The organism is Arthrobacter sp. K410C (genome assembly GCF_059090105.1).
Genome location: NZ_JBNHFJ010000017.1, coordinates 1 through 56,535 on the forward strand (window position 1 = coordinate 1; position 56,535 = coordinate 56,535).

At 61.2% G+C, this 56,535-nt stretch carries 55 protein-coding genes and 4 pseudogenes (1 of these 59 only partly in view); 22 read left to right on the forward strand and 37 right to left on the reverse strand.

The features are described from left to right. A pseudogene (locus AC5RU7_RS17825) lies at positions 1-275 on the forward strand (amino acid permease); the annotation flags it as partial. A gap of 1,075 nt (positions 276-1,350) precedes the next feature. On the opposite strand, the gene AC5RU7_RS17830 reads toward AC5RU7_RS17825, so the two are convergent. The 8 genes and pseudogenes from AC5RU7_RS17830 to AC5RU7_RS17865 all read right to left on the reverse strand — a co-directional run bounded on the left by AC5RU7_RS17830 (position 1,351) and on the right by AC5RU7_RS17865 (position 7,033). Next, positions 1,351-1,719, reverse strand: a complete 369-nt coding sequence (locus AC5RU7_RS17830) for a type II toxin-antitoxin system death-on-curing family toxin (RefSeq protein ID WP_494053351.1) — start codon at positions 1,717-1,719, stop codon at positions 1,351-1,353. After that, a complete protein-coding gene (locus AC5RU7_RS17835) occupies positions 1,716-1,922 on the reverse strand; it encodes a ribbon-helix-helix protein, CopG family (protein ID WP_494053352.1) in 207 nt (68 codons plus the stop codon). The genes AC5RU7_RS17830 and AC5RU7_RS17835 overlap by 4 nt, the downstream gene beginning before the upstream one ends. Before the next feature lie 61 nt (positions 1,923-1,983). After that, positions 1,984-2,252: pseudogene (locus AC5RU7_RS17840) on the reverse strand (transposase); the annotation flags it as partial. Positions 2,253-2,291: 39 nt separating this feature from the next. Continuing rightward, the gene (locus AC5RU7_RS17845) at positions 2,292-2,822 is read right to left on the reverse strand and encodes a YbhB/YbcL family Raf kinase inhibitor-like protein (RefSeq protein ID WP_494053353.1); all 531 of its coding nucleotides are present in this window, start codon (positions 2,820-2,822) and stop codon (positions 2,292-2,294) included. Between the two features lie 19 nt (positions 2,823-2,841). Beyond that, a pseudogene (locus AC5RU7_RS17850) lies at positions 2,842-2,976 on the reverse strand (carbohydrate kinase); the annotation flags it as partial. A gap of 329 nt (positions 2,977-3,305) precedes the next feature. Next, positions 3,306-4,187 carry an NERD domain-containing protein gene (locus tag AC5RU7_RS17855; protein WP_494053354.1) on the reverse strand — a complete coding sequence of 294 codons (882 nt, stop codon included), beginning with the start codon at positions 4,185-4,187 and terminating at the stop codon, positions 3,306-3,308. A gap of 654 nt (positions 4,188-4,841) precedes the next feature. Next, the gene (locus AC5RU7_RS17860) at positions 4,842-5,831 is read right to left on the reverse strand and encodes an NAD(P)-dependent oxidoreductase (RefSeq protein WP_494053355.1); all 990 of its coding nucleotides are present in this window, start codon (positions 5,829-5,831) and stop codon (positions 4,842-4,844) included. A 131-nt stretch (positions 5,832-5,962) separates the two neighbouring features. Beyond that, positions 5,963-7,033, reverse strand: a complete 1,071-nt coding sequence (locus AC5RU7_RS17865) for an isocitrate/isopropylmalate dehydrogenase family protein (RefSeq protein WP_377191672.1) — start codon at positions 7,031-7,033, stop codon at positions 5,963-5,965. Between the two features lie 386 nt (positions 7,034-7,419). On the opposite strand from AC5RU7_RS17865, the gene AC5RU7_RS17870 reads away from it, so the two are divergent. The 6 genes from AC5RU7_RS17870 (at position 7,420) to AC5RU7_RS17895 (ending at position 14,070) form a co-directional block, all read left to right on the forward strand. Further along, positions 7,420-8,658: a CaiB/BaiF CoA transferase family protein gene (locus tag AC5RU7_RS17870; protein WP_377191670.1), complete on the forward strand. Its 1,239-nt coding sequence runs from the start codon at positions 7,420-7,422 to the stop codon at positions 8,656-8,658. Further along, a complete protein-coding gene (locus tag AC5RU7_RS17875; protein ID WP_494053356.1) occupies positions 8,655-9,527 on the forward strand; it encodes a hydroxymethylglutaryl-CoA lyase in 873 nt (290 codons plus the stop codon). The genes AC5RU7_RS17870 and AC5RU7_RS17875 overlap by 4 nt, the downstream gene beginning before the upstream one ends. A gap of 143 nt (positions 9,528-9,670) precedes the next feature. Then, the gene (locus AC5RU7_RS17880; protein ID WP_377191666.1) at positions 9,671-11,053 is read left to right on the forward strand and encodes a 2-hydroxycarboxylate transporter family protein; all 1,383 of its coding nucleotides are present in this window, start codon (positions 9,671-9,673) and stop codon (positions 11,051-11,053) included. 75 nt (positions 11,054-11,128) lie between these two features. After that, complete coding sequence (locus AC5RU7_RS17885) at positions 11,129-11,665, forward strand: gamma carbonic anhydrase family protein (protein WP_377191664.1); 537 nt, start codon at positions 11,129-11,131, stop codon at positions 11,663-11,665. Positions 11,666-11,702: 37 nt separating this feature from the next. After that, the gene (locus tag AC5RU7_RS17890) at positions 11,703-13,394 is read left to right on the forward strand and encodes a thiamine pyrophosphate-binding protein (protein ID WP_494053357.1); all 1,692 of its coding nucleotides are present in this window, start codon (positions 11,703-11,705) and stop codon (positions 13,392-13,394) included. Between the two features lie 22 nt (positions 13,395-13,416). After that, a complete protein-coding gene (locus tag AC5RU7_RS17895) occupies positions 13,417-14,070 on the forward strand; it encodes an IclR family transcriptional regulator (protein WP_494053358.1) in 654 nt (217 codons plus the stop codon). Between the two features lie 778 nt (positions 14,071-14,848). Here AC5RU7_RS17895 and AC5RU7_RS17900 read toward each other — a convergent pair. The 14 genes from AC5RU7_RS17900 to AC5RU7_RS17965 all read right to left on the reverse strand — a co-directional run bounded on the left by AC5RU7_RS17900 (position 14,849) and on the right by AC5RU7_RS17965 (position 27,874). Further along, positions 14,849-15,202 (reverse strand): hypothetical protein, encoded by a 354-nt coding sequence (locus AC5RU7_RS17900; RefSeq protein WP_494053359.1) that lies wholly within the window; start codon positions 15,200-15,202, stop codon positions 14,849-14,851. A gap of 162 nt (positions 15,203-15,364) precedes the next feature. After that, positions 15,365-15,835, reverse strand: a complete 471-nt coding sequence (locus AC5RU7_RS17905) for a glycerate kinase (RefSeq protein ID WP_494053360.1) — start codon at positions 15,833-15,835, stop codon at positions 15,365-15,367. Then, positions 15,780-16,718 (reverse strand): ribokinase, encoded by a 939-nt coding sequence (locus tag AC5RU7_RS17910; RefSeq protein ID WP_494053361.1) that lies wholly within the window; start codon positions 16,716-16,718, stop codon positions 15,780-15,782. The genes AC5RU7_RS17905 and AC5RU7_RS17910 overlap by 56 nt, the downstream gene beginning before the upstream one ends. Positions 16,719-16,757: 39 nt before the next feature. Next, complete coding sequence (locus tag AC5RU7_RS17915; protein ID WP_494053362.1) at positions 16,758-17,525, reverse strand: SDR family NAD(P)-dependent oxidoreductase; 768 nt, start codon at positions 17,523-17,525, stop codon at positions 16,758-16,760. Positions 17,526-17,541: 16 nt separating this feature from the next. After that, the gene (locus tag AC5RU7_RS17920; RefSeq protein WP_494053363.1) at positions 17,542-18,669 is read right to left on the reverse strand and encodes a M24 family metallopeptidase; all 1,128 of its coding nucleotides are present in this window, start codon (positions 18,667-18,669) and stop codon (positions 17,542-17,544) included. Continuing rightward, on the reverse strand, positions 18,663-19,592 hold the full coding sequence (locus AC5RU7_RS17925) for a polysaccharide deacetylase family protein (protein WP_494053364.1): 930 nt from the start codon (positions 19,590-19,592) through the stop codon (positions 18,663-18,665). The genes AC5RU7_RS17920 and AC5RU7_RS17925 overlap by 7 nt, the downstream gene beginning before the upstream one ends. Continuing rightward, entirely contained in the window at positions 19,592-20,377 is a 786-nt protein-coding gene (locus AC5RU7_RS17930; protein ID WP_494053365.1) for an SDR family NAD(P)-dependent oxidoreductase, read from the reverse strand. Before AC5RU7_RS17930 ends, AC5RU7_RS17925 begins: the two co-directional genes overlap by 1 nt. Before the next feature lie 80 nt (positions 20,378-20,457). Further along, the gene (locus AC5RU7_RS17935) at positions 20,458-21,408 is read right to left on the reverse strand and encodes a nucleoside hydrolase (RefSeq protein WP_494053366.1); all 951 of its coding nucleotides are present in this window, start codon (positions 21,406-21,408) and stop codon (positions 20,458-20,460) included. A 35-nt stretch (positions 21,409-21,443) separates the two neighbouring features. Next, a complete protein-coding gene (locus tag AC5RU7_RS17940) occupies positions 21,444-22,373 on the reverse strand; it encodes a carbohydrate ABC transporter permease (protein WP_493956111.1) in 930 nt (309 codons plus the stop codon). A 1-nt stretch (position 22,374) separates the two neighbouring features. After that, positions 22,375-23,295 carry a carbohydrate ABC transporter permease gene (locus AC5RU7_RS17945; RefSeq protein ID WP_493956112.1) on the reverse strand — a complete coding sequence of 307 codons (921 nt, stop codon included), beginning with the start codon at positions 23,293-23,295 and terminating at the stop codon, positions 22,375-22,377. An 11-nt stretch (positions 23,296-23,306) separates the two neighbouring features. After that, complete coding sequence (locus tag AC5RU7_RS17950; RefSeq protein WP_494053367.1) at positions 23,307-24,467, reverse strand: extracellular solute-binding protein; 1,161 nt, start codon at positions 24,465-24,467, stop codon at positions 23,307-23,309. 263 nt (positions 24,468-24,730) lie between these two features. Beyond that, positions 24,731-25,687, reverse strand: a complete 957-nt coding sequence (locus tag AC5RU7_RS17955) for a nucleoside hydrolase (protein ID WP_494053368.1) — start codon at positions 25,685-25,687, stop codon at positions 24,731-24,733. Further along, complete coding sequence (locus tag AC5RU7_RS17960) at positions 25,684-27,162, reverse strand: amidohydrolase family protein (protein WP_494053369.1); 1,479 nt, start codon at positions 27,160-27,162, stop codon at positions 25,684-25,686. The genes AC5RU7_RS17955 and AC5RU7_RS17960 overlap by 4 nt, the downstream gene beginning before the upstream one ends. After that, positions 27,155-27,874: a FadR/GntR family transcriptional regulator gene (locus AC5RU7_RS17965; RefSeq protein WP_494053370.1), complete on the reverse strand. Its 720-nt coding sequence runs from the start codon at positions 27,872-27,874 to the stop codon at positions 27,155-27,157. Before AC5RU7_RS17965 ends, AC5RU7_RS17960 begins: the two co-directional genes overlap by 8 nt. 90 nt (positions 27,875-27,964) lie before the next feature. Between AC5RU7_RS17965 and AC5RU7_RS17970 the strand changes: the two genes are divergently transcribed. Continuing rightward, complete coding sequence (locus AC5RU7_RS17970; RefSeq protein ID WP_494053371.1) at positions 27,965-28,918, forward strand: NAD(P)-dependent oxidoreductase; 954 nt, start codon at positions 27,965-27,967, stop codon at positions 28,916-28,918. Between the two features lie 845 nt (positions 28,919-29,763). Here the strand turns inward: AC5RU7_RS17970 and AC5RU7_RS17975 are convergent. The 4 genes from AC5RU7_RS17975 to AC5RU7_RS17990 form a co-directional block, all read right to left on the reverse strand. Then, entirely contained in the window at positions 29,764-30,018 is a 255-nt protein-coding gene (locus AC5RU7_RS17975; RefSeq protein WP_494053372.1) for a hypothetical protein, read from the reverse strand. A 64-nt stretch (positions 30,019-30,082) separates the two neighbouring features. After that, entirely contained in the window at positions 30,083-30,964 is an 882-nt protein-coding gene (locus tag AC5RU7_RS17980; protein WP_494053373.1) for an AlbA family DNA-binding domain-containing protein, read from the reverse strand. A 207-nt stretch (positions 30,965-31,171) separates the two neighbouring features. Further along, a complete protein-coding gene (locus AC5RU7_RS17985) occupies positions 31,172-31,597 on the reverse strand; it encodes a hypothetical protein (protein ID WP_494053374.1) in 426 nt (141 codons plus the stop codon). A 539-nt stretch (positions 31,598-32,136) separates the two neighbouring features. Then, positions 32,137-32,565, reverse strand: coding sequence for a GNAT family N-acetyltransferase (locus AC5RU7_RS17990; RefSeq protein ID WP_494053375.1), 429 nt, complete (start codon positions 32,563-32,565; stop codon positions 32,137-32,139). A 101-nt stretch (positions 32,566-32,666) separates the two neighbouring features. On the opposite strand from AC5RU7_RS17990, the gene AC5RU7_RS17995 reads away from it, so the two are divergent. Then, a complete protein-coding gene (locus AC5RU7_RS17995; protein WP_494053376.1) occupies positions 32,667-33,347 on the forward strand; it encodes an SDR family NAD(P)-dependent oxidoreductase in 681 nt (226 codons plus the stop codon). Positions 33,348-33,502: 155 nt separating this feature from the next. On the opposite strand, the gene AC5RU7_RS18000 is transcribed toward AC5RU7_RS17995, so the two are convergent. The 4 genes from AC5RU7_RS18000 to AC5RU7_RS18015 all read right to left on the reverse strand — a co-directional run bounded on the left by AC5RU7_RS18000 (position 33,503) and on the right by AC5RU7_RS18015 (position 35,911). After that, a complete protein-coding gene (locus AC5RU7_RS18000) occupies positions 33,503-34,084 on the reverse strand; it encodes a hypothetical protein (protein ID WP_494053377.1) in 582 nt (193 codons plus the stop codon). Positions 34,085-34,337: 253 nt separating this feature from the next. After that, positions 34,338-34,868, reverse strand: a complete 531-nt coding sequence (locus AC5RU7_RS18005; RefSeq protein WP_494053378.1) for a GNAT family N-acetyltransferase — start codon at positions 34,866-34,868, stop codon at positions 34,338-34,340. A gap of 63 nt (positions 34,869-34,931) precedes the next feature. Further along, a complete protein-coding gene (locus tag AC5RU7_RS18010) occupies positions 34,932-35,456 on the reverse strand; it encodes a GNAT family N-acetyltransferase (RefSeq protein WP_494053379.1) in 525 nt (174 codons plus the stop codon). 89 nt (positions 35,457-35,545) lie between these two features. After that, entirely contained in the window at positions 35,546-35,911 is a 366-nt protein-coding gene (locus AC5RU7_RS18015; RefSeq protein WP_494053380.1) for a nuclear transport factor 2 family protein, read from the reverse strand. A gap of 143 nt (positions 35,912-36,054) precedes the next feature. Here AC5RU7_RS18015 and AC5RU7_RS18020 point away from each other — a divergent pair, with 143 nt between their 5' ends. The 5 genes from AC5RU7_RS18020 (at position 36,055) to AC5RU7_RS18040 (ending at position 39,605) form a co-directional block, all read left to right on the forward strand. Next, on the forward strand, positions 36,055-36,798 hold the full coding sequence (locus AC5RU7_RS18020) for a phosphotransferase enzyme family protein (protein ID WP_494053381.1): 744 nt from the start codon (positions 36,055-36,057) through the stop codon (positions 36,796-36,798). Between the two features lie 123 nt (positions 36,799-36,921). Beyond that, on the forward strand, positions 36,922-37,386 hold the full coding sequence (locus AC5RU7_RS18025) for a LysE family translocator (RefSeq protein ID WP_494053382.1): 465 nt from the start codon (positions 36,922-36,924) through the stop codon (positions 37,384-37,386). Between the two features lie 334 nt (positions 37,387-37,720). After that, complete coding sequence (locus AC5RU7_RS18030; protein ID WP_494053383.1) at positions 37,721-38,221, forward strand: DUF2199 domain-containing protein; 501 nt, start codon at positions 37,721-37,723, stop codon at positions 38,219-38,221. Beyond that, positions 38,218-38,901 (forward strand): hypothetical protein, encoded by a 684-nt coding sequence (locus AC5RU7_RS18035; protein WP_494053384.1) that lies wholly within the window; start codon positions 38,218-38,220, stop codon positions 38,899-38,901. Before AC5RU7_RS18030 ends, AC5RU7_RS18035 begins: the two co-directional genes overlap by 4 nt. A gap of 113 nt (positions 38,902-39,014) precedes the next feature. Next, a complete protein-coding gene (locus AC5RU7_RS18040) occupies positions 39,015-39,605 on the forward strand; it encodes a hypothetical protein (RefSeq protein ID WP_494053385.1) in 591 nt (196 codons plus the stop codon). A 514-nt stretch (positions 39,606-40,119) separates the two neighbouring features. Here the strand turns inward: AC5RU7_RS18040 and AC5RU7_RS18045 are convergent. From AC5RU7_RS18045 to AC5RU7_RS18060, 4 genes are all read right to left on the reverse strand, one after another. Next, positions 40,120-40,365: a hypothetical protein gene (locus AC5RU7_RS18045; RefSeq protein WP_494053386.1), complete on the reverse strand. Its 246-nt coding sequence runs from the start codon at positions 40,363-40,365 to the stop codon at positions 40,120-40,122. Positions 40,366-40,621: 256 nt separating this feature from the next. After that, complete coding sequence (locus AC5RU7_RS18050) at positions 40,622-41,050, reverse strand: DUF6228 family protein (RefSeq protein WP_494053387.1); 429 nt, start codon at positions 41,048-41,050, stop codon at positions 40,622-40,624. Between the two features lie 15 nt (positions 41,051-41,065). Continuing rightward, the gene (locus tag AC5RU7_RS18055; protein WP_494053388.1) at positions 41,066-41,989 is read right to left on the reverse strand and encodes a serine hydrolase domain-containing protein; all 924 of its coding nucleotides are present in this window, start codon (positions 41,987-41,989) and stop codon (positions 41,066-41,068) included. Positions 41,990-42,055: 66 nt separating this feature from the next. After that, the gene (locus tag AC5RU7_RS18060) at positions 42,056-42,805 is read right to left on the reverse strand and encodes a phosphotransferase (RefSeq protein ID WP_494053389.1); all 750 of its coding nucleotides are present in this window, start codon (positions 42,803-42,805) and stop codon (positions 42,056-42,058) included. Positions 42,806-43,265: 460 nt separating this feature from the next. On the opposite strand from AC5RU7_RS18060, the gene AC5RU7_RS18065 reads away from it, so the two are divergent. Together AC5RU7_RS18065 and AC5RU7_RS18070 are read left to right on the forward strand one after the other, a co-directional pair. Beyond that, positions 43,266-44,153, forward strand: a complete 888-nt coding sequence (locus AC5RU7_RS18065) for a DUF695 domain-containing protein (RefSeq protein WP_494053390.1) — start codon at positions 43,266-43,268, stop codon at positions 44,151-44,153. A 96-nt stretch (positions 44,154-44,249) separates the two neighbouring features. Further along, complete coding sequence (locus AC5RU7_RS18070; protein WP_494053391.1) at positions 44,250-44,831, forward strand: hypothetical protein; 582 nt, start codon at positions 44,250-44,252, stop codon at positions 44,829-44,831. Positions 44,832-45,022: 191 nt separating this feature from the next. Here AC5RU7_RS18070 and AC5RU7_RS18075 read toward each other — a convergent pair. Next, positions 45,023-45,545, reverse strand: a pseudogene (locus tag AC5RU7_RS18075) (class I SAM-dependent methyltransferase). A 615-nt stretch (positions 45,546-46,160) separates the two neighbouring features. Between AC5RU7_RS18075 and AC5RU7_RS18080 the strand changes: the two are divergent. Beyond that, positions 46,161-46,304: a hypothetical protein gene (locus AC5RU7_RS18080; RefSeq protein ID WP_494053392.1), complete on the forward strand. Its 144-nt coding sequence runs from the start codon at positions 46,161-46,163 to the stop codon at positions 46,302-46,304. A gap of 356 nt (positions 46,305-46,660) precedes the next feature. Here AC5RU7_RS18080 and AC5RU7_RS18085 read toward each other — a convergent pair whose 3' ends face one another. After that, the gene (locus AC5RU7_RS18085) at positions 46,661-47,443 is read right to left on the reverse strand and encodes an ANTAR domain-containing protein (RefSeq protein ID WP_494053393.1); all 783 of its coding nucleotides are present in this window, start codon (positions 47,441-47,443) and stop codon (positions 46,661-46,663) included. Positions 47,444-47,761: 318 nt separating this feature from the next. On the opposite strand from AC5RU7_RS18085, the gene AC5RU7_RS18090 reads away from it, so the two are divergent. Continuing rightward, positions 47,762-47,920: a helix-turn-helix domain-containing protein gene (locus AC5RU7_RS18090; RefSeq protein WP_494053408.1), complete on the forward strand. Its 159-nt coding sequence runs from the start codon at positions 47,762-47,764 to the stop codon at positions 47,918-47,920. Between the two features lie 428 nt (positions 47,921-48,348). Here AC5RU7_RS18090 and AC5RU7_RS18095 read toward each other — a convergent pair whose 3' ends face one another. Beyond that, on the reverse strand, positions 48,349-48,729 hold the full coding sequence (locus tag AC5RU7_RS18095) for an SDR family oxidoreductase (RefSeq protein WP_494053394.1): 381 nt from the start codon (positions 48,727-48,729) through the stop codon (positions 48,349-48,351). 265 nt (positions 48,730-48,994) lie between these two features. Between AC5RU7_RS18095 and AC5RU7_RS18100 the strand changes: the two genes are divergently transcribed. The 4 genes from AC5RU7_RS18100 to AC5RU7_RS18115 form a co-directional block, all read left to right on the forward strand. Then, positions 48,995-52,525 (forward strand): hypothetical protein, encoded by a 3,531-nt coding sequence (locus AC5RU7_RS18100; RefSeq protein WP_494053395.1) that lies wholly within the window; start codon positions 48,995-48,997, stop codon positions 52,523-52,525. A 1,256-nt stretch (positions 52,526-53,781) separates the two neighbouring features. Beyond that, positions 53,782-54,282 (forward strand): SRPBCC family protein, encoded by a 501-nt coding sequence (locus AC5RU7_RS18105; protein WP_494053396.1) that lies wholly within the window; start codon positions 53,782-53,784, stop codon positions 54,280-54,282. Between the two features lie 519 nt (positions 54,283-54,801). Next, on the forward strand, positions 54,802-55,077 hold the full coding sequence (locus AC5RU7_RS18110; protein ID WP_494053397.1) for a hypothetical protein: 276 nt from the start codon (positions 54,802-54,804) through the stop codon (positions 55,075-55,077). A gap of 539 nt (positions 55,078-55,616) precedes the next feature. Then, positions 55,617-56,535 carry the 5' portion of a DUF4192 domain-containing protein gene (locus tag AC5RU7_RS18115; protein WP_494053398.1) on the forward strand. The gene runs 110 nt beyond the window's last position, so 919 of the gene's 1,029 nt are visible here — the first part of the coding sequence; it begins with the start codon at positions 55,617-55,619; the stop codon falls past the right edge of the window.

The following is a 56,535-nucleotide window of genomic DNA, read 5'->3' on the forward strand; positions in this document are numbered from 1 at the left end:
TGAACCTGATCTGGCCGCGGCCGGAGATCTACAACTCGGTGCCGCCCTTTGAGTGGTACCTGCAGTGGGGCGGGGTGCTCTTCGTGGGCGCCGTCGCTGTAGGCGGGACCCTGCTGTACCGCCTGAAGATCCGGCACCAGACCGGAGTCCTCGCCGAACACGCAGCTGCTGCACCGCCGGCACCCCGCTCAACCGGATCCGGGCCTGCAGCAGCCCCGGAACTGGTACCTGCCCAAAAGGCAACTGCGGCTACCAGCCCCGAGGTCCTGGGTTGAGACGCTGCGGATAACGAATATGAGGGCCAGGCATCACTGCCCAGAAGAGCATCTATCCACCAATATCAACAGCTCGGATCCAGACCCACTCGACCCGGCGCCTATCAAAATGTCACGAGATGAACTCGAGCTCCTGTTGATGCTCCACTCAGGAGACAAAGCCGAAGCAAAGACAGGCGAACGGGCCAGCAATGGCGGGGCATCGTCGACATCGCTGCCCCTGCGCAAGGCAAGCTGTGGATGTTCGTGGAGCTGGGTGAACGCAAACTATTCGATACCGAAGTACACAGCATCAGCAGAATCGACTGAAGTGACTTTGTCTTACACCCAAACCTGACGTCAAGCCTGCACCTGGGTCATTTCTGACATCAGGCTAAAAAGGCTCTGGATCGATGCTGCGACCAGAAGCCAACGCAGCTAGCTAACAGTCACATCGAACTTCAGGGTCCCCGGGCGGCTCCCCTGCGCCATCAGGGCTACATTCCACTGGCGATCCGAGATTCTCTTCCAGGCCCACGTCGCAAGAGCGACTCCATAAAACAGACATAAGTGTGGACACTGTCCACACCCCCTTTGGCAGAACAAAAGAGAGACAGGCGCCCTCTCTGACGCATGGTGGGGAACCCCTTCACGAAGTTTTGCACGAACGTCGGCGGCGTCATGTCGTGCCCGCAGACCCGGACCATGAATAGGTGTTGGCCACCCCCCCGACCAACCAGACAGAACCGAAACGAGGAAGCCTTAAGCCCACCACAGCAGCCGGAAGACCCACTAGCCAGGGACTGAACCCGCCACCCCACACACCTGAATAGGCCACCGCGGCGGCTAGGCCACAGCCCGCGCCATACCGTCAGAGGGACGGGACCACAAGCTATGTCAACACGTTAAAGCAAGAACCCCTCTGACGAGGGGATACGCTGTGCCCGAGGTGGGACTCGAACTGCATTCCAGCCCTTGTAAACACTGGGAACCCGCGAAAACATGCGGAATCCTAGCCAGTCCGAAGGCTGTTTGGCCCAGTACGAGACGAAAAGTGTGGGCATTGTCCACACCCCCTTTCGGGGGCGCTGGAGGACTACCGGGGCACCAGATGCCTGGAAATCTCGACGGCAGCGTTCGGCAGGTCGATAGTGCCCGCGGCGACTCCGACGACGAGGTCGAAGCCTTCATCCGTGGCGAAGTCATGCCGGTAACCGTCGATCCACAGCAGCAGCACCATGAGCGTCCACGCCGTCCGTTTGTTGCCATCAATGAGTGGATGGAACCGGGCGACCGACTCCAACAAGGCTGCCGCCTTCACCGCGAGTTCCGGATAGGCTTCCGCGCCCATGACAGTCGTAGCCGGCCTGGCCAATGCTGAGGCCAACAACCCGACATCACGGATATGGAAGCCGTACCGATCAACTACCTGAAGTGCATCCTCAATGTCCAGGTACGCTGTCACGCGTCTTCAAGGCGCTTCAGCAGATCAGCGTCATGACTCATAACAAAATCAAGACCTGCGCTGATTTCACGTCGGCGCGCGTGGCGCTGCAGAACCAACTCGGCTCCCTGCAACAGAAGCGCGGACTTGGACGTATGTTCCGCGGCAGCCAGCTGGTCCAAACGCCGATCAAGATCTTCGGGAACACGCAGATTCATAGCCATCCACCAATGGTACCAAAACAGTACCAGCAAGGGTCCTGTCTCAGTTAAGTTGGCAACGCCGATCCACGACCGTCAACAGCGCGGCCAGGATACTGTCCCAAGTTCCGTCACCGCTGTAGCGGCGGTGCCGCTTCCAAAGCGTCTGCCACGGACCAACTCGGCCGGCACATCCCGCCAAGCGATCCCGCAGCGGTATCGGTAAATAATGCCCTCGACCACCCGCCGGTCGTCCCGGAAGGGGCGACCCCGGCGACCAATAGAAGACGGCAGCAACGGCTAAATAAGGGCCCACTGCTCATCAGTCAAAACATAGAAATACGAGACACCCATCACGCATTCCGGACACCGCCTCAGGGCTTTGGAGACACGCTAGCGGCGTTCGAAGGTTCCCGTCAGCCTCGCCCGGCCCAAGGTGTGGGTGGAGAGCGCGGATTGCAGGGCGGCCGGGGTGTCATCAGTGCGAAGGTCCAGCCGTTCAACATCCATGGCGTGGACCACCAGCAAATACCGGTGCTGACCGTGCCCGGGAGGCGGGGCAGCTCCCACGAAACCGGCAAATCCGGCATCGTTCTTCAATTGCACTGCACCAGACGGTAACCGGGAGTTGTCCCGGGAACCTGCACCGGCCGGGAGGGAGGTGACGTCTGCCGGGATGTTCACCACAGCCCAATGCCAGTAGCCCGCGCCTGGGGCATCGGGGTCGAAGACGGTGACTGCGTAGCTCCTGGTTCCCTCGGGCGCGCCCGACCAGGTGAGTTGGGGCGATTCGTCCCGCCCGCCGGCTCCCAGGACGGCGCTGCGTTGGGCTTCCGGAAGAACCTGGCCATCCTCGAAGGATTCGCTGATGACTTCGAAGGATTCGATCCCGGATGTTGGTGCAAATGGATCATGCGTTTTCATGGCTGCCTTTCAGTTGCTGTCAAGCTCCGCACCCGACGGCAGGAGCGTCCTCTGCGGCGGTTTCAATGCAGTCGAGTTCGGCACGCGTGGGCGGATTAGCGCCAGCGCGCGAGACGGTAACGGCCGCAGCCCTGGCCGCGCGCGTGAGGAGCTGGCAAGGCGGGCCACTCTATCTCGTCTGTCACCGGGACAGCCTATCTAAGGGGTGGAATTTTGGCTTGCTGGCACAGGATTCGGGCGATCGAGCCCATTTCGCATCAAGAAAGTCGACGAGGTAGGACTCGGACTGTCTTCCGTGCCCTTGAAAACACTGGGAACCCGCGAAAACATGCGGAATCCGGGTAAGTTCGCGGCGAGTAAGAAGCAGTCAGCGACAAAGAGTGTGGACAATGTCCACACGTCGATTTGCGTAAATTAAGGCCGCCAGCCTGGACGGATGCTAAACCGCCGGTGCCGGCTAAAACGTCCAAACGGGCATCAGGCTCAGGCCGCTTTCAACTTTCCTGCCAGGGCATCCCGGACGGCGGGGTTGTCCTTTCCGATCTCGAGCGCGCCGTGAATCGTGTTGCCGATCCGCTCCATCGCTTCGCCAGCTGTCAACATATGCACGCCGCGGGAGGAGAGACTTCTTTGCCCAACTGACACTTTGCGACCGTGAATGAGCACCATGGGAACGACTTCGACTTGTGGACCCAGCAGCCTTTGGTAGCCGTGGGCAGCGACGTGCATCCAGTTGGCTGTGCCTCGTCCATAACCGTCGGAGCGGGCGATGAGATCTTTCTCTCCGCTAATGCTCCATTCGTATTGCCCCCACCGGTAGAGCTTGGAATCCAGCAGGTAGACGATGTTTCGGAAGACAACGGCGTGGTCCACGTCTGCGTCATCGTTCCCGGGAAATTGCAGGCCGTGGTAAACCGTGACGCCCGGAATTCGCAGCAACAGCTCCAGGAGCAGGGCTGTGCTCATTTCTCCCCGTGCACCGGCCTCGACTCTCCCCCGTCCATACTTTTCGACGGCAGCCAGTACCATCCCCGGTGAACCAAACACGCGGCCGCCCAACTCCTCACGAAGAGCTTCCGCCCTGGCATTCCGCATACTCCTGACCCACTTAGCCAGAATGACGACGATGAGGACCGAGCCGGTCACCAGAACTGCAAGAGTAAGCGGGGCCAGTTGATAAAGGCTCAAACGAGTCACGATGGACAGCAAGGTGATCGCCGGCATCGCGAGCACTACGGACACAATAACCAGGACGATCCGCAGTAGAGATCCAAGCAGGACCCGCGCGACCGTAGCCCGATAACGCGGAGTAGCTGTCAACTGCGCGGGGCGATGGGCGCCAAACCAGCGCCAGTCTTCGGGCACAATGCCATACTGCCGCAAAAGCCGTAAGTCAGAACCCACGTCGCCCCCAACATCCGCCACACCAGCCAAACCAGTGCAGCGAGTCTAGTGCTCTAAGAGCAGCGCACCCAACAGCCCAAGCTCAATTTTGGATACGGCGAGGAGCCCGGCACCATAATCCGGCTTCTAACCAGCGGAGAACACGCAGCACCGGTCCTGACCGCCATCGGTTACATCAACTGGTGGGAAGGCAAAGGCAGCAAAGCCCATCAATTCCTCCAACTCGCCCTCGGCAACGACCCCGCCTACCGCCTCGCCCGCCTCAGGACCAAATGATCGGCTCAGGCCTCGTCGCCGGCTGGAACATGAACAAAAACACCGCCTACAAAGCATCGCCCTTCGATTAGCCCTCTCAGGACGTTAGAGGCTCAATAGCCCCCCCCCCCCCCGGCCAAGGTGCTCTGGATTAAGCGGGGCGGGAAAGCTTACCGCGACGTCAACTTGAAAAGGCGCACGCCGGTAGTCCAACAGGTTGTTGGACTACCGCGCTGAGAGGCATCGGCTTCGCTCCATTAAAACTGCAGGACCGTACGGCTTGCCTGGTGCCCCTCGGCCGCGCTACTTCGGCCAAGGTCCGGGCGGAGCCGCCGGGCTGCCGCGGCTCCGCCCGGGACTCTAAACGGTCGTGACGCTGACCGCGCGCTTCGTCGCCGTTACGACTCCGCTTGGAATATCGCCACGGAGGACCGCGTCGAAGTTCTGCCACACGGTCGCGATGCGGCGCTGGACGTTTTCCCAGCCGACGCCTGCCATGTGGGGCGTGCAGACCACCTGTTCCATGTTCAGCAGTTCACTGGCGGTGTTCAGTGGCTCCTTGTCGTAGACGTCGAGTCCGGCCCCTGCGATGCGCCCCTCGCGCACGAACTCGATGAGCGCGTCCTGGTCCACGACTTCGCCGCGGCCGACATTGACGAGAACGCCACTGCGCTTCATCAGAGCAAGTTCGTCCCGCCCGATCAACTTGTTCGATTGCGCGTTCAAGGGAAGACTCAGGCAGACGACGTCGGACACCGCCATGAGCTCTTCCAACGGGACGGCGCGGGCCGGGATCAGTTCCGAAATGGTCAACGGGATCTCCGCGTTGTCGTAGAAGACCACGTTGGCGCCGAAACCGTGGTGGACGATCTTGCCGATCCAGCGTCCGATATTTCCCAGACCGACTATGCCGACTGTTTTGTTGTACAGCTCCGAGTAGGACGTCTCGTCCAGGTCCTCGCGCCACTTTCCGTCGCGCAGCAGCTGGGTGGACGCTGGAATCCGCCGCATTACCGTCAGCATCAACGTCAGGGCGTGTTCCGCTACAGAGATGGAGTGGGTCTTCATCTGGGCAACCGGAACGCCGAGTTCGTCAAGGACGGTGACCGGAAGCTGCCCGTAGCCGGAGCTCATGTATTGAATAAACTGCACGTTCCTGGCGGCGCGGAACACCTCTTCGGGAACATCGACGCCGGAGATCAGGAAATCGGCGTCTTCGGCTTCACGGCAAATTTCCGCCACGTCCGCTGATAGAGGCATCACTTTCACGGTGAAACCCTCTGGTGTCGATTCCAGAATACGGTCGATGTAATCGTTCAGTGGGTTTACGAACAAAACTTTGTATGTCATTGGTGGCATCTTTCTTGAGTCAAGGTCTGTCGGTGGCGACATGGCGCTCTGAGCAGGCAGAGCACGGGTGTCCGCGAGGGGTGCTGGACGGTCATAGCCACGGCAGGGCGCGCGGGCCGCCTACCTAGCAGCTATGCCGGCAAGGCGTTGAGGACGGTCTCCAGCACTTCCTGGGTGTCGGCTTTCCCGCCCAGGTCACGTGCCAGGGGTCCCGTCAGGAGTGCCAACTCGACGGCGCTTTGGATGTTCTGTGCCGCCTGGGTGCAGAGGTCATCTCCATGGCGTTCGCCCAGCCACTCCAGCATCATCGCAGCAGAAAGGATCATCGCGGTCGGGTTTGCGATGCCCTTGCCCGCGATATCGGGCGCACTGCCGTGTGAGGGCTGGAACACGCCGTGTGTGAGGCTGACGTCGGCAGAAGGCGCGACGCCGAGACCGCCGACGAGTCCGGCGGCGATCTCTGAAAGGATGTCGCCGAAGATGTTCTCTGAGACGACGACGTCGTAGCGATCCGGGTCGGTCACCATGTACATGGATCCGGCATCGATGTAGTACTTTGCGCTTCCGATGTCGGAGTTTTTGGCGGCGACTTCGTCGAAAACCTTCTCCATAAGAACGTTGCTGCGCAGGGCGTTCGATTTGTGCAGCAGCGTTACGTGTCCCGGGGTGCCGCGTTTGCGGCGGGCGCGCGCTTGGGAAAATGCAACGTCGAAGAGCTTCTCGCACGTGGCCCGGGTGATCGTCATACGGTCACTGGCACTGTCGTCACTGGGCTCATGGTGATCGGCCAGTCCGGCGAACATTCCTTCGGACGTTTCACGGATGACGAGCATGTCGATGTTCTTCACCTTGACGGGGCTCTCGACCCCCGGGAAAAGGCGGACCGGCCGGAGGCTGGAGAAGAGTCCGTAGTGGGACCGCATTTCAACCTGGGCGCCAAGTTCAAGGCCCTCTGGTCCTCGCACGTCCGGGAGCCCCATCGCGCCGAACAGAACAGCGTCTGCTTTGCCGATTTCATCCATATCGGCTGCAGTAATCTTTCTTCCGGTGCGCCGGTAGAGGTCTGCGCTGAAGTCGTAGAACGTGTAACTGAGCTTCAGCCCGTAGCGCGTTTCGCATTCCTTCAGTACCGACAGAGCCGCGTCGACGACTTCAGTTCCGATTCCGTCTCCGGGAATGACAGCGATGTCATAGTGAGTCATTGGTCTTCCTGCCTTGCTAAGTGCGCGCGCTCCGGCGCAGAGTGTCTGCCTCAGGACAGCAAGCCGCGCCTACGCGACAGCTGCACCCAAGTGCCTTTCCCATGCAGTGGGAATCCTTATTTGCTAAGTGGGAAGACGGTAGCAGAAGATGACTTGGCTCACAAGGCAAATTCGGCGGGAATGGCATCAGAAAGGGTCGGGAAAGGAAATGGCAGACAGGGACCTCCTAGTCAGGCAGCGCCTGTTCGCCCGACCGACCTGAACCGCACCTGCCTGTTGCGCGCGTCACAATCGGCTGCTATTGTCTATCCGCTTGCTGACAATACTATCCCACTGAGTGGGAATACGGCGAGTAATTTGCACTCAACGACGCAGGCAGGAATGACATGACGCAGCAGCTTCTTCTTGAGGGGAACTCCCTCCCGCTTCAGGGCATTCGCGTGCTGGAGCTCGGCAGCTTTATCGCTGGACCGTTCGCGGCCCGGATTTTTGGTGATTTCGGAGCTGAAGTCATCAAAATCGAAAAGCCCCAGGGCGGCGATGAGTTGCGCGACTGGCGCAAGACCCGGGGAACGACCTCGATGCTGTTCCGTACTATCGGCCGGAACAAGAAATCCGTTGCCTTGGACCTGCGTTCCGAGGGCGGGCGTGAGGCAGTCAAGAAGATCGCGGCCCAGTGTGACGTGGTGATCGAAAACTTCCGTCCCGGAACCCTCGAAAAGTGGGGTATTGGGCCGGACGTTCTTCAGGAGCTCAACCCCGGGATTGTGATGGTCCGGATCTCCGGCTACGGCCAAACCGGCCCCTACAAGAACCGCGCCGGGTTCGGCAGCTCCGCAGAGTCCTTCGCAGGTTTGCGCTACGTCACGGGCGAGCCGGACCGGCCGGCAGGGCGTGCGGCGGCCAGCCTGGGCGATACGGTCGCTGGCCTTTACGGGGTGATCGGCGCCCTGATGCTCATGCTCCAGAAAGCCCGCGGGCAGAAGACCGACACCTCCCAGGTAGTCGACGTCGCACTCTACGAAGGCGTCTTCAGCCTCCTCGAATCGCTCGTACCGGACTACGACGCGTACGGCATGGTCCGGAAGCGCACCGGCGGCGCCCTGCCCGGTGTCGTGCCCACCGGGTCCTACCTTTGCGGCGACAACCTCGAGGTCGTCATTGGGGGTAACTCCAACTCCGTGTTCGTCCGCCTTATGCGGGCGATCGGCCGGGAGGACCTGGCCGAGGACGAAACCCTCCTTACTACTCAGGGCCGCGGTGCGCGCGAGGAAGAGCTGAACGGCGCCATCTCCGCCTGGACCGGCAGCATGCCCCTAGCTGAGGTCCTGGACAAGCTGGACGACGCGGGCGTCCCGGCGGGGCCCGTCTACGACGCTCCCAGCATTGCTGCGGACAAGCACTACCTTGCCCGCGACATGATCCAGACCCACGAGGTGGTCATCGAAAACGAGCCCGAGCTGATCCGCTTCCCCGGCGTGGTCCCGAAAATTCCGGGCCACGAGGGCCGCGTTAAGTGGGTAGGACCGGACCTGGGACAGCACACCGACGAGGTCCTTCAGCAACTCGCCGGCATGAGCGCGGACGAGGTCGCCGGGCTCGGTCTGCAGGACGTGGCTAAATGAAAGTACAGGTCACTGACGTTTTCCTGCGCGATGGGTTGCAGGACGAAGCAGTCATCGTTTCCACTGCCCACAAGCTGGAAATAGCCCAGGCCCTGGTCGCGGCAGGGATCAAGCGCATCGAAGCCGCGTCGTTCGTAAACCCGAAACGGGTTCCGCAGATGGCGGATGCCGCCGACGTCATCTCCTCACTACCTTTGGTGGACGGCGTCACCTACACGAGTCTGGCCCTTAATGGGAAGGGTATCGAACGGGCCGTCGAGGCCGGCGCCACCGATGTCCAGGTAGTCACATCCGCGAGCCAGGCGCACAGCAATGCGAATGCCGGGCAAGCCATCGAGGACGCTCTCGCCGGCATCGGCGCAACGGTTAGCCGGTACCCGGAAACCCGTTTCTTCGCGGGCATTTCCACTGCCTTTACCTGCCCCTTCGAGGGCAGCATCGACCCCGAGTACCTGCTCCGCGTGGTCCGAGCCTTCTCGGACATGGGAATCAAGGACGTCGGCCTGGCCGATACCTTGGGCACCACGCCCACCGAAAAGGTGCTGGCCAGCCTGTACCACGTCCGCGACGCCGAACCGGATCTGACTTACTACCTCCACCTGCACAACGCCCACCACCAGGCATTGGCAACAGCGGGCGCTGCCGTAGGTGCTGGCGTCGTCCGCTTTGACGCCGCCCTGGGCGGCTACGGCGGGTGCCCCTTCGCACCCGGCGCCCACGGCAACATCGCGACCGAAGAGCTGGTCCGCTACCTGCACTATGCCGGCCACGAGACAGGCATCGACGAGGACCGCCTGGCCGACGCCGTACGCCTTGCCCGCGAGGTGGTAGCGCACTCCCCCGCCGCGCTGCTGGATCCGGCGCGCTAAAACTCCCGACCGACTCCCCCTGCTCAACCACACAACGCTTCCTAATCCCCTTCCACAAGCAGTTCCCACCCACCATTCCGGAGACGATGATGTCAACAAACCCAGGAACCACGGAAACTCCCAGCGAACTAACGGATGACGCCATGAGCGAGACAAGCCCCGGCCCCGCCGGCGGTATCGAACACCCCGTCACCAAAACTGTTGGCGCCCGGCCGGGCACCCACTACCCCGGCCGCTTAGGATTCAAAATCTCAAGCGTCCCCGCTCCCCTCTACCTCGTCCTTGCGGGCCTCGTCCTCGCCGCAGCCCTCACCGGCAACCTTCCCGACACAATGGTGGTCGGATTTGCCGCGACCATGCTGCTCGGTGGACTGTTCATCTGGATCGGTAACCTGTTCCCGGTAGTCCGGGACTTCGGGCTGCCGACCGTCCTGTGCACCTTCGCACCTGCCACGCTGGCCTTCTTCGGCTTGATGCCCGAAAACCTGGTCACCGTTGTACAGAACTTCATCGACGGCCATGGCTTCCTGGACTTCTTCGTCATCGGCATCATCGCTGGCGCCATCCTTGGCATGCCACGTGCACTGCTGCTCAAGGCAGGACCTCGCTTCGCAGTACCCATCATCGGTTGCCTCATCGCTACCTTCGTCCTGGTCGGGCTCCTGGCCGCAGTAACCGGGTTTGGATTCATCGAAGGCATTCTCTTCATCGCAGCCCCCATCATGGCCGGCGGCCTTGGCGTTGGCGCCCTGCCGATGTCCGAAATGTACGCCGCGAAAACCGGTGGCGACTCCGCAGCCTTCATGGGTGACCTGATGTCCGCCGTCGTCATGGCCAACGTAGTCTGCATCCTCATCGCCGGAATCTATAACGGCCTGGGCAAGCGGAAAAAGCAGCTCTTCGTCGGCTTCAACGGCCACGGCCAGCTCCTGCGGATCAAGGGCCGTTCCGACGAACTCACCGTTCCCCCAAAGCGGGACACGTCCTCGTTCATCGCCCTGGGTAAAGGCCTGCTCATCGCGGGCAGCCTCTTTGTCTTCGGCGAACTCATCGCAGCCCTCCTTCCCGGCGGCCTGCACCCCTACGCCTGGGCCATCATCGCGGCCGCCGTCGTCAAAATCTTCGGGCTGCTCCCCCAAGACGTCGAGGATTCCGCCGCCGACTGGGGCGACCTTATCGGCACCGTCCTCGTTCCCGCACTCCTGGTCGGCGTCAGCCTCACCTACATCGACATCACCGAAGTCCTCGCCTCGCTGAGCAACCCGCTGTTCATCCTCCTGACCATCAGCACCGTCGTCATCGCCACCCTCACCTCCGGCATCCTGGGATGGCTGGTCAAGTTCAACTTCGTCGAAGCATCCATCACCCCGGGCCTGGTCATGGCAGACACCGGCGGCAGCGGCGACGTAGCAGTTCTCAGCGCGGCAAACCGCCTGCACCTCATGCCGTTCGCAGCCCTGACCAACCGCCTCGGCGGCGCGCTGGTCCTGTTCGTGACGTCGCTGATCGTCCCATTCCTCGCCTAACAGCAGGAATCAACGGCGGCGCCCGGCACGAAGCCCGGCGCCGCCGTCGCGGGCCAGCACCAATGAAGGACCACCATGACAGACAACATCCTGGCCATCACCGGCCACACCCCCTCAATCGCCTCCGACGCCTGGGTTGCTCCGACAGCGACCGTGGTCGACTCAGCAACAATTGGCCCGGAAAAGGGAATCTTTTACAGCGCCTTCGTGCGGCCAGACGTCGATGACATGAGCATCGGTGCGGTCAGCAAAATTCAGGACACCGCCATCATTCACGCCGACCCGGGACATCCTGCCCGAATCGGCAACGGCGTCAGCGTCGGGCATTGCGCCGTGCTCCACGGCTGCACCGTGGATGACGGAGCCCTTATTGGTATGAACGCGACGGTCCTTAACGGTGCCGTAATCGGGGCGGGCTCTTTGGTCGCTGCCAACGCTTTGGTCCTTGAGGGTTCAGAGGTACCCCCGGACTCTCTAGTGCCCGGTGTGCCGGCCAAAGTGCGCCGCCCGCTCACCCCGGAAGAGATTCAGCACTGCCGGCAGAACGCTTTCACGTATACCGAACTCACGCAACAGCACCGAGACGCAGCACCGGTTGCTGTTAGCGCCTGAAGCTGTCCTGCCGACAAACCTAGGAATGAGAAAAGCCATGACGAGTACCAGCACCCAAGTTATGCCCGGCGAGACGGCGGCCCTGCCGGATGAAGGCAACGTGGCCGCGATCGTCGCCGACGTGGTCGCGGAGCGCGCGGGGCACCTGTTCGGCCTCATGGGTAACGGCAACGTCCACCTCATCAGCCGACTAACGCGGCGGGGCAGCCCTTTCACCTCTGCACGCCACGAGTCAGCCACGGTCGCTATGGCTGACGCCTACTACCGGGCAACCGGAAAAATTGCAGCAGCGACCACAACCTACGGCGCTGGCTTTACCAACGCCTATACCACCCTCGCCGAAGCCCGGATAGCCCGGATCCCGCTGGTCCTGGTAGTGGGCGACGCGCCCTCCACCGGCGCCCGGCCCTTCGACATCGACCAAGCCAAAGCGACGGAAGCTATAGGCGTGCTCACGCTTGTCGCCGGCCCCGGCAATGCAGAAGCCATCACCCACCGCGCCTTCGACCTCGCCCTGCAGACTGTCCAGCCCGTGGTGCTGGCCATCCCTTACGACCTGGCTACGGCCCCGCCGTCCGCGACCCAGCCCCTCGAACCGATGCCCGCCAAACCAGCCTGGCCCGCCGATCCCGGCGTTCTCGACCGGGTGGCTGAGCTCCTCGCTGCCGGCAAGCGGCCGTTGATCCTGGGCGGGCGAGGCATGCTCCTGGCCGACGCCGTGGCTCCCCTTCTCCAGCTCGGGGACCGCCTCGGCGCGCTCTTCATGACCTCGCTCATGGCAGCCAACGCGTTCGACAGCTCCTGGGACCTGGGCATCGCAGGCGGCTTCACAAGACTTCACCGCCTGGACATCGCCCGCCAGGCAGACGTGGTCCTGGTCGTGGGTGCCAGCCAAAACCTGTTCCAAACCCGCTATGGCACCCTGTTCCCCGCGGACACGAAGATCATCCGGATCGATAACGAACCGGACCCGGGTAACCTGCCGTCCGTGGAGTACATTCGGGCGGACATCCGCCCATTCGTCGAAGGCCTGCTGGAAGGCGTGACCGCGGCCACGACAACAACGTGGCGGGACAATGCTCCTGAAGTAGCAAGCCCGGAGTTCCGCTCGTTCCTGCCAAGTGAAAACCCCGAGGAGTTTGGTCCCGACGGCCGGCTGAACCCTCGGGCTGTCGTCGCCGCTTTGGAGCATATTTTGCCGGCTGAGCGCTCCGTTGTGATGGACGGCGGGCACTTTATGGGCTGGGCACCCATGTATCTGTCCGTCCCGAATCCGCATGGCATGATCCTCGTAGGCACTGCGTTCCAGTCGATCGGCCTCGGGTTCGGGTCCGCTGCGGGAGTTTCCGTGGCTCGCTCCGAGCGCACCACCGTGCTGGTTACTGGTGATGGCGGCGCATTGATGGGCCTCGCGGACTTCGAGACCTTTCTCCGGGCCACCCGCAAAGGGGTGGTAGTGGTGCTCAACGACTCCGCGTACGGTGCAGAGCTGCACCAGTATGCAGTGAAGGGGCTGCATGACCAGGCGATGCTCATTGACGAAGTGGACTTCGCCGCCGTCGGACGCGCCTTGGGTGCCGATGGAATCAAGGCAAACACCCTGGCGGACCTGGACCAACTTCAGGACTGGTTGATCACCAACGACGAAGGCGTCTTCGTTCTGGACGTAGCCATCTCCCAGAAAGTGGTGGCCGAATGGATGGTGGAGTCCGTGGCCACCAAGGGTTAGCCGGGCGTCATAGGCTTCTCATATGCCATCTCCTGAAACCAACGGAAGCAACCGCACACTCGAGCGCGCCGCATCCATCCTTGATGCCGTAGGTCGGTCGGCCGTTTCAGCCAGTGAGCTGTCACGGCAGACCGGCCTTTCGGTGTCCACGGCGCACCGACTGGCACTGCAACTGGCTGACTACGGGTTCCTCCGTCGCACCGATACCGGCACCTTCCGGCTGGGCGACCGGTTCGTCCGCTCAGCGCTGGAAAACGCCGGCATGCCAGTCCTCCGCGAACTGCGGGACCGGACCGGCGAAACTGCGCAACTGTGGGTGCGACGGGGAGATGAGCGCGTGTGCCTGCTCAGCGCCGACAGCCAGCACGAACTCCGCGCGATCATGCCTCCAGGCTCAAGGCTGTCCCTCCCCCAAGGATCCAGCGGCAGACTGCTGGCAGCTGAGGATGACGCCCTTGCCGAGTTGGCTGCAGTTGGCTGGATTGAGTCAGTCGGTATTCGAACACCAGGACTGGGATCGGTAAGCGCCCCGGTACAAAGCGACGAGGGAATCGTCGCCGCGGTCTGCCTTGCCATGCCATTGGCCCGCGTCATCGCATCTCCCGGCAAGGACCATGGTGACAAAGTCGTTCAAGCAGCACAGAGGATTGCACAGGCTCTCCAGCAAAGGATCTAATGGGCAGTCCCGGCGAGGACAGATTTCGGCAAGACCGCCCACGTGCCGTACGAGGGCGGAAACCCGTCGAAGAGTGCTTGTCTTCAGTTATTGAGCAGGCATTTTGGGGCCAGCAGGGATAGCTGCTGTCAGGCCCGCAACAAAACCTGCTGCTATTCCTAAAGTTCCAAAGTGTCAAGCTTTGTACACACTAAACGACGAAAAAGCCTTTGACCTGCGGAAACACTGTGCCCGAGGTGGGACTCGAACTACCTTCAACCCTTACAAACACTGGGAACCCGCGAAAACACGCTGAATCCGAAGCGGTTCGAGGGCTGTCCGAGCCGGTACGGGGCCGAGAGTGTGGACAAAGTACACAGTCTTTTTTGACCGTCGTCGGCGAAGGGTGTTGGATCGGGCGCTCGGGGCGAGGGCACCCTACGCAGCCGGACCAGGCGGGCGTATCTGGTGCTGCTGAAGGAGCAAGGGTAAGCCCGCACTCTCCAGAGCAGCTGCTGCTGCCGCCGGCGAAGCGATTCCGACGTTCCGCCCTACGCAACGGAGCAGGGCTATCAAACCGCGGACTCATCCCCCGCTGCCTGTCTTCGCCGCGTAGGCCGTCGCCTGGTCACGCACCTGCCGGATATAGGCATCGGACTGGTTGTAGGCGAGATCGCGTCGGTCCACCCGTCCGCCGTTGTGAGGTCACGGCCGCCGGCACACAGATAGGTCGCCGCACTAAGAGCGGCATCATCGATAGTGAACGGATCCGCCGTTCCATCCCCGTTCCCGTCCCGCCCTACGAGCTGCCATGTGGAAGGAATGAACTGCATCGGTCCCAGCGGATATCCCCGTCCAGCGCACCCGCGTCCGTGTCGGCGATAACGGCGAATCCGGCACCGTCCAGAACCGGGCCCACCACCGGGCGGCTCACCTGCCCGGCGGCTGTCAGGCTGCCGCCGCCGTATGTTTCGACGAAACCAACAGCCGCCACAGTGTTCCAACCGATCCCGCACGTAGGAGCAGCAGCATTCACGGTCACAGCCGCGGCAACATACGCCCGCAACGCACGCTCAGGGATACCGGTCTGCCCTGCAGCCCGGATAACCCAATCGGCATCCGGGTTTCTGCTGACGTTCACGGCAGTGGTCATGCCTGAGGACAGCATTTCGACCTCAGCCTCCGCTCGCGGCGGTGGAGCAAAGGCCCGACTGCCGTCGACGGAGGTTTGCCCGAGCAGCCAGAACAAGGAAGCAGTGGTGACACACACCGCAAACAGGACAAGGACCACGAGGCGTCTGAGACGAAGCACCGACTAATCAAACCACCCAAAGCCCTCCACCGTTGACACCGGGCCTAGCCGGTGCTTTGGGCATCGAGGGGACTCAGGCGCTCCAGAAGGGTAATGCCGCTGGTTGATGCCAGCTCCACGACCCCTCTGCTTCCCCGCGAGCCGAAGGCCGGCAGCAGGTAAGCCATTCAGCTTCATTGGCTGCCCGCCGGGACCTACGACGCGGATCGCACGCCGGTCCGCAGACGGATATACCGACTTCAGCGCGTCGATCGTGCCTTCGCCGCCCTCGGCCATGGGTGCCAACTGGATGTGGTCCTGTCCGCGCACAGAGGACCAGCCGAGGGCAGTATTGCGGGCAACAGCCTCCGCAGTAGCTGAACCTTGAAGGAATCCGGAGCGATAAGAATCCGCGCCGGCCGTGACGTTGTATGCGGGCTCATTGTTGTAGGCTCGCTGCCGAGAGAAGGATTTGGAGGTCATTGCGCCTTCCATAGGAGGCCTGAGCGCCCCGGTTTTGGGCAGCCCATGCTCCTGCCAGGGCACCGGTTCTGGCTGCCTCAACCAGGGTGTGTCCGGCCGCCAACTCGGCAGCGACAGCGCCCATGAAGGCGTCTCCGCATCCTGTGGTGTCAACGGTAGTGACCTGGACGGCGTCGATGCAGGTCACGGTGGGTGCCTGACACCCGGGTTCAAAGACCACGGCTCCTGTCTTGCCTCGGGTCACGATTGCGCACCTCGGTCCTAGGTCCAGGACTCTGCGGGCGTAGTAGTCCCACCCTCGGCTCAGGTCCTGCTCTCCTAGCAGCGCGAGCATCTCGCCTTCATTGATGATCAGCACCTCAACGTTCCCAAGGAGCTGGGCCGGGAGTACTTGCATCGGCGAAGCGTTAAGAAGGACCTGTGCGCCGGCGGACGCGGCGCGTTCCGCGACGGAAATAACTGTTGGAAGGGGCACTTCAAGTGCCATCACAACGATGGGGGCGCCTTCGAGGTCCACGTCAGGGAGGTCCTCAGGTGCGAGGGTGGCGTTGGCGCCAGGGGAAACGATGATGGTGTTTTCGCCGTCTTGGTTCACCGCGATCATCGCTGCGCCGGTGCTTTTGTCCGGGCTTCGTCTGACCCGGGAGGTGTCGACGCCTTTTGCCGCGGCCTCAATAATGAGCCGGTCACCCAGTTCGTCCGCACCCACGACACCGACCAGGCTCACGTCCGCTCCCAGCAGCGCAGCCGCCGCTGCCTGATTAGAGGATTTGCCGCCGGGTTCTGTCCTGAGGTCGGTCCCCAAGACGGTTTCGCCGGGGGAAGGGAACCCCCCGACTGTGGTCGTAAGGTCTGCATTCATCGACCCCAGTACCAGTACTCTCACGTCGGGCATCTGTCTTGCGCCTTTCTGTCGTAAACCGCGATAAACCAATCAGGAAACCGGCATAAAGACAGTTAGCCCGCCATCGACGACCAGGTGCTGCCCGGTTACGTAGCTGGCTTCATCGCTGCTGAAGAACCTCACAGCATGGGCAATTTCCTCAGGGCGCCCCACCCGTCCGACCGGGATTTTCGTTCCTGCCGTTGCAAGGCCTTCGCGACCGAATGAATTCGTGCTGTCCTGGGTCTGAGCCGTGTCGATAACCCCTGGAATGATGGAGTTGACTCGGATTCCACGGGGAGCCAGCTCCACCGCGAGGGCCTTGCAGAGGCCCAGGACTCCTGCTTTGGCCGCCGTGTAGTGGGCGTGGTCGGCCCACCCGTAGACGCCTCCGGAGATGGAAGAAATGCCCACCAGGGCGCCGCCGTGGTCCATGCGGGAGGCAGCGCTGCGGAAGAGGCGCATGACCCCACCCAGGTCGACCGACATCAGGTCGTTCCACGCCTCGTCGGTGAGTTCGTCCAGCGGGTGCAACCGGACGATTCCTGCGTTGGCGACTGCTATGTCAAGGCGCCCCCATTCGTCGACCGCGCGCTGTGCGAACCTATCCACCTCGTTGGCGCTGCGTACGTCGAGTTCGTGGACGACGCCTTCTCCCCCGGCTTCTTTAACAAGGTTGAGGGTCTCGTAGGGGTCATGGGGATCGCCGGGAAACGAGCCGATGACGGATCGGATCCCAGCCCTCGCAAAAGCCACTGCGGTGGCACGGCCGATGCCGCTGGCGGCACCTGTGATAACCGCGGTCTTGAAATCTGTCATGGTTCCTTCTTGGTGGTTACTGGTGTGAGCGGCTGATCCGCCGCAGTGTTGTGGGGTAATGGGATAAGGGGACCCCGCCGGTTTCACCGACGACGTAGGTGTTGGCGACCCCTGCTGACTCCTGCCCGCCCTCACTTACGAGGCTCGGGTGCAAGGCGATGGCCTCGCCGTCGAGCAGTGTCCACGCGGATCCGTTGGTGATGGGTAGGGGTATCTCATCCAGGCCAATGCAGTGTCCGAATCCGATAGTGTGACGCCCCTGCGTGCCCAGGAATCCCGCGACGGCGCTGGCCTGGTGTCCGTCACGGAGGTAGCTGGCGGCACCGTCAAGTGCTTTCACGGTCTGGTCGGCGAGCATGAGGCGCTGGGTGCTCACGTCGCCCAGGGCGAACAATGCACCGAGTTCGACCCAGTGCCCGTCGGCCGCGGCGGTTTCGATGAAAACAGTGACCAGGTCCCCGTCCAAGATTGGCCTCTCGCCGGGGTGCTGGCCATGAAACTCGTTCGCAGCGACATGGATGATGTCAAAAAGTGAGCCGTGGGAACGCAGATACTGCGCGATGGCACCCGCGACGTCTGCTTCGGTGCCGTCGCTCCGCAGCCGGTGTGCAGCGGCTTCCATTGCGCCCTCGGCCCTGGCCATGGAGCGGCGGAGCTGTTCTGTTTTGATCGTCTCCGGTTGCCTGCGCAGTGATTCCATGATCCCGAAGGCGTCAATGACCCGGGCACCCGGTTCCATGGCTGCAAGGATCCCGGTGTGGTCTTTGTGGGCCAGGCCATTCTCATCGGAGGCGGCCAGACCGACGGTCCCTGGGCCCGCGGCTGCCGCAATTTCTGTGTACAACGTTGCCTTGGGGCTGTTGCCCGGGGCGCGGACGACAACTCCGGGTGCCAGAGACTGGTCCATGAGGACGTAGCGGGCAACCTGAACCGAAGAGGCGATGACCTCTGGCGCCCGGCTCCGGGCAATGACAACGAACAATCCCTTGTTGTTGGGGATGTGTCCGGTGAGGTGTGCGATGTTGCCGTAGTGGGCGGTCTGTCCTCGGCCGTGGATGACCAGTGCGTCCAGCCCTTCGCTCTCGAGCGTTTCCCACATCGAGCGCCAGCGCGACTGGTATGGAACCTGTCCGCCGGTCAGCAAGACGCTCGCAGGCTATCGATGCGCGGGAAGTCCTGGTGGTGTGTGGACCACCAGTCCGCGATGTCGTTTCGCCGGGCGAACCATACGCCGCCCTTTTGCTGGGCGTAGGTGATGAACTGGCGCAAAGCCGACGTGCGGGCGGCTTGGCCGACCAGCCGTGGGTGCAGTCCTATGGACATCATCTTGGGGAACCCGCGTTCACCTTCGAGCCACAATTCGTCGAAAGCCCGTTGGATGTAGTCGAGGAACTCCGAGGGGTTTTTGGACCCCTGGGAGTCGTTGTAGGTCTGGGAATACGGTACGACAAGGTGTTCCTTGCCGTTGACCGTGGTGAAGTACGGAAGGTCGTCGTTGTAGGCGTCGCAGTCGAAGGCGAAGCCTCCTTCTTCGACGACAAGCTCCCGGGTGTTCACCGACGGCCCGTACCGGCAGTACCAGCCTGTGGGCCGGCTGCCCCATGTCTTTTCGAAGGATTCCACGGCCAGGCGTATGTGCTCGCGTTCCTCATCCCGGCTTAGGCGCCAATGTTCCTCCCACCGCCAGCCGTGTGAGACGAGGTCATGCCCTGCTCGGCTGGCGTAAGCGGCGACGGCGGGATTCTTTTCAAAGGCCACCGCGCAGCCGAAGAAAGTGGCCGGCACGTGAAGCTCATCGAAGAGCCTCAGGAGCCGCCAAATGCCGGCCCTGCTCCCGTACTCGTACATCGATTCCTGCGCCAGGTCGCGCACGTGTGCCGGAAAACGGTAGCCGGAGTCGCCCAGCACGTCGTTTTCACCGTCTCCTGCAGCGTAGGAGTACTCGGAGCCTTCCTCGTAGTTCACTACGATGTTGACTGCGATGCTTGCATTGTCCGGCCAGGTGACTTTTGGGATGTGTGCCCCGTAGCCCACAAGGTCACGCTGGGGTCCTGTAGGCGTTGTCATCAGTACGCCATCCATCCGCCGTCAACCAGCAGGTTATGTCCCGAGATGTAGCTGCAGTCGTCTGATGCCAGGAACAGGGCCGCCCCCGCGACGTCCTCAGCCCGGCCCAGCCTTGGGAAGGGCGTGCGGGACCGGGAGTACTCGAGGACCGGGTCGGTCATATCGACCTCGCCGGGATGGGTGCCGGTGATGATCCGTCCCGGGGCGATACCATTGACGATGATTCCATGTTTGGCGTAGTCGACGGCGAGCTGTCGGGTCATTTGGATCATTCCGCCTTTGCTGACGGCATAGGCGAAGAAATCAGGGGGGCCGACGAGACCGTGCTGTGAGGCCACGTTGATGACCCGGCCGCGGACTTCACCGATGGGTTCCTGATCAATCATTTGGCCGATACCACGTTTGCAGCTGAGAAACTGACCCCGAAGGTTCACGTCCATCAAGCGGTCCCAGTCTTCTTCGCTCGTTTTGAGCACCGAGGATGAAAACACCAGGCCTGCGTTGTTGACGAGGATGTCCAGACGCCCGAACTCGTCGACAGCCCGAGATACCAGTCCGTCGATGTCTTCGGCCTTTGAGACGTCGGTTTGGTGGAAAACTGCGGTTCCGTGATCGGCGTTGATCAGGTCGGCTGTGGGCGTCTCGTCGTCGCCGCTCCAAATCGGATCTTCCCGGATGTCGCTGACAACAACTTTCGCACCTTCACGGGCGAAGCGGACGGCAATTGCCCGGCCGATTCCGGACGATCCTCCGGTGACGATAGCTGTGCGGCCTGCGAGGCGCATGCGGTCTTGCCTTTCTGTAGGTGAGCAAAAGGGTGCCGTCCCGGCCTACCGAGGCGCAGGCCGGGACGGAGTTGTGTCGGCTAGCTGACTTGCTTGATGGCGTCGATGATGAGGTCCCAGAAAGCGTCGAAGTCCAAAGTGGTGGCTGCGAGGTTGTTGAAGGGCAGGCCGTAGGCTCCGAGAAAGTCGGTAACGGTTTCGCCGTAGGTCCATTTACCCTGTGTTTCGACGGCGATGAAGGCTTCCTTCACGCCGACAACGGAGGGGTTGATGACGCGGGCGACTGCGCAGGCATCGTGGATTGGCGGGTAGGGCATCTTCCACACGGAATCGTAGTTTGCGCCGAAGAAGTCGAGCCATTCGACCACTACCTGGGAAATGGGTGTTCCGATCGCGCGAATCCGTTCCTTCACCTCAGGGGTGGCAACTGCCTGGTGGGTGAGATCGAGGCCGACCATCGTTACCTGCCACTTAGCTGCGAAAACGGCTGCGGCAGCTTCCGGGTCGGCGAGGATGTTGAACTCGGCCGCAGGCGTGGCGTTCCCCTGGGTGTAGGCCCCGCCCATGAGGACGACCTCCTTTACGCGGTCCACTATTTTCGGTTCCAGCCGCATGGCCAACGCAATGTTGGTCACAGGACCGGTGGGAACGAGCGTGTACTCGTCCTGCTCCCCTGCCATGACAAGGTCCACGATGAGCTGTGCGGCATGGCGAGGATCGAGCTCCATCGCGGGTTCCGGCAGCTCCGGGCCGTCCAGCCCGGAGACACCGTGGACGGATCCGGCGATCACTTCGCCGTCGGTGATCTGTTCACGCACCAGGGGGAATTCCGCGCCGGCGGCGATCGGGATGTTGATCGCACCGACGAGCGTGGCAACACGCTGTGCGTTGTAGGTTGTCTTTGCCAGGACCTGGTTGCCGGCGACAGAAGTGATGGCGGCCAGTTCAATATCAGGATTTCCCTGCGCGAGCAGGATGGCTATCGCGTCATCGTGTCCGGGGTCAACGTCGAGAATGATCTTCTTAGGCACTTAATTACTCTCCTTAGGAGTTTGTTGGATCGGCTTTACTTCAGTCCGGATCGGGCGAGCCCGGGGATGAAGAGTCGTTGAAGGAAAATGAAGAGGATTAGCAGGGGGATGGTGGCCACGGAGGCGCCCGCGAATGTCAGGCCCCAGTTTGGCAGCGCCCCGGGGGACACTGACTGCGCGACGGCGACCTGCACAAGTGTGTTTTCAGTGCTCTGGATGGCCACGAGGGGCCAGAGGAATGCGTTCCACGAGAACAGGAAAATCATCAGTACAAACGTGACGAGGTCGACCCGGACCACGGGGAGAATGACTGACCAGAAAATCCGGAAGTGGCCTGCGCCGTCGAGTTTGGCCGCTTCGTCGAGTTCCAGGGGAACCGCTTCGAAGGACTGACGGAGCAGGAACAACCCGAACGCGCTGGCGATCCAGGGGACGCCCACGGCGAAAAGGGTGTCCTGCAGGCTCATCGCGGAGATCAGCTGGTACAGCGGAACGACGAGCGCTTCGGCCGGAAGCATGAACGTGGCAAGTATGACGGCGAACACCGCATTACGGCCCTTGAAGGCGATTCTCGTCAGCGCATAGGCCGCCAAAGTACACAGTATGAGTGAGGCCACCACCTGGAATGCTGCGACCAGGAACGAGTTCAGCAGGGCACGGCCGACGCCCCTGTCAACGAACAGTTCCTGGAGGTTCTCGAAGGTCACGGCGAGTGGGACAAACGTCTTCCAACTAAGCGGACTGATGTCCGCGAAGATGCTCGACTGGCTCTTTAGGCCTGAGACGAACATCCACTCATATGGCAGGACGAAAGCCATCAGAATTGCAATGACGACGACCGTTGTCCAGATCCGCTGCCATAGCCGGACGGGCACGCGACTACGGCCGGTCCTATCGTCGTTTCCGCGCGTGCCGTCCCCGGCTCCGGCGTCGTCCGACACGCGTTGCGGTGTCAGCTGTGTCATCTCAGTAGTCCCATCGGGTTCGGAGAAGTCTCATTTGAACGAGGCTGATGGTGATGGCGCCGACCAACAGCAGAACCGACAGTGCTGAAGCGAAGCCCGGGTCCTGTAGCGTGAAAGCCTGTTTGTAGATCTCGTAAACGAGCAGGTTGGTGGTGCCCCCCGGAGCGCCTTGGGTCATGACGTAGGCCGGAGTGAATGATTGAAGCGCAAAGACTGTCATGATGACGACCACCATTACCGTGGTTCGGGAGAGGAGCGGGATCACGATCAGAAATGTCCGCTTCAGCCCCCCTGCACCGTCGAGGACCGATGCCTCCATTACGTCACCGGGAATGGACTGAAGTCCGCCGAGGTAGAGGATGGCGGCCATGCCAACTTGCTGCCAGACACTCATGATGATGATCGATGGCAAAGCCAAAGCCTGGTCGGTTAGGAACGAGGCGGTACCAAACCCCAAAGAGTTCAGGACAGCGTTGACGAGTCCTTCGTTGGCCAGCAGGAAATTCCACAGCGTTGCGACCACAACCGATGATGTGATGACCGGGAGGAATACCGCTGTCCGAAGGATTCCCCTGCCTGGAAGGGGTTGATTAAGATACGTAGCCAGGAGGAAGCCCAGCGGGATGATCAGGACGACCATTCCTACCGCGAAGATCAGCGTGACCCCTATGGTTTGAAGAGCCGCTGGATCGCTGAAGATCCGGGCGAAATTCTCCAACCCCACGAACGTCTGCAGGTCGGGGTTGATAAGCGTGTAACTGAGAAGGCTGTTCTTGATAAGGAGTACAACAGGGACGTATTGGAATACTGCGAGGATGATGAGGAACGGGGCCAGGAAGCCGGCCGCGACGAGTAATTCTCGCCGCGACCGCTTCCTTCCAGTTCCACGGACGAGCCTCGTCCTCGTCGTCGTGGATGACATGGACGGTCTCCTTACCGGGACATCAGCGGCGACAGCTTGGTCACTGCCTGGTCGAGCTCGCCCTTGGGGTCGCCACCGTAGGCGATGTTTTTCAGCGCGTTCTCCACGATCTGGCTGTACTGGGAGAAGTGCGTAGTAGGCGGCCGCGGCTGGCCCCACTTCTCCAGCTCACTGTAGAACACACTCTGCGGGGGCTGCTGGAATTCCGGCAGTTCCTTGTAAACACTGTTCAGCGTGGGAAGGCGGCCGTTTTTCTGGTTATAGTCCTTAGCTGCCGAACCCGTGCTCACGGCAACCACGAACTTCGCGGCCGCGTCTGCCTGCTTCGATTTCGCCGAGGCCGCAACAGTGATCGCGCCGGTATGAACGATCGGGGTCTTGATGTAGGGAAGTGGCGCGACACCCCAGTCGAATGACACCTTGGCGTCCTTCAAGGGCTGGACCTGCCCCGCGTGGAACATATCGAAACAGGCTTTGCCGTCCAGGAATGCATTCGGCCGGCCGGTCTTGGAGGTGACCGCCTTGTCACCGTTATAAAGTGACTGGTAGAAGCCTGCCGCTTCAACAGCTTCGGGCGTGTTCAGCCAGCCGTCGACCTCTTTGCCATCTGGAGAAATGGCATAGAAGGTCTTGTACGCTGACGAATCCTTTGGCGCCTTAGGGTCGCCGGCGCTGCGAAGATACAGCAGGTCGCTGTAAACAGGCCCCGGAGTGCCTGAACCCAGCTGCGTCGGCGCGAGCCCGTAAATTGTTGGGCTGCCAGGGGTCCCCTGTTGGCACTTCAGCATGGCATCGCGGGCCTGCTCCCACGTCCAAGCGGTATCCAGCGTCGTGGGGACGGTGATGCCGGCCTGGTCAGTCAGGGTCTTGTTGTAGTACAGGCCGAGGGCGTCCTGCTGAACGCCCATGGTGTAAACCTTGCCCTCGTAGCTGCCCTCTGTGAGGGTCGCCGGCAAGACGTCGTCTTTCCACCCCTCAGGCAGGTGACTATCAAGGGGAAGCAGTACGCCTTTGGAGGCATAGTTCGCGGTCTCCGGCATGTCATATCCGTAGATGTCCGGTGCGTTGGCCGAGGAACTGAGGACACTGACCTTGTCAGCGTACTGTCCGAAAGGCACATCGGTGACATCGAAGGTGACGCACCCGTTGGTCTTGGTCGTGTAGTCGGCCATCTGGGCATCCGTTGGCACGTTGGTCGTGGACCGCAGAACCTTAAGCTTGGCTGACCCGTCGGGGCAGTTGGCGCTGGTGGCCGGGGAACTCGGTGAACAGGCAACCACGGATGAGGCCAAAGCCCCAATGGCAAGTGTTGTAAGAATCAGACGGCTTGTCCGTCGTCGTGATGTAATGTTGGCGTACAAAGTAACTCCTCGTTTCTGGCGTGGGAGGGTGTTCGTTTCCTAGGCATTCACCCTCCGCGTTAGGGACTAGCTACCTATCTCCCTTCGCTCAATGCCTCGAAAAGAAGCTTGTTGAACAGGTCCGCGTCCGCGCCCAACGCCACAAATGCGTTGGGCTTTTTGCGGGTGCGTGAGGCGACATCGACAAACGTTTTGCCAAAAGCCAGCGGGCTGACCGTGTCAACGGCGACGTGGTAGGCCGCCAGGTCGACCACGGTCGGGTCTAAGAGGTACGCGATGCAGAGGGCATCATGCACGGGAGCCGAATCCGGTTCATCCTGTGGCTGGGTTTCGTTATAGCCATGGATTCGCTGCTCGACGATGTCTGCAGCCACACCCGCGGCCGGAGTGCCAATGGCACGCAGGGCGGCGGTGTGACGCAAGGACATGTTGGCTTTATGGGTCGCATCGAGGGGCACCAGCACGACTCGTTCGAAGCCTGCCTGCAGGACGACGTCTGCTGCGACCGGGTCATGCCAGATGTTTGCTTCGGCTGAAGCCGTGACGTTTCCCAAGGCATGCCCACCGCCCATGATGACGACCTCGTCGATCGCCTGAACGATCCGAGGGTCCAGAGTGATAGCTGCTGCGATGTTCGTCAATGGTGCTACTGGCACCAAAGTGATCTGCTCCGTGGTTGCCCGCAGAGTTTCCACCAGCCATTCCACTGCCGGCTGCTGAGATGCCTGTCGGAAGGTGGGCGGCGCCGGGAAATCATGAGGATGAATAACTTCCCGCTCGCTGTCAACGTGGTCTTCGAATAGGAACGGGATGGGTGCGTAGGGCTTACCGAGCCCCCGGTACACCGGAATGTCCTGACGACCGATCAGGTCGAGAGTCCGCAGTGTGTTCTCGGTGGTGGTGTCAACATCGTGGTTACCCCACACGGTGGTGCAGGCGATCAAATCCAGTGGCCGGGACTGGGCCGCCAACATGATCGCGATTGCGTCGTCGGTTCCCGTGTCGACGTCGAGAATCACTTTTCGGGTCATGCCAGGAGCTCCTCTTTGTTGGATCCGGTAATCATGGTCTGTGTTCCGCCGACCTCGGGTGCCGCCAGGAGCGGGACGGCGGCGAGCTGGGCTTTTGAGAAGAGGTGACGTCCAACGGGCCCTGGATCGTGGAACCCGTCGTCGTCAATAACGACGCGTCCTGCGCTGATCACCGCCGTGGGCCAGCCGGTGAACTCCGTGCCCTCGTACGGCGAATAATCAGAGTTCATATGGTGCGTCTTTGCGCTGATTACCTTCGTCATCGTGGGGTCGAAAATGACCACGTCCGCATCCGCGCCCGGGCCTATCCAGCCCTTGGACCTGAGGCCATTGAGGACGGCGGGATTTGTTGAAGACATCGCCACGAAGTTTTCAACACTCATTCCACCGCGGATGACGAGCGTGTCAAAGGACACCGTCATGCGGTTTTCGACACCAGGGAGACCGTTGGGCATTGAGGTCACGTCGTGGGAGTATTTTTCTTTCTGTGCGCTGGAGTAGCAGCAGTGATCAGAACCCAGGGTGTGGACCATGCCCCTGATCGCCCGGTCCCTCAGTCCAGTCATGGCGGCAGCGGAGCGGATTGGCGGGCAGCAAACGAAAAGTTCGGGTCGCCCGCTTTCATAGACGCTGTCGTCCAAAGTGATGTAGTGCGGGCAGGTCTCGGAGTAGGCGCGGATGCCCCTGGACCTGGCATCTGCAACCAAATCCACGACATCGGGCGTCGTCTGGTGCACGAAGTAGACCGCCGATCCAGTGCTTGCCGCGATCCCCAGGGCGCGGGAGACAGCAGCTGCTTCAGCTGCTTCGGGCCGCGTCAGCCCGTGGTGCCGGGAGTCGCCGCGCCCATGCTCCCGCTCATAGTTTTGCGCCTGCTCGACCAGGTGATTCTCCTCGGCGTGAATAATTGCTACGCCACCGAGACCGGCAAGGACTTCCATGACTCTTTCGATGGTGTCGAATCCGGCCATCACCCCGTCACGATATGTTGTGAACATCTTGACCGTGAGGACTCCGAGTTCAGCCAAGGACAGGAGTTGATCGCGCGTGGTGTTGTCCCAGGCGACAACACCACCGTGCAGGGCCAGGTCTGTGCGGGTATCCTGCGCAGCCTTGCGCTTCTCGTACACAGCCTGAAGCGGGCTTTGGCCCGGTTCCGGAATGGCGAAATCAATGATGGTGGTGGTACCGCCCCACAGAGCGGCAATGCTTGCCTGAGCGTGACTGTCCAGCATGGAGAATTCACCGAGCACCTGCCCGACGTGGCAGTGCGGATCGACCCCTCCGGGCAGAACCAGCTGACCTGTCGCGTCGATCTGTCGCTTATGTGGGGGCAACGGCGCGTCCACGTCGAGGATCCCTGCGATGCGCCCGTCTTTGATCAGGACGGTGCCCTCGGTGGATCCGGTGGCGTTGACGACAAGGCCGCCGGTAACAACAAGGTCATAGGGCGTAGGGATCGTTTGGTCAGGCACGAGTGCCGCCTCCGTTCATGAAAATGGCACGGTCCAGATGCCCAAGATGGTTTCGCATCGCCTCGGCTGCGGATAATGGATCGCCGCCGCGGACTGCCTTGAGGACGGCACGGTGCTCGTCGACTTGCACCTGCCGAGACGCCGGGTCCGGCAAGCCTTGCTGATTGACGAGGACCCACAGTGGATGCGATTCGATGTTCACCAGCTGCTCGATAATCCCCGAAAGGATTGAGTTGCCGCACCCCGGGGCCAAGTCCGAGTGGAACTGAAGCCCCAAGGCCACAAATTCGGCAACCCCTGTGGAGTCCTCCACAAGTTCGGCCTGGCGATCCAGATACCGCTCCAACTTGGAAATCCGCTCAGACGTAATTCTGGTGGCCGCCAAGCTGGCTGCTACAGGCTCAATCGACAGGCGCGTCTCAATCAACTCCCGCGGTGGGACGTCAAGGGGGGAACCTTCGGGCCCGCCGACCTTCGCAGCGCGCCGTACGAATGTCCCGTCACCATGGCGAACCTCGATTGCTCCTACAAGCTCCAAGGCCAGGAACGCTTCCCGCGCGGTAGGCCGGGAAACCTGATACTTAGCGGCGATATCGGTATGGGCGGGTAGCCGCTCTCCTGCTGCGAACTCGCCATTGGTAATGGCCATCAACAGGTCTTGGGCGACATTCAAATAGCGGCGCTGCCGACCGGACTCATCTGATGTGTGCATAGTCACAAGATATACGTCTTACGAGTAAGATGCAAGAGGTAAGACTTCTAGGCAAAGTGGCCCTAGGACCAAAAGAAGAGGTGGGATGCAATGAAGGTTCTGATTCCGTCAACGGTCAGTTCAGAGTCGTTTACAGGTGAAAGGGTGGATGACTTCATCGTCTATGACGTACACGCCCCAATACCGGAAGTGCATAGGGATGCCGAGGTTCTGGTTGCGTGGCAGAACCCCCCGGCACAACTGGCAGCCGCGGCAAAACACCTCACGCGACTGCGCCTGGTGCAAGCCCTGGCCTCGGGGACGGACGCTGTCACCGCAGCCGGCTTTCCTGAGCCGGTACAAATATGTTCGGGCCGCTCCCTCCATGACGGGCCGGTGGCCGAGCACACCCTTACCCTCCTGCTGGCCTGCGTCCGGAGACTCGACCGGCTCTACCTCGCCCAGCAATCCAGGACGTGGGACAACGAGTACCTTCATGACCAGGCGAGCCCGGACAGCGCCGGCGACTACACACTCACCGGCGCAAACGTCCTCATTTGGGGATTTGGCTCCATTGCAGCGAAGCTGGCTCCCCTGCTCACATCCTTGGGAGCAAAGGTCACGGGTGTGGCAAGCACTGCCGGCAGGCGTTCAGGCTACCCCGTAATGACAGAAGATACCGCCCGGGAACTGCTGGGAAGCACAAATGTGCTCATCTCACTCGTGCCTGCCTCTGTACGAACCGACAACTTGTTTGACAACAGTGTGTTCACTGCAATGCCGCAAGGCTCGGTTTTCATCAATGCGGGACGTGGTTCAACGGTCAACGAAGCAGACCTCATATCCGCCCTCGAAAAGAAGCAGCTAAGGGCCGCCGCCATCGACGTCGCACAGAACGAACCACTGCCCTCCGCCTCACCACTATGGACGACAGAAAATCTCATCATCACGCCGCACGTCGCGGGAAACAGGCCACAAGGAGTGGCAGCACTGATCAGAAGGAACCTGGCAGCACTTCAGACCGGCAAGACGCTGGAAAACCTAGTCGGAAGAAGCAACAACTAAGTAGGTGCCGCGACCTTTTCCGCTAAGTTGCAACTCCTAAAAGCCCTTAGGCTTTGCAACGATCCTTGGAAGCCACGCCTGCGGAATGATCACCTATCGATCGTCACCGACGATCAAGTCCAGGAGCCTGAGTGCCGCACAGGTGCGGCACCCCCCACCCTGACAAGCGATACCTTGCCTGGACTGCAAAAGCGGCGGGAGTTAATTTCTGTTGCCGCCGCCCAGAGCCGGCGACAATTCTCATTAGTTATCCACCGCTACCGCTACCAGGGAGCTACCCGACGGCTCCCTATCCCAGCCGTGGATAACCTGAATTGACCCCAGCCATGGACGGCTCAGAGCGACGCCCTGTTCCGGCCGCGTTACTAACAAGCAGGGCCTAGTCGGCCCGAGGCCGGTTGACGAAATCTCCATTATCGGCGTTTCCCAAGGGCCGAAGGGGAGTCTGCAAGGGGCTGATTTTCGTCCCAATGCGGGTCTGTCAACCGGCGGCGGGACTGCCTGCGGGTCTATGTCGAGGGCTGGCGTGACGTAAACCAGGCGACGAAGAAAGGCATTTTTTTGGAGCCGGAAGCACTCAGGGCCTTCCTTACGTCCAGGACCATGCCCTTGGTGCGGCCCTAGTCCTCGTCGTCGCCGTTGTCACTGCAAGGAAAACTTGGCTGGTCAGTCAAAGCCTGTGCGAATATGCTTCGGAGATCCTCCGAGCGCCAAAGAACCGTAGGCGGCGCTGCTTGTTCCCGGGGAATCCTGCAACGCAGGATTCCGATGGCGATTGCGCCAAACACGTAGGGAGGTCCGCTCACTGAGAGGTGGGGCGCCCTTCCCTGCACGTCCGGGCACTATCAGCCGACGCCGTGCTCTCCTGCCGTCCCCAGGACCCTCAGAAGATCCCCGACAAGCGCAGCAACAACATCCTCTGGCCGGTCCTGCATGTCCCGACTTGAGGCAACGGTAACCCGGGAGTACCGGTCAGTGTCCATGGCCCCGGCGGTGCCGTAGCGCGCCAGGCTGGTCCTGAACTCTGAGCGGTGCCCGCGGAGGCGTGTGGCGCGAAGGCCAAGGGCCCAGTGTCCGTTGTATCCGGTTTTCGGCGCCATGCCGGTGATCCAGGCGATCAGGTGCCGCGCGTAGGTGACGATTACCCCGTCTCAAACCAGGAACTCACCGTCCTGGTGCGGCGCGGTAGCCGTTGACAGGTAGACCCGGATTCCCCCGGTCCGCTGCACCTCGATGTCGAGAAGGCCTGCCTCCCAATAGCTCTGCACATACCGGGGCGGCGTTGGGCGTCCGACCCGGACCGTCTGCTTGTTCAGTGATGAACGCTGTCCCCGCGTCGCGTTCGCGCATGGTTCCCGCTTCGCTGGGATGCAGTCCTGGATCGTTGCCCAAGTTGCCGCTGCCCAACTTGATGACGTCGCGGACTTCCCTGGGTTTCCGAAGGAACTCCAGACCCGCGGTTGGTATCCGACCGAGAGGCTCGGCTACCAGGTAGAGGTGGCCTTGTCTGCTCTGCTCCGGGGTGAGGTAGTCGCGGGCTTCCTCCTGGTCCAGCAGGCGGGCGGCGAGGTCGTCCTGGCTTTGTCGCAGCTGGTGGTAACGGCGGACTTCCCTGTCAGAGAGTTTGTGGCGGCTGGTTTCGCCGCGGCCGTAGTAGGCGCCGTTGGCCATGTGGGGTGCAACGGGGGAGGGGTCAATGTCGATGACCAGGTAGCCGAGGGTCGGCTCGGCCTCTGAGGGTATTTCGAGGGTGTGAACGGTCATGGGCGGATCGATGCTGTTCCTGGCGACGGCATCGACTCGTTCGGGCTGGCCCGCCAGTTCAAGGGGTATGGGGGAAAGGCGCTTCCGGCCGCCGTCTTCGACAATTTCCTCAATGCCGAGGACGAACGTGCCGCCGTCTATCGCAAGGCTGGCGATGGTGGCGGCGATGGCTTCGTTGCGGGCGGTTGCCTTGACTTCCATGTGATGGGTTTCGCGGATGGTTCCGGTTTGAATCCCGGCAGTGATGTCTTGTTCCGTTTGCGGAGTCCATCGGGTTGTCATGGCGATCCTTTGTGTTCTCGGAGGCTGCTTCTTTGACTGTAGCGCTGGCGACTGGAGGGTGCGCCGTCCGGGATCTGTGTGCGGTTTGGGGACTCGACTGGTTTCGGGGTTCACGTCCATTCCGTGCACGTGGGAGCCGAGCTGAGCCTAGCGGGACTTACCTTCAGGTGGACCCGATTATCAGAAGGCAGCGCATCTGGGTCTGATCTATCCGGCCCCGCCGAAGGTGTTCGGGATCGCTTTGCCCTCCGCAGGGGTCATGCCCGAAACAGGGCAAACAACATCCCGGCCGGGAAAGTACAAGAGTATGGAACCGGGGACGGTGGCCGAATACCAGAACTTGACGTCCTTCACCATGGTGTCCCAGGTCTTGCTGACGGCCGTATAGGCGACAGATGCTCCAGGCTCCAGTACGAATTCGCCCATGCTCGGTTGCCCTGGTGGCGGGGCCCAGTCGTAGGTGCCGTAGAGCTCGATGACAATGGATTGTCCACGCTCGTCCAGACCCTGGAAGTTCGGTATGTCATCCTCGCCGACCCCGATGGGTGAGTTGGTGTTGTTCGTGAGGATTCCTCGGCCAGTGATGGTGACCTCAGTCAGATATAAGTCCGGTGTCCCCATGTCGAAAGTCACCGACGTCAATTGAGCGGTAACGGAACCGGAAGGACATTGTCTCCGGACAGGAGCTGGAGCAGGAGCAGGGGCCTGGATTGTTTCAAGGACCGGCGGGGCGGTTGCTACCGGTACCGGCGCTTGGGCCGTGGGTGTCCAGGCAGGCGGCGGAGCTGCGGTGGGCTCTGGGGTTGGGGACCTGGAGGGGGTAACGGGGAATAATCTGGCTTCCGTAGGGGTCTTAGTGACCGTGGCCGCAGCCTTTGCGGGCTTCTTGTTCGATTCCACGATTCCCGCTACTACTGCCCCGGCCGCGATGGCGACTGCAAACAGTGCCAGAACGACGATTAGCGCGACCTTGAACCGGCTTACCCCCTGCGATGCCATACCGGGAGTGTACGTCGGCGTCCGTAAAGTGGATACCTAAGTCTGAGTCTGAGGGGTGAGCTGCGGGCGTTCGATGACGTAGCTGACGTGAACCAGATGGTGGCGGGATTGTCCCGCCCTCGGGTCGGTGAATCTCAATGGTGGAAGAAGGCCCTTCGGCCGGGCTGCACGTTTCAGAGAGTGAGAATGTAGCGGCGTTCCGGCCGGCCTGACGAGTTACGAACCTTGATGTCCGCTGTTCTGGTCCACCCGGCACTTTCGTAGGATGCGATCGCTCTACTGTTGTCCGCGATGACCCAAAGCTCCATTGAGGTGTTCCTTTCCGCGGAGAGTTTTTTGAGGTGGTTGAGGAGCTGGCGGGCGAGTCCTTTGCCCCATGATGCCGGGTCAACAGCCAGGTACAGCACTTCCAGAACGCCGGCGCACGGAATGACGACGGCGAAGGCCCTTGCTTCTCCCTCGACGCGGGTGATCAAGAGCAGGGCCCCTTCGGAGGCAAGGGCTGCTTCGATACCGGGCAGCTTGTCTTCGACCGTTGGGATGGCCGGAAGACGGCCACGGCGTGCGGTGGCGCGAGCCCAGATGCCGGCTGCTTCTCTCATTGCCGTATCCCCCGCAGAAGGCGCAGGAGTCATATCAGGATCCTGTCACGGAAAATCACCGGGACGAAAAAGCACAAGGCCCTTTCGATTAGCCTGATCCGATGAGTAAGCTCGCCGTCGTCACAGGCACAGGTAGAGGTCTGGGCCGTGCCCTGGTGCAGGAGTTGTCACAGTCCGGGTGGAACGTCATCGCCATCGCAAGGTCACTTCCGGAGCCGGCCAAGTTAAAGGACGCCACACTTGTGCAATGGGATGTTCGTAATGATCCCGGCACCGAGCTGACGGAGGCTGTGCGCGGCCGCGCACTCGATCTGCTCATCAACAACGCAGCCCAGGGAGCGCTTCATGCCCCGCTTGGGTCGATCGACCCTGCCCGGGTGCTGAACGCAGTCGATGTGAACGTCGCCGGCCCGCTGCGACTGGTGCAGTTCCTCTTGCCGAACCTGCTGGCGGCGCCGGATCCGATTATCGTCAACGTCACTTCACGGCTGGGTTCTCTTAGCGCCCAGGCCAGGGGTGACTTCGCGGATCTGTCGACCAGCTATGCCTACAAGATCTCAAAGGCCGCCCAGAACATGCTGACTGTTTCTCTGGCGCAGGATCTCCACGGCAGAGTCCGCTGCTGGGCAGTGCACCCTGGCAAACTGGCAACCGCCATGGGACAGGCCGATGCCTCCAAAGACCCCGGCACTGCCGCCCGAGAACTGCGGGAACTTGTCGAATCCGGTGACAGGACGTCGCCACGGTTTTGTTCGCTGGGAGAACAGGACCTCAACTGGTAGACCCTGCTGCCGCCGCCCCCAGGCCGATCCAGCAGCGGACGCCTCCACGGTCTACCCGAGCTGTGTGGGGAGAACCATCAACCCGGCGCATATGCACCGAGGAAATCGTAGAACCACATTGAGGGTCAACATGTAATGCACGTTGTCGGCGCGTCCTAAGCCTTGCAGTAGTCTGTTGCACCCACTGCCCCAAGGGGAACATAGACAGAGGCGTAGTCCAGATTCTCGAGGGCTGACTGAGCACAAGTACTCTTGAATTTATCCGCGGTGTCGCCGTAATGCATGTACAAAACCACTCGCTCATAGTTCAGCGCTGCCGCAGAAACTTGCTCCGCTTCAGCTTCAGGCACATCCCGAAGGATGAGCTCATGCTTGGTACGGAGCACCTTGGTAACCTGACCCTCCGTGATGTCATTCAGCGTTGGGAAGTCCTTGAACCTAATCCCAACTATGGAACCATCCCAAGTGTCTACAAAGCAGGATGCCTGCTTGTTTGCGGCCCAGTTTGTGGAGTATTTGCAAACAGGGCTGTCGGCGGGATAGCGAATATAAACGCCCACGCCTCCATCGTCTTGTAAAAAGAAGGTCCGTTTGCCTTTTGTCGTATTGCCGAACTGCATTGCAGACTCGAAGGATATCGTCAGATCACTTGTGCCGAGGGCGTCCCCCTCAGTTACCGCGACCTTAGTCTTACCAGGGTCTTGCAATAACCAGTCAAAATCTAACGTGTAACCCACACGGTTAGAGTCCGAAGATACGACCTCAAGTTGGGTGAAACCCTCCAGGATGGAATTATCCGGCGTAGGGGTGGGTGCTGGTGTAGATGTTCGCGCAGCCGCAGGTGTCGTTGCTCGAACTGAGTTGCTCGGTTGCTGATCGCTCGCCGAGTCTCCGGCCCCGCAAGCTGTCAGCAATATTGCCGTGCCAACAGCGGCGGCAAAACCGCCTAGGTACTTCCGCATAATTCTTCCCCCAACTTTGGTTATCTCCCTAAGAATAGGACATGTCGTTCAGGTGCTGGAACATAAGGTGGTCCTGCCACGAGCCGGCGATCTTCAAGTACTTCGGGGCGAGCCCGTACTGCTGAAAGCCCGTCCTGGCGAGGACGTTCTGAGAAGAGACATTGGCAACCAGCGTTTCGGCCTGGACCCGATGCAGTTTCAGCTCGTTGTAGGCGGAGTCAACTGCTGCCCTGACGGCCTCTGTCGCCAGTCCTTTGCCCGTCTGGTCCTCCGACAGCCAGTACCCCATGCTGCACGACTGGAACGGGCCGCGGATAATGCCGCTAAGGGTCAAGCGCCCAGCGACCCTGCCACCATCGTCTAAGACGACCCAAGGCATGGCCTCGCCACGCCCGTGACGTGTCAGAACTGCCTCGACGTCCGCGCGCTGCCCCTCCACAGTGAAGTAGTCATCATTTCGAAGGGGATCCCAGGGCGACAAGAAATCGCGGTTGCGTATCTGCAGTTCGGCCAGAGCTTCACAGTCACCGGTGGTAATCAGTCGAATACGTGAGGTCATGGGTCCAACCTTTCCAGACCAGATCCCACTCTCGTTTTCATAAACATCCGCGTGTATGTGCTCTTAGCGCAGCACGTACTCGTACCAGTCATGGCCGTCGCCAGTTATGGCACTCGATTTCGCCAACTTGAAGCCGGCTCGCAGGGCTACTGCTGCGGATGACGCGTTCAATGGGTCGGCCCGGATCAGCGCTGAATGGACACTGGCCTCTGGCCGCAGGAACTCCAGGGCGAGGCGCACTGCCCGGGTGGCGAAGCCACGTCCACGCCATGCGGGATAGAGCCCGTAGGCCAGATTGGCTTGATCGGAGCGGTAGGCATCCTGGCGGAGTTGGACGTCTATGGTTCCGATGAGGGTATCTTCGGCCAGGAGCCGGACCGCGAAAGTAAATACCGGTCCGCCGTCCTGCCACATCTTCTCAACGCGCTCGATGTGCCGTCGGACTGACTCTTTAGTGCCAGGGCCTCCGTTCAGCCAACGCACCAGCTCAGCATCCTCCCCGGCGAGATGGTCGGTAGCATCCCCCACGTTTAGAGGGCGAAGCGCAATGACTCCATCGCTGATTACACCTTCGCCGGTCCCCAACATGGCTCAAATTCTAGATCGTCCCAGCAGCCGAAGCTGGTCTATCTAAAACGTGTGCCACGGAACCGGTTGTTCTGGCCGGTGCAGTCGCTCTACGAAGATTCGATAAGCGGTCCGGCGTGGCCTGCAACGAGTTTCCAGGTTCCCTCGTAAACCCAGACCTGGGTCATTGGCATGCGGTAGTGCCTTCGCCCCGCGCTGTTCGATACATCATCCCTTACGGTGCAGGTAAGCACAGCCGCGGATCCCAGGATCGTGATTTCCGGCTCTTCAAGAACCTGAGCGTGCCACGTGTTTTGGCCTTCGATGTTGGATTTGACGTACGTATCGCGGTCAAAGTGGTGTCCTTTATGCGAAACCCATCGAAACTGCGGGTGCAGCAGGCGGCGTAACTGCTCACCGTCGCGCCTCCTCAGAGCGTCGGCTCGGGCCAGGGCAGCGTCCAAAACTTCCTCCATGTTCACAGTGTGTCAGGCATAAGCACCCACGAAACGACTGAAGGTGACTGTCGACCAGCCCGTGTCCTTGGGCCGGCGATGTCATATCCTGCCGCATCGAAAGTGCAACCGGATACCCGTGCAGTGACCGCTAACCTGTTCACGTGGGACAAAAACGCGAGGTCCGCATCAACCGTGACTTCGTTGAGCGGCCAGCCAAACCATGGACCCCCACGGTGCACGCCTTGCTCAGGCATTTGAGAGGTTCGGGTTTGCCCGTTCCCAAACCGATCAGCATCCACGGCGACCTCGAATACGTGACACTCATCCCCGGTGAAGCCGGCGTGGCTGCGTGGGACCAGCAGCTCAGAGACGAGTCGGTCCGCTCTGCGGGTCGGCTGCTGCGCAGGGTTCATGATGCAACACTAGGTTGGGAGCCTCCCGCAGATGCGAAGTGGGCGGTGCCGTTCTCAGCCGGCGATGTGATTTGCCATGGCGACCCGCAGCCTGCGAACTTTGCGTGGCGCGACGGTGTTGCCGTCGGTCTGTTCGATTGGGACGTCGCCCGCCCCGGTGACAGGCTCAGCGATGTTGCATATGCCCTTGAATGGTTCACGCCGTTTGAGGACGACCCAACAGAGCTCCGAACCCGCAAATTCGATGAAACCTTGGACCGGGTAGCCAGGATCAGGGCGTTTCTTGATGGATACGGTTGGGACGGACCGCTTGATGTGGTGTCAGCAGTTATGGCCCGACAAAAGACAGCCATAGATGAGGTTGTCTATCTCGGCGGTCTGGGGCACCAGCCCCAAGCGGAGTGGGTGGCGGCAGGCTGGCCCGACCGGTGGATTGCAAAGCTAGACACGGCTCGGCGGGTGGGTAAGGAAATCGGCAATTATGTCAATTGACGAAGTCCGTCGCCCCGTCGGTGGCATAGGTTGATCTGATGGCGATCTTCTCCTTGATCTTTTTTGTGCTGGCCGGGGCCGGCACTCCGGGGCAGAACAACACCATCACCAAGGCCTCCGGTCATGCTCCTCCTGGTAGGAGTCGGCCTGGGCCATGTACTCAATCAATGGCCCATCATCCTGGACATCCTTCGTCCGATAGGTGTCCTTTACCTTCTGTACTTGGCGTGGAAAATCGCAACCGGACCCACCGATCTGTCTCTCAAGCAGAGCGCGAAACCGCCGGAATTCATTCAGATGGCACTGTTCCAGATCGTCAACCCAAAAGCCTGGACGCTGGCAGTCGCCGCCCTGAGTACATTCACTGGCTTCTGGGACTCCTTCATTCTGGAAGTAGTAGTGATGGCAGTGATCTTTGGTGTGTTCGGCCTCCCGTGCACGGCAGCCTGGACGCTGCTGGGTGTGGGAGCTGGCCGAGTGATGTCCAAACCGAGGCACATGCTCATATTCAATTTCGTCATGGCCGCTCTACTCGTCGTCTCCGTGATACCCGCTATCGGGGTGACATGGAGGTCACTACCCTTCTGAACCTTCAGGAGCATTCCGTGCAATAAATTCCCCACCGCGTGCGCACGTCGATTCCACGCATTCACGATGGCCGATCCTCCAGCGGAGGCGGGTCCGGCCTCGTTATCGAGGACTTCCGAATCGATGAGCGGGGCGTTCCCCTTGATGAGAACGACGTCCTATCGACGCCTCTGCCAAAATAGGGAGTTCCGACTTATGTGGTCAATCCTATAAATGGCGGGGGCGCCGGGGCGCCAACTGTCAGTCGTAGGTGACGAAGCATGCACTCGGGCACTTGCCCGCGCGCATGCCATATCTCCACGTAGACTCGCCTGAAACATCAATTGGGGGAAGCATGTTCTTTGGGAAGAAGCGCTCGTGCGGGATGTGCGGACAGGCGTTGGCAGCGCACGACAGGGATGTCCGCTTCCGTCTACCAGAGCCAGTCCTGAACAGCCCCGAGCAGCACCGGGCCGAGGACAGTTGGCTGAGCGACCCGGACCCCAACAAGGCCACCCTCATGCAAATCCCGAACATCAGTCCGTTCGTCCGGGCCCTGCTCCCCATCAGGCTTGAGGGCGGGCACGAGTTCCGGTTCGGGGTTTGGATCGCCATCCACCCCGACGACCTCCAGCACGCCTGCCGGGTCTGGAACGCGCCTGAGTACGCTGACCTGAAACTTACCGGCTACCTTGCAAACAAGATCCAGCCCTGGGGCCTCTACAAGGTCCCGGTAAACCTCGCCGTGATGAGCACTGACCACACTCCCTACTGTGTGGGCAGCTCGCACGAGGAGCTCAACGACGTGCTGACTACAGTGTGGCCGCACGACATCCTGGCTTCTCTCCCGTCATGACCCAGCCGCAGGAACGCCGCCCCTGGATATTCGCAGCAGCCTGCGTCATGGTCGTCGCGCTAACGCTCCTGGTGTTCGGCCTGACCCAAGTGCCTGTGATCGAGCTGCTGCCCTGGTACATCGCCGCGTACCTGCTGATCGGCGCCTGCATTTTCGGGCCCACTGGCAAGATCTCGCTGCGTCAGGCAGTGGCATTTCTGCTGCCCGGCGTGGCGCTCGTGGTGTTGGCGCTGCTGGACCTGGGGTTCTGGTGCGGCGGCTGGCTGCTCGGGCTACCGGCCTGGGGCCTGCTGTTGACCCGGTGGACGCCGGAGAACCGGCTGCGGGCGATGCAGGTCCTGACGTTCCTGGGGCTCCTGGTGCTGGGCATGGCAATCTTTACGTTCAACATCATCTGGGTGGTCTTTAGCTTCACTGTCTTCCTGCTGCCGGTAATCCCACTGTTCCGGCTGGCCTACCCCGAGTACAGAGCGAGGCGCCTGCAGGCTGTGATGGAAGTTCTCCTGGCAGTGGCTGCCGTCGTGGTCGCCGTGGCGATTCCGACGCCCGAAGGATCGTGGGCTGCGCCATGGATGTACGCGGGCGGAGCCGCCACGGCAGGACTGATGATCACGTACTGGGCGACCCGTGTCCCCCGCCGCGCTCCCAGGCTGCGCCGCGGCGATGGGGCGGTCGTCTAGGCCCGTCTCATCTCATTAGATATGGCGCCTGTAGGCTCCGTGCATGGGAAACTGCCACGACCGTCGCCACAACCGGAAGTCTTGGCCCATTATGGCGAAGGGGTTCGATCCGCGTGAACAAGCGCCAGCTGGGTACGTCGTTTGGGCTGATCGGTATAGCAGTCCTATTGGTCAGATTGGTGATTCAGCTCGATGAAGCCCTTAGCTACCCGGACGGCCTTAAGGTTCTGGGGGTCGCCATGCTTATCATCGCGGTTGTCACACCGCCGTGGCTCTGGTGGGTGTTTTACAAAGCCAGGACATTCAAAACCTGGCTGCAGCTGAACCATCCCGGAGCCCTGGTCGTCGATACCTTCTGGACAGGGAAGGAACTCGGAAGATTCCTCAAGAAGGGACCTTTGACTTCAAAGACGAAAGGGTCCGGATTCATCCTTGACTTGGTCGCAGACGCCCGCGGCCTGCAGCTGGTCCGACAGCGGAGGCAACCTGTCTATTTCGGTCTGGTGCCATGGGAGCAAGTCATTGCTGTCAGGATGGAAACCCTGAAGAGGCCTTTGAGTCGCCGCCCACTGTTGGTCATCGAGATCGACTCGTGGGACACACCCTACGTAGCAGTAATCCGTATGGTCCCTTCCGGAAGGCAGAACAGGGAAACCGGAATGGCGCTTGCAGACATGATCCTGGCAGCCCCGCATCTCCAATAGATAGCCCGACGCCGCCGCCGGGCTAGACTGGGTCGGGTAAGGACGGATTGGGGGATCCAGGGCGGCGGCAGCCGCCGCTCCGCTGGTCGGTCGCAGCCAGCGAAACCAAGGACGACCGTGACCTTCTTCCAGGACCCTGCTCAGCGGGGTGAACTGATCCAGATCTCGCCGCTTAGCAGAGTTTCTGCCAGACAGGCGGCAACACGAACTGCGTCTTCCTCGGTAGAACCAGGCAGAAGTTTTATGCCGAGATGCGAGGAGGGCAGGTCGGCGGTCACTAAGGCGCGTTCAACGCTTGGATCCACTTCGCAGGGTGCCAGGGTGTCGTGACGAGGGTGGGTTGCGCCGACGTTCCAGGACCCGTCATGGCTGCTGGAGCGCTTGTACGCATCTGACGAAGGACCAGCAGGAGCAGCGCAGCCGGCAAGGAGCAAGGCGCAAAGCAGCAAGACCATTCGTGAGGGGTTGCCCATACCTAATCCGAGAGAGGAGCCGAAGTGCTCCAGCCGTCGGGCTAGACCTCGCCGGCAGCTTGCATCGCAGCGACTTCCGCCAGCACCGCGGCAACCTCTGGCGCTTCACCGGCGGCAATAGCGTTGTCCACGTCGCCCTCGATGCTAAAAGTCAGGCCCTGCTCGGCCGTCCAGTGCGTGCTTACCTTCCACTGCCCGCCCTCAAAGACGGGCCCCTCCCAAAATCCGCCGTGCTCGGAAATGTCCTCGACGCCGACCTCGTAGAGCTCCGCAATGCCGTAGGGCATCCGGAACCCTGCCGGGGGATGTAAACGGTCCCGTAACCAGGCTTCCAGGATCGTCCCATCGTCGTGCAGCAACTCCTCAGCAGTTACGCCCAGCTTGTCAGCAAGATCGCCATGGGTCGGTGGAATGAGTAGTGATGGTGATACTCCTTCTTGGTGCGTTGGTATGACATCGTCAGCAGATACGGAGGGATGGTCCCAGCAGGCGCCCGAGTTGTCCGCGGCCCATCCGATATAGCCGGCTGGATCTTCAGAGCGCTCAGGGGCCCTCATCAATGTAGCCCCGGTAGGAGAAGAATTCACCAAGTGCTTCAGTGACTTGAGCCAGTTCTTTTCCAGCATCCAACGTAAGCAGGCCCCGGACAGACCAGGTTCCGGGGAATGAGGGATCCTGCAGGATAAGACTGAGCTGGACGCGGCTGCCGGTATGTTCCGCGCTAAGCAGGAGGTCGCCCTCCAGGGATTTGTACGACTTGGCGCCTTCCCAGCCGGACCAATGGCTGGCCAGGTCCTGGAAGAACGCCGCGAGGTCGTCGAAGCCGTTCCCGTAGTGGGCTGCAACTTCTCTTCGCGCCTTGAGGTTCTCCAACTCAACGGACACCAACACGCTTTCCGGTTCTCCGCTGGATGACCGCTTGACCTCGTCGAATGTGAGGCGCTGCCGGCGTCCGATCTCTACTTTGTGCATGGCCCTATTCTGGTCTCACGAACGCTGGGTCTGCCCCAATACACTGTCGCGGCCGCTGGTGAACCCGCCTTTGATGGCTTCGTGGGCAAGCTCCGTGAGGCGCCAATCCCGTAGCTCCTCGTGGGCGGTGATAGTGACTACCGCGTTGTGTTCCTCATTGATGACCACGTACTGCCCATACTTGCCGTCCAGGCGCCAGCAGTCGCCGGGTCCGTCCCACACTGCAAGCCCGTAGCGTTCGAAGGGCGGACCACCGCCGGTTTGCACCCAGGAGGCGTGCATCCGGTCCACCCATGCTGGGTCCACGAGCTGCCGGCCTTCCCAGAGTCCGCGGTCGCGAAGCAGACGGCCGATGCATGCGAGTTCTTCGGTTCGCAGTTCCAGGCCGCTTCCTCCGATTATCCAACCCAGCGGGCACCGGTGCCATTGCGGGTTGTGGATGCCCAGCGGGTCGAACACTCGCGGCATGAGCCAGTCGTGAACATCGCCCACTGCTGCACCCAGCATGCGCATCGCAACGTAGGTGCTCGCGTCGGTGTACTGGAACACCGAACCCGGGCCCGACGTCGGCCTTCGCAGCATCTCCTGGGCCAGGTCCGGCCACGGCACTTCCTGGTCGCCGAACCAGGCGAAGTCGATCCCGCTCGACATCGTCAGCAGATGCCGAACAGTCACTGTCTCCACGCCGGCACCGAGCCCCATCGTGGGAAGCAGCTCAGGCACTGTGGTCTCGAGCGACAGAATGCCCTCGTCTATCGCCATTCCAAGCGCGAGTGCGCATACACCTTTGGACACCGAGTAAATGTTCTCCCGGTCGTCGCTGCGCCACCGGTGTTGTGCCGTTTTCTCGCCGATCAGGACATGCACACCGTAGGCGCCGAGTCTCTCTTCGTTGACGGCGGTAACGAAGCGCTCAAGAAAAGACAGGGCATCAGACATCCCCACAGTCTGCCAGCTCATCGAGGAGTGAGCTGGAAGCCGCGGATGCTGTCAGCACAGAAGTTTCTACGCGAGGGCCTGCTCCCATGCTGGCTGGTTCCGGCGGACGTAGTCAGCGGCTGCCCGCCAGTGCTCGCCGTGGCCGTTCACGTACATGTCAGCCCAAGGCTGGAAGCCTGTCCTGTGGGAAGACTCCAGGAGGTTGTACATAGCGGCGGTCCGTTTCGCCATCGCCTCAGGCAAGGCTCGCCGGAGTGCTTCATCAGCTCCGTAACCGTCCACCACTGCCCGCAATCTCAGCGCAGCCTGGTCCACCGGTTGCCCGTCAAAGAGCACGCCGAAAGACTGGGCAGCGTACGCCAGATCCCACAGCCTTGTGCTTGGACCGGCTGCGTCCCAATCGATGAAGACCCACCGCTCCCCCATGATCAGGTTCCAGGGAGCCAGATCGTTATGGCACATCAGGTCCGGGTTTTCTGCCGGCAGCAGCATGGTCCACCCTTCTGTGTCGGGAAGGGCCATGCCTTCACTGGCATCGTGGATCTGCCTTATCAGACTGCCCACCCTCAGGAGCTCATCGTGGCCAAGCGGCAGTTCATCCAGCGCCGACACACCTTCCACGTACTCAATGACGTGACGCCCGGCTTCATCGCGGCCGAGAGGCCGGGGAACGTCGACGCCCGCCGCACGAAGTACGCCCAGATAGCTCTGCACCGCTGCGGAGTTCTCCAGCCATGGCTTCCGGACGGTGCCGCCGATACGCACCACGCTCTCTGAAGCATTACCACCAGTCAGTTCATGCTCTTCTGCTGTCACACACAGAACGCTACCGGGCGGCAGACTGTTGCCCAGCACCGCTTTGCTTGCCTCGCCCCACCTATGCCTATTGGGCGGGCTGCGGAGCCGGGACGGAGGAAAGCTCGCTAGAAGTAAGCCGGGGAGGCGTGCGCTGGCCCACGACGTGGCCGCAAATCGGCTCAGGCGCTTGGGCTGTAGTGGTCGGGGCGTTCGGAGGGTGCAGGCAACCGTCACTCACCAGGGACAGCCGGCGGCTACCACCCCGGATGAGGCGGACATCCCCGTGCATCCCTGGGGTAGATTCGTCCAAGGCGGCACCGTGCGCCCAAAAGGGGGAAAGATGGGATTCTTCACACGTAAGACTCCTCAGGTCTCAGTTCATCCGATTAGCGGGTTCTGGCAATGGTGGATATCGAAGGGCGCCGCCCTGTTTGATGCCGCGGTGGTGACTGGTCAGTGGGGCAAACTTCCCGATGAGATGAGCGCCCGACTCGCGGCTGTTCATCCGGGCTTAGCCTGGGACACCGGCCCCGGCTGCACGGCCCGCAACCTGCTTACTGTCAGCGCGGAGGGCGATGCGGCAGTACGCCGCATTGCTGAACAGTGGCTCCGGGCAGCGCCGGCTGCGGATGCTTCCTGGGAGTTCGCCGCTGCCCGCCAGCCGGTTTCCGGAGTCCTCGAGAACTCCATCGAGGTCGATGGCCACCGCCTCCACCTCAAGGAGACCCGTTTCAGCATCACGGAAGATTCTGAGCGTGAAGCCCTGGACATCTCTGTTCACCATCCGCTCTTCAGCACAATGTCCGGGCAAGGCCCCCTCCAGGTTTCCTTCCTGCTCCTCGACTGGCTCCTTGGTGAGGACGGGGTGGAACGATGGATTGGCACGATCGACACAACCTGCTCCAACAATGCAGCCACCGCAACAGCAGCAGATCTAACGGCTGCCGTCAGTGCACTGGAGGCGCAACAACAACCAGACAACTGGGTTGTGATGGAGGGACGGAACCCCAGTGGCGGGAGGTTGATCGTCAGCGCCCGCCGGCCACTGCGCTGGATCGACTACCCACTCTTCGATCTGCACACGGCAGTTCATCTCCCCTACCGGGAGAAACGGGACGACGGACTGCCCACGACAGATTCGCTCGATGTCCTCCGCGGACTCGAGGATGCCATCTCAGAATCGTTGGGATTCCGGGGGCTACTGGTCGCCCACGAGACGGCCGCCGGCGTGAGGACGCTGCACTACTACTCCGACTCCGAAGACCAGAACGGGCGCGATGCGATCGACCTTGCTGCTCGCGCCGCAGGCGGGACTACCCAACACAATTCTGACCCGGGCTGGACCCAGGTACGTCCGTTCTCCTGAAGACCAGGGCAAGGGCAGGTCAACATAAGTGGCACCTCTACCAAAACAGCTGGCAGCAGCTGAGGCGCGCAACTCTTGTACTGGAAATAAGGTTGGATGATGGGGAACGAAAACGGCCGCCTGGATCACAGTTCGCACCAGGACGGTGCCGATGAACCAGACTCGGTTGCTGAAATCAGGGCCAGCTCCAACTGGCATGCCTGCCGCCACCTGTATCACGGGTGGACTTGGGAACGCACCCTCGAACGGATGCAAGCCGTCGCCCCGGGGTTCCCGCTCGAAGCCTATGAACAGGAACTCAGCCGCGCGATGGAATGGGCAGAGGAGCACAGGCAATACAGTCTTCGGCGCCGGCAGTTGGACATTGAAAAAGCCAAAACACTAGATGTGCTGAACGCAGTGTTTGTCCCGCACCTTCTCAATACGAGATACGGCAGCCACTACGTCCAGGACGGCCTGGGCTATATCGACATTCAGCATGAACTGGGCAATTCTTTCCCGTCACACGACATCGAAGCTGCCAAACACAAAGCAGACGACGTCATCAAGAAGGCCTCAAACCTAGTCTGCCGCTCTTGGGAAGGCGCGCACTTGGAAGAACTGCGAGCCAAGTTTCCCGAGTACAACGACACCAATCTCTCAGCCGCTCTCGCGTACGCGTACTGGCTCAACCGCTAGTCCATATCCCAGCTCTTGAGTCGATTGGTCTAGGCGAGGTTTCGCGACATTCTCTGTCCCGGTGGCGCAAACTCGGGCCCAGAGGGTTGATTTGGCCTCAGGCCGTCCAAAGGTGACTGCGACCAGCGCGGGCACGGCCTGATGGATCAGAGCCCCGCGGGCTGAGGGCATGGTCGCGCCCCGTAGTACTGCTATTCAGCCACAGCACCCATGGCTGCATGACGCCGGCTGCCGCGATCATGGCGGGTCTCGATGTCGAGGACAGCAAATCCTGCGTCCTGCAACAGCTGGCTCATCCGGTCCACCGACCAGTAGTAGGCCTTGGTCACCGCATGATCGAACACTTCGCCAGGCACGCCCTCGAAAAAGCCAATGAGCAGGTGCCCCTGTGGTTTGAGTACGCGGCGAAGCGCAGCCAGAACCCCGGGCAACTCCGCGGGGGCCAAGTGAATCAGTGAGTACCGTGCGAGCACGCCGCCCAGGCTGCCGTCCGCGACATCCAGTGCCTGAATCGAGGAAACCCCGAACTGCACTTCGGGGAAACCGCAGGCGGGCAGTGTCGATGAATTCGGGGACGAGATCAATGCCGGAGATGTCGACCCCCTGCTGGTGCAGAAAGTCAGCCCAGTGTCCGGGACCGCAACCGGCGTCGAGCACTGGTCCTGTGATGCCTGCTGCCCATTGTGCGATGAGTTGCCGGTCCAGCTCGTGCATGTCTTCACCGGAACCAAGAAGATCCGTGTACTCCTCAGCTCGTGCGCTGTAGGCGCTGAGTACTTTGCTGTCTGTCACGCAACGAGTTTAGGGAAAGCTTCCTCAGGAGTATGCTGCGGTCCCTTCACCGGGCGAAGTTGCTCAGGACACTGAGGGGCCGAGCGCAAATTGTGACAGATGAGGCGCACTGCGACCTAGATGACTTCGAACAGTCAAGCTTTGTCAACAGCCCACAAACAAAAAGCTTCTGACCTGCGGAAACACTGTGCCCGAGGTGGGACTCGAGCCGTATTCCCCGCCTTGGAAACACTGGGAACTACCAAGAACGTCCTCGACCGGCCCGATCCGCGCAAGGTAGGACCCACTCCGAAGCCAAATCTGTTGACAGTGTCAACACTCCGGTTTCCGTCCTTCAGGCAAATAATGGCGTTGCTTCACCCCGCCCGGTTGGCGCCCACGTTGCGTTGAACCGGAGGACTCAGCGTCAGCACGTCGTTCATGGCATGAGTGTAGTGTTGCGCCAACCCGGGCCCCAGGGTCAAGAGGACCGGGTTGCCACCGCCCGCCGCGTCAGCCACGAATCGCGTCAGGAAGCACGGGGCTTGAGCTGGTGCCGTGACACCCTCCCCAGATCCCTTCGACGTTTTCGTCCAGGCCGGCCCCGCCGAGTGGTGGGAGGTCCTCGCCGCCCTGGGTCCGCTGCGCTGGCCGTGCTGCTCGCAGCGGTCCTCGGTGCCGCCATCAGCCTGCGCACCCTGACGGCGGTCGCCTCGAAAAGGCCAAGACCGTCGCCTGATGCCGCGAAGCCACATGCGACGTCCCGGTGAAGGATCCCCTTGCGGGCTGCCCCATGCGACAAATAGCGCCGTGAAAAAGCCGCCATATTCCGCCGAAAGTCACACGGAATGTCCGAAGTCCTCTGCACTCAGCTCCTCGCACTGCGCTACCCTCGCCGGACCCTGCCTGTAAGCTGCCGGCCCGTCATTTCCGGCTTCTACCGCTACAAGTCACAAAAGCCACGTGCTGAGTTTCATGCCTATCCGCTCTATACGGTTCAAGAAACGATCGACGGAGTTAGGCGAGTAAAGACCAGCGCCGCGACAAATGCGTGGTGGCTATCTGCCTCTGCGCGGTGCTGTCGCTTGGTAGACGATGGCGGCGGCAACGTCCTTCAGCTTGACGTTGTTGTTGCTGGACATCACCTGCAGTCGGTTAAAGGCCTCTTCGCTGGTGCAACGGTGCTGAGCCATGAGAATGCCCTTGGCCTGCTCGATGCCGGCCCGGGACCTCATGGCTTCCTGCAGTTGCTCCACCTCTTTGCGCGCGGAGTGATAAAGGCTCGATGTCACCATGGTCGCTGCCGAGTACTCGGTGAAGCGCTGTTTCCGCTCGGCGTCAGACACATCCGGATCAGCACTGAGGTAAGCCAGGAGGCGGACGAGATCCTCGCGGTGCTCGGTCACGTCGCGTATCTCTTGCAGGAAAGCGATCACATGACCCTCTTCATCCAAAACAGGATTATTGACCGGGCTCCAGTACCGCTCCAGGAACGCGCCGGGGCGCCCAGGATCAGGGATGTCGAACCGATGAAGGAACATGTTGTCCCTCTTCCCGGTTCTCTTCACACGCTCAAGCGACTCGCGCATCACCCTGGCCGGTTCCTGCTCTGCCTGGGACGGGTTCTCGCCGAACACCTCGAAAGCCTGGTGTCCAACAAGATCAATGGAGGGGATTCCCACGAGGTCGACGAACGCGGGATTCACGGCGAGGATCACGTACTCGGGATCCATCAGCGAGTACGCGGACGACGTTGCCTCAAAGATGCCCCGAGCATAATCGTTGATCCGATCAACTGATTTCCCCGACCCGCCCACGCCTGTACTGTCGTACTGTTCCATGGTCGCCGTCCTCTCCCTACCCGGTACCTCAGCATCCTTCGTGCGGCTTGGAAACGGAAGCATGATCATCATGTCAACGGTGGGGTCCGAATTGACCTCTTATCGACGGTGTCAAAAGGATCGGGTTGCCGCGGGGAACCTCACCCCCACAATCCTCTCATTGAGACAGATCATTTTCGGCTTACCATGAGGATCAGAAGCTACCCTGATGGTAAGCAGTGTCTGCTGGGGCTATTCCGGTGCCCCAGGGGTGTTCTCGTAGGGACATGGGCATTAACCATTCCCCGGTTATAAACGCCTAGGCAGGCCGTCTCATGGATCAAGAAACCCAGCAACGAAGCTCCTGGCACGCATGCCCACAAACTCCTCAAGCAGGGAACACCGCCCCAGGAGGTCGCCGACACCCTAGGAGTCTCCGTGCCCACCCTCTACCGATGGGTCCCGGCAACACGCGCGACCAAGGCGCCAAAGAAGTAGTTGCTGCAGGCTGGTGCAGGCGGCTTCGGAAAAGATGACGGTTGGTGCAGAGGACTATTGAGCAGGATGCAGTCTCGTGCAGGGCACTTCTGACGTCAATATCCATACTCGTCTGCACAACCCCCGGAATTCCGCGGGCGCTTGTGCAGTCAACTTGTGAAAATGACAAGATTCCGTAGAAAATCAGCGACCGTCCAGGTCAGACGTCTCTCCACGGAAATGAGACATCTCATTTCCCAAGGGAATCGAGACACTGCATGCGCGCCCGCGGCGACTTCGGGTCCCGCCGATCACATGAGGGTGCGCAACGGCAGAACTTTTGGAAGTTCCCGCTAGTGGTTGGAATGTCACTGCCCGGCCCGCTGTAGTCAGCGAACCGGGCAGTGGTCTTTGGTTGCCCATGTCCAAAGATAGGGGCAAGCGTGGGATTAGCGGCTGCTGTAACCGCCGTCGATGGGCAGGGAAACGCCGGAGATCATTGAAGCAGCGTCGCTGAGCAAAAAGACGATAGGTGCTGCGACTTCCTCCACCTTTGCCCAGCGTCCCAGGGGCATCTGGTCGAGGAACGGACCCTCGATGTCAGGCCTTCCCCAGTACCAAGCAGACATGGGCGTCATGACGACGGTGGGGTTGACGCTGTTGACACGGATATTGTGTTTGCCCAATTCGAGCGCGGAAACACGGGTGATGTTGTCCAGGGCTGCCTTGGACGAGCCGTAGGAGATGTGTCCGCTGAGAGCGACGAGGCTGGCCTGGCTGGAGACGTTGACGATAGCACCGCCGTTACCCTGGCGGATCATGGAGGGCACGGCGTACTTGTCTCAGATCTCAAGGGATTTGAAACACACGGTCATGAAGGTGAATCGGCCAGGCCCTCCGCCTGCAATGAAATCCTATCGTCCACTGCGGATACTTCGAGCCAGACCTGAATTGTCACCATTCGACGTCATCCTGCCCGAGAGGATGCGCTCTTCCATCCGACCGCATTGCATGTTGCTAAACCATGAGGGGTAGATGTGGCGATGTCGCCGCTCGCGCATAAACTCGCTCCATGGGGCCCATCAACAAGTTCGCATGCAGATCGCCGAGGTGGTTGAGGTGAACTTGCTCGACCGCATCGATCAACGACTTTCCGATACGCGTGCGCGGATCAACCCGCACGATTTCGAAGACTGTGCTACCTCCTTGCTCAGTCCTGTCCACCCTGCACTCGTGCCCATCATCGGAGGCTCCGACTTTGGTCTTGACGCAGAGATCACTGAGGATTCGCGGATCACCGGTCTCATCATCACCTCCTCGCGGAGTTGGGACGGTGCGAAGCGGAGCCTGCGAGACAGCCTGCGGTCGATGCGGAAGAACCACGTCCCCGTTCAGCGTGTCATCGCGGTCAACCTCGCCGAAGCGAACAGGTCGAAGCGCGAAAAGCTCAGAGGCATCGCGAAGGAGTTCAATTGCGAACTCGTGCAGGTCTACGACCGAGCATGGTTCGCGAACCAATTCCGAGAGAACCCCGGCTGGCGCCGCAAAATACTCCACATCGAAGGCGGCCCATTCAGCTTCTCGCGTCAACCGCGCGGATCACGGCCCGACGAACAACAACTATCGACCATTGGGCGTGACGCCCTCATCGCCGAAGTGAACGAGTCAGACTCCGACGTGACCATGTTCGGAGTTCCAGGGGCCGGGAAGAGCCACGTAGCCAGCAAACTCGACGGCGCCCTATTCCTCGAACGGCAACCCACGCCCGAACGACTTCTCGATGACCTCATTGAAACTAAGCCCGCCCTGGTCGTGGTCGACGACTCCGGCGCACGACTCCAAGACGTCGACCTGCTCCTACAGCTGCGCAACGCGGAAAAGCTCAACTACCGCATCATCGCAACCTGCTGGCCACACGAAAGGAACCGAATCGCAGACCACCTCCCGAACGCGGTCCAGCTCGAGGTCGACCTCCTTACCCGCGAAGAGCTCGGAGCGATACTCCGCGACCGCGGCATCACCCGGCTTTCAGTGATCGTACACATCCTTACACAAGCCGCTGGCCGCCCAGCCTGGGCGCTGAACCTTGCCGACCTCCTCATTCACGAAAGCGACTGGAAGTCCGTATGGACCGGCAAGTCGCTGCGAGACCATATACTCGCCTTCCTACGCATGTCCAACGCATCGGAAGACGCAGTCGATGTGCTCGGCACCCTGGCGCTCCTCGGCCAGGTCAACGACGACCAGCTGCGCCGCATGGCCGACCTCCTAAAGATCCGGGAACCCGAACTCATCCGGCTCATTCGATCCGTCGCGGAAGCTGGCCTCGTCGACGCCCAAGAGCACAAGCACTATAACTATGAGACCCGACAGATCGAGCACACCCAGACCTACAGCGTCCAACCTCACATCATCGCCGCAGCCGTCGCATCCGAGGTCTACTTCTCCGGCATGGCCTCTCCCGTTCGACTGCGCAACGTCCAGGACACATTCCCTGAACTGGCCGCCGACATCATGCAGACCCAGATCTACACAAAACTCCTCGGCGCAACGCACCCAAGAGTGCCGACCACCGGCGAACTCATCGCTGTGCTGCCCGACGCCAAGAAGGACGTCGAACTCCTACGAAGCTTCGGTCAACTCGGACCCGAACAAGCGCAAGCCGTCGTCGACATCCACCTATCCCGCATCACTGCAGCGCTCAATGCCGGGTATCCCACGACTGCCGAGAGCGAAGCGAAGCATTTAGCCGCACGCGTCGCAGATGCAGTCGAAGGGCACATCCCCGGCGTCGTTGGCACCTTCGTCAACGCGCTCTCCGTTCTTGAACAGGCAGGATGCGACATCAAGCCGGCGGTCAAGGAGCTCGTCGAAGAAGTCCGCAACGCGCGCAGCGGCGACCAACCCCAGATCGCCGGTCTCTTGAAACTCATCGAAGCACTCCAGACCGTGTCCGACGCCGACCTCATCGACACCGTCTGGGCAGCGCTCACCTCCGAAATCCTCGCCCCGACGTTCGACGGCAACTACATGAACCCCGAGGTCCTGAACCAGTTCGTCCTGCAGTCGTTTACATGGGCCGCCACCCAAATGGAAAAGCTATACGACACTATTCAGCCCGCACTCGCAAGTCGCACCCCTGGGCTAACGCCCGCTGCCCAACTCACAATGATCGATCTGCTCGACAAATGGGCGCGGATCGCGAATGGATGGGACCTCCCATTCGGCGGCAAGACCGACAACGCCCAAGTGCGCGCCGGCAAACGCATCGCGAAGAACATCGCGAACACCCTCGCCCCAGTCATCACGACACCCGGCGTGCGAGCTCGTTTCAACAAGGCGGCAAGCACCCTCAATATCCGGTTAGATGAACCAGAGAAGCTGTTCGCCGCCATTGCGCACGAACGCGGACGCCTGACCGCCTATGACGAAATCAGGCGCCGCAAAGAAGCCGCACTCGACAATGCTCTCGCTCCATTCCAGCAACAGGCACCCCAAGCCCTGATGCAGTGGTTGAAGGCCCACGAGCCCGAGCTCTCGACCGCGGGCCAAACCACCACAGGGACCCGGCAAGTGTTCGCGCATCTCGCTTATCAACCGGACCCGGAACCAACCAAGTGGCTCACCGCGGCTATCGACCACGGCCTTGCAGGATCAGCCTCAGCGCTCATCGACGTATGCGCCCGCACCGACCAACTCACCCCCGCGATCGTTGACCGATTACTTGCGGATCCTAACGGCCGACCCGGCGTCATCAGCGCCGTCATCGATCAATCCACGAACTCATCCCTTATTGAAAGAGTCATAGCCCAATTAGCCCCCAGTGACGTCCAACAACTCGAGTCAGCATTCGCACTGAAACATGCCCCCGCCCCAACCAGGCACGCGCTGTTCACCCACCCGAGCGATGAAGTCCGGGGAATGGCGGCAGCACTGTGGGTTGCCGAATGGACCTACGGTAACGACCCGACGCCGGATGACCCGGACTGGCTCAACGCCATGAAGTCCTACACCCTCCCTGAGAACAGCAGACACGACCACATCCACACCCAAGCGCTCAATGCACTCGCCAAAGCATCACCAGAGGTGTTCATCGAAGTCTTCACCAGACACGCCACGAGCACTATGTACGGTAACTACCGAGTGCTCGACGAATGGAAAGAGCCGGTTCAGCTCCTCACCCCGGCCGAACGGAAGAAGCTCTGGCAGCAAGTCCGGGCCACCGAACGCGCCCGCGAACTCTTCTGGGTCATCGCAGGCAAGGACGCCGATTGGATCACCGAAACGATCAGCGAGCCTACCTTTAACATCTCCGTCCGTGACCTCCTTGGCGCACTCCAGTTCCAATTCGGACACCGCTATCCACTCGACACCCTCGCAACCATGCTCCGGCCCCTCAACCCCGAGTCCGACGACCTCCTCAACACCCTTGAAGTCGGATCTTTCTCCGGCGAGGACCACGAACGATACGCAGCCACGCTCGACACTCTTCGAAACCTCACCGTCTCCGACGACGAGGACATCGCCCGCCTAGGCCGACGCGGCATCGAAGTCTACGAGCCGTTGCTCAAAGAAGCCCTGGTCAAGGCACGACGGGCGGCTGTCCGCGGCATCCGCGACTACTAACAACAACGGTCCTTGGCCTGCGCGGAGCGCATTCCCCGTCGCGTTGTTTCTTGGAACCTAGATGCCGCAAATCGCTAGCGTTTCGAGACAACCGGGCAGCAGGCGAGAGCTGGCCTGGCCGCCTCTTACACGCGAGGAGTGGCATCCGAAGGCGACACATAGGCTGCTGAAGCAAGGCCATTCATTGGAGCAAACAACCCCGATCGCAATCACGTTGCTATCCATGAATCACTTTCCAGGCACCATGATCGAAAGTTTTATGGCCCGACCTGACATCGGACTCAAGTCCTCAGGCCGTCCAATAAAGCAGACGTAAGTGTGGACACTGTGCACACCCTATTTGGCAGGACAAACTTCGGCAGGACTCTCGCGGGCACGCCTAAGACCGCCTTCCAGGGTGCGTCCTGTAGCGACATCGCCGAAGTCATGTTGTCCCCGCTCCCCCGGCCCATGAATAGGTGTACGCCACCACCGGCCTACTCAACATAACCGGAACGAGGAAACGCAAGAACCCACTCACAGCAGGCGGAAGGCCCACCAGCCAGAGACTTGAACCCGCCACCCCACACACCTGAACAGGCCCCGCGGCGGCCAGGCCACAGCCCGCGGCCCAACCCGTCAGAGCGACGCGAATCAAGTTTTGTACACACGTCAAAGCAAATTCGCCTCTGACGAGGGAAAACGTTGTGCCCGAGGTGGGACTCGAACCGTCTTCCATCCCCTGCAAACACTCGGAAACCGCGAAAACAAGGGAATTCGGGCCAGTAGGAGGACTCTACGACACAGTCTGAGAGGGCGAGTGTTGACAATGTCCACACTCCCCAATGCAGTTCAGGACACTTCGAACGGAAGTGGCCAGAGGTTCGGCAGTGTCCGCGCTACAGGACCTTGGCGTGGTTTGCTGCTGACATCTCCATCCCCGTGCTCCCGGCAGGAGACGGATGGGGCGCGGGCGTTGACGGGTAAGGATCTGGGCAGGCCCATCATCCACTTTGAGCCACCACCCAAAGGGTGGCCTTCTTCGGGTCGGTGATCAGCAGGCAGCCGGACGAAGACGCTGCCGCCGAGCTGTAGACCATCTGGTCAGCCTCGCTCGCTTCCCTGGTTTTGGAGAGCTGAAGCGCAGTCTTGGCGAGCAGCCACAGTTACCTGCCCTCGGATGCACAGCCTGTACGATCGGTAAGCAGCAGGATTGGCACGGCAGCAGCCCGCGGCAGCCGGCGTGAGAAGTAGTAAGCGTCTGAAAGGACGAAGCCATGGATAAGGCAATCACCCGCCATTACCAAGAGTCCATCACAGTCCAGGCTTCAGCCGAGACGCTGTACGACATGGTCTCCGACGTCACCCGCACCGGTGAGTGGAGCCCTGTCTGTACTTCGTGTTGGTGGGACGACGAGGCCATCGCCGGCCGCGTCGGTGCCTGGTTCACTGGTCGTAATGAGCTCCCGCACCGGACCTGGGAGACCCGGTCGCAGGTGGTGGCTGCCGAGCGCGGCCGGGAGTTCGCCTGGGTTGTGGGTCGCAGTTTTGTCCGCTGGGGCTTCACCCTAACCCCAGCAGAAAATGGGACGACGCTGACCGAGTCGTGGCAATTTCTGCCAGCCGGGATCGCCATGTTCGAGGAGAAATTCGGCAACGGCGCGTCCGCTGAGATCACCGATCGAACGCAGCAGGCGCTCGACGGCATTCCGAAAACACTCGCCGCGATTAAGCGGATCGCCGAGCCCATCGCTGCGAGTGAGGTAACCCGATCATGACCAGCTAGCTGTACTGAGTCAGGACCTTGTTTATCGTGAATAGGAGACGCCCTCTTAGGTTGGTGGCTACGACACACAGCCCACGACTAAGAGGTCCTCATGTCCCACCGTAATGCCCGCCTGACTCCGTACGGTAGGCGACCCAATCGAGCGCGTCCTCGCCGGCCGTGCCGTGGCCTACGTGGCCAAGGAATTGGGTGTCTAAAGGACCTGCGCACACCGGTGGATCAGCAGGGTACCGTGCCCACCGTTGGGACGGCTTTAGGACGCAGTTTCCGTCCAGATTCCTGCCCGTATGGCAACTCGGCGAAGGTTGCGGCCGAAGTTCTGAGCCAGTGGGTGGAGCACCTGAAGGCCCCGGCAGGCCTGGTGGCGCGTGGCGGGGTCCGTGCCCGGACCGCCTCCCGGATCCTGGCCAGGGCTGGCATGCCAGGCTAGGGGACCTGGACGCGGTGACCGGGGAACGAATCCGGGCAGCCGTGCCACGGACCGCCGGTACGAACGCGACCCCCCGGAGACATGAGCCATATCGACGTCAAGAAACTCGGCAGGATTCCCGGCGGTGAAGGATGGCGGGCAGACCGAACGAATCCGCCCCCAACCATTCCACCCCACACAAGAGTTGGCTTCGACTACGTCCACGTCGCTGTCGATGACCATTCCCGATTGGCTTACGCCGAGGTCCTGCCGGACGAGAAAGGCCCTCCCTCCACGTTCCTCACCCGGGCCGCCGCGGTCATGGAAGCCCAAGACGCACCGGTCAATCGGATCATGATAGACAACGCCGTCGCCTAATCACTGGATAACGCCGCCGGTACTCTGAGACCATTCAGGCCGGACACTCCTCGCACACGATGCGATGCTGCCGCAAAACACGTAAATCAAAACCCGCGCCGCCCCCAACATCCACCCCGCCAGGCGAGCCAGTGCAGCGAGTCTAATGCTCGAAAAGCAGCGCACCCAATATCAAAACTCAATTTGGATACGGCGGACGTTCGACAAACCATAATCTAACTTCTCGACGTCATGCCGTTGAGCCGCATGCCGCTTATGGACAAGCAGAAGCTCCATCGCTGCTTGTCATTCTGATATGTCCCATGATCGCTGGGCGGGTCCTCCGCGCAACCAGGGCGCTCCCGCGCCGACCCCGGAACCGAAAACATTCCAGAACAACGATACCCACTGTCCGCGGCGAAGTTTTCAGTCCCGGCGCCGGTCCCCCAAGTTGCACTCCGGCCCCTCAACCCAGCGGATGGTCCCCTACCAGAACGACGCCCACAACCAACAACCGCAGAACAAACGCAATCGCAAGGGTGAAAGGGAAACACGGGATCATGGAAAAGCTCACGATCAAAACACCATCGGATGTCCTCAGCTTCATCGGGCACACACTCGGCTTCTGGCCCCAGGAAAGCCTCGTCTGCATCACCTTGAACGACAACAGCATCGGCGCCACCCTCCGGATCGACCTTCCCCGCCAAACCGGCCAGGAACTCTCCTACGCGAGGACCGTCGCCCACTACCTCACCAGCGACACCACCGCCACATCAGTACTCTTCGCCGTCTACACCAGCGAACCCTCCCAGCACGGGTCAGGCAAACCCCACGCCGCCACCATCGCCGCACTCACCGGCGTCCTCGCCGAACAAGGCATCACCATCCGGGACGGCCTCTGCGTAGGCGACACAACCTTCTCCCCCTACGACGGCGAACCCGGCACGAGCCTCGCCCTGCCCGTCAGCTCTACCCAGACCAGCGCCATCAACGCCGAATTCATCTACCGCGGCAGCTACATCGAACCCACCGACCGCATCACCCTCCCAACCACCCGCGAGGCAGAAACCAAAGCGGCCGCCGTCGAACGGCACATGGAAGCGATCAGGTTCCAGCAAAGCGACACCGCGCTCCAGCAAGGCAGGAAACTCTGGGGTGACATGCTCGATTCCACAACATTTCCCAGCGACGACGATTGCCACGCCCTGATCGCGAATCTCCAGTTCCCCGCAATCCGGGACCGGCTCATCGCAGACATCCCCGGTGTAGATGAGCCCATGCAGCACATCCTCTTCGCCCAAACCGAAAGCGCCCCCAGGTGGTCACGCATCGAATGGGCACAACAACTCCTCCTGCACGCCTACACCCGCACCAGTGCCGAACACGCCGCGCCTGTCCTCACAGCCATCGGCTACATCAACTGGTGGGAAGGCAAAGGCAGCAAAGCCCACCAATTCCTCCAACTCGCCCTCGACAACG

Bases quoted from the DNA above. Each gene is read 5' to 3' on its own strand.
- AC5RU7_RS17835 (WP_494053352.1), bottom strand. From the start codon at position 1,922: ATGGCTATGAATCTGCGTGTTCCCGAAGATCTTGATCGGCGTTTGGAC.
- AC5RU7_RS17845 (WP_494053353.1), bottom strand. From the start codon at position 2,822: ATGAAAACGCATGATCCATTTGCACCAACATCCGGGATCGAATCCTTC.
- AC5RU7_RS17860 (WP_494053355.1), bottom strand. From the start codon at position 5,831: ATGACATACAAAGTTTTGTTCGTAAACCCACTGAACGATTACATCGAC.
- AC5RU7_RS17865 (WP_377191672.1), bottom strand. From the start codon at position 7,033: ATGACTCACTATGACATCGCTGTCATTCCCGGAGACGGAATCGGAACT.
- AC5RU7_RS17870 (WP_377191670.1), top strand. From the start codon at position 7,420: ATGACGCAGCAGCTTCTTCTTGAGGGGAACTCCCTCCCGCTTCAGGGC.
- AC5RU7_RS17875 (WP_494053356.1), top strand. From the start codon at position 8,655: ATGAAAGTACAGGTCACTGACGTTTTCCTGCGCGATGGGTTGCAGGAC.
- AC5RU7_RS17880 (WP_377191666.1), top strand. From the start codon at position 9,671: ATGAGCGAGACAAGCCCCGGCCCCGCCGGCGGTATCGAACACCCCGTC.
- AC5RU7_RS17885 (WP_377191664.1), top strand. From the start codon at position 11,129: ATGACAGACAACATCCTGGCCATCACCGGCCACACCCCCTCAATCGCC.
- AC5RU7_RS17890 (WP_494053357.1), top strand. From the start codon at position 11,703: ATGACGAGTACCAGCACCCAAGTTATGCCCGGCGAGACGGCGGCCCTG.
- AC5RU7_RS17895 (WP_494053358.1), top strand. From the start codon at position 13,417: ATGCCATCTCCTGAAACCAACGGAAGCAACCGCACACTCGAGCGCGCC.
- AC5RU7_RS17900 (WP_494053359.1), bottom strand. From the start codon at position 15,202: ATGACCACTGCCGTGAACGTCAGCAGAAACCCGGATGCCGATTGGGTT.
- AC5RU7_RS17905 (WP_494053360.1), bottom strand. From the start codon at position 15,835: ATGGAAGGCGCAATGACCTCCAAATCCTTCTCTCGGCAGCGAGCCTAC.
- AC5RU7_RS17910 (WP_494053361.1), bottom strand. From the start codon at position 16,718: ATGCCCGACGTGAGAGTACTGGTACTGGGGTCGATGAATGCAGACCTT.
- AC5RU7_RS17915 (WP_494053362.1), bottom strand. From the start codon at position 17,525: ATGACAGATTTCAAGACCGCGGTTATCACAGGTGCCGCCAGCGGCATC.
- AC5RU7_RS17925 (WP_494053364.1), bottom strand. From the start codon at position 19,592: ATGACAACGCCTACAGGACCCCAGCGTGACCTTGTGGGCTACGGGGCA.
- AC5RU7_RS17930 (WP_494053365.1), bottom strand. From the start codon at position 20,377: ATGCGCCTCGCAGGCCGCACAGCTATCGTCACCGGAGGATCGTCCGGA.
- AC5RU7_RS17940 (WP_493956111.1), bottom strand. From the start codon at position 22,373: ATGACACAGCTGACACCGCAACGCGTGTCGGACGACGCCGGAGCCGGG.
- AC5RU7_RS17945 (WP_493956112.1), bottom strand. From the start codon at position 23,295: ATGTCATCCACGACGACGAGGACGAGGCTCGTCCGTGGAACTGGAAGG.
- AC5RU7_RS17950 (WP_494053367.1), bottom strand. From the start codon at position 24,467: ATGGCCGACTACACGACCAAGACCAACGGGTGCGTCACCTTCGATGTC.
- AC5RU7_RS17955 (WP_494053368.1), bottom strand. From the start codon at position 25,687: ATGACCCGAAAAGTGATTCTCGACGTCGACACGGGAACCGACGACGCA.
- AC5RU7_RS17965 (WP_494053370.1), bottom strand. From the start codon at position 27,874: ATGCACACATCAGATGAGTCCGGTCGGCAGCGCCGCTATTTGAATGTC.
- AC5RU7_RS17970 (WP_494053371.1), top strand. From the start codon at position 27,965: ATGAAGGTTCTGATTCCGTCAACGGTCAGTTCAGAGTCGTTTACAGGT.
- AC5RU7_RS17975 (WP_494053372.1), bottom strand. From the start codon at position 30,018: ATGGCGCCGAAAACCGGATACAACGGACACTGGGCCCTTGGCCTTCGC.
- AC5RU7_RS17980 (WP_494053373.1), bottom strand. From the start codon at position 30,964: ATGACAACCCGATGGACTCCGCAAACGGAACAAGACATCACTGCCGGG.
- AC5RU7_RS17990 (WP_494053375.1), bottom strand. From the start codon at position 32,565: ATGAGAGAAGCAGCCGGCATCTGGGCTCGCGCCACCGCACGCCGTGGC.
- AC5RU7_RS17995 (WP_494053376.1), top strand. From the start codon at position 32,667: ATGAGTAAGCTCGCCGTCGTCACAGGCACAGGTAGAGGTCTGGGCCGT.
- AC5RU7_RS18005 (WP_494053378.1), bottom strand. From the start codon at position 34,868: ATGACCTCACGTATTCGACTGATTACCACCGGTGACTGTGAAGCTCTG.
- AC5RU7_RS18010 (WP_494053379.1), bottom strand. From the start codon at position 35,456: ATGTTGGGGACCGGCGAAGGTGTAATCAGCGATGGAGTCATTGCGCTT.
- AC5RU7_RS18015 (WP_494053380.1), bottom strand. From the start codon at position 35,911: ATGGAGGAAGTTTTGGACGCTGCCCTGGCCCGAGCCGACGCTCTGAGG.
- AC5RU7_RS18025 (WP_494053382.1), top strand. From the start codon at position 36,922: ATGCTCCTCCTGGTAGGAGTCGGCCTGGGCCATGTACTCAATCAATGG.
- AC5RU7_RS18030 (WP_494053383.1), top strand. From the start codon at position 37,721: ATGTTCTTTGGGAAGAAGCGCTCGTGCGGGATGTGCGGACAGGCGTTG.
- AC5RU7_RS18035 (WP_494053384.1), top strand. From the start codon at position 38,218: ATGACCCAGCCGCAGGAACGCCGCCCCTGGATATTCGCAGCAGCCTGC.
- AC5RU7_RS18045 (WP_494053386.1), bottom strand. From the start codon at position 40,365: ATGCCCTACGGCATTGCGGAGCTCTACGAGGTCGGCGTCGAGGACATT.
- AC5RU7_RS18050 (WP_494053387.1), bottom strand. From the start codon at position 41,050: ATGCACAAAGTAGAGATCGGACGCCGGCAGCGCCTCACATTCGACGAG.
- AC5RU7_RS18055 (WP_494053388.1), bottom strand. From the start codon at position 41,989: ATGTCTGATGCCCTGTCTTTTCTTGAGCGCTTCGTTACCGCCGTCAAC.
- AC5RU7_RS18065 (WP_494053390.1), top strand. From the start codon at position 43,266: ATGAGCGCCCGACTCGCGGCTGTTCATCCGGGCTTAGCCTGGGACACC.
- AC5RU7_RS18070 (WP_494053391.1), top strand. From the start codon at position 44,250: ATGATGGGGAACGAAAACGGCCGCCTGGATCACAGTTCGCACCAGGAC.
- AC5RU7_RS18085 (WP_494053393.1), bottom strand. From the start codon at position 47,443: ATGGAACAGTACGACAGTACAGGCGTGGGCGGGTCGGGGAAATCAGTT.
- AC5RU7_RS18100 (WP_494053395.1), top strand. From the start codon at position 48,995: ATGCAGATCGCCGAGGTGGTTGAGGTGAACTTGCTCGACCGCATCGAT.
- AC5RU7_RS18105 (WP_494053396.1), top strand. From the start codon at position 53,782: ATGGATAAGGCAATCACCCGCCATTACCAAGAGTCCATCACAGTCCAG.
- AC5RU7_RS18110 (WP_494053397.1), top strand. From the start codon at position 54,802: ATGAGCCATATCGACGTCAAGAAACTCGGCAGGATTCCCGGCGGTGAA.